Here is a 57671-nt window from a genome sequence, read left to right on the forward strand (position 1 = left end):
AAAAACAACAAATCAAAACTTTTTCCCGATTAAAATCTCGCACCCAACCAAAACAATAAAAATAACCAACCAAAAAATAGCAAAAATACAAGAAAATAAACGGGATAAAGGCAGACCTTCATATGAAGTAACAAACGAGGAAAAGTGGTGACCCCGGCGCGAGTCGAACGCGCGACCTACCGCTTAGGAGGCGGTTGCTCTATCCATCTGAGCTACGGGGCCAAAACATGCATCAAATAATTTGGCTGACAGCAATCTGATGCTTTACTACCATCTCCTGATTGCAAGAGAAACAGGTCCGTCGTCCGATGTCACATTTTTTTCATAGATCTATTTGTAAACCTCCCGTGCCACCACCATCCATCCAACACCCCATCATTTGCGCTTTCCTGATCGCCTTTGCTCCCTTCGCACCTGTTCATGCGAACGGGATCAAACAGCATCCCTGCTTATCAAAGCTCAAAGTATCCAAATTCCAGTCTGTCAGTGAGGCAAATGCAACTTGGTACCCATTGGGGCTTTTGATTGAACCCCTTGCTACCAAAGAGCTGAATGCAAGCAGGCAGGTTGCGGCGGCCAAATGGTTTACCCGAGAAAAAAGGCCCGCACCTTTCCCGATTATCACAATCTACGGCAATCCAAAGCAAAAAGCGGATCGCTTCGGTCGCAAAGCTCTCCTGCCAATGAAACTGAATGAGAGTTTACAGGAATATCTGCTAAGGCAAGGATTGGCGCGAGCAGATATCAATACTCTTTCTTTGCCTTGCGCAAAACACTTTCTTGAAATCGAAGCGGAAGCCCGCCAGAGCCGCCTTGGTCTATGGGCACACAAGGTTTATCAGTTGCGAAATGCACGCTCGCTCCACCTTTCTGACAAAGTTTCCACCTATCAACTGGTCGTGGGGACGATTAAGTCCATATCTCGAAACCCTAAAAGAATCAGCTATCTGAACTTTGGCAACTACTGGAAAGAAGATTTCACCGTGACGCTCTCGGCCCGCTCACTGAAAATTTGGGAGCAACAAGGTCATTCTTTAGATGAATTAAAAGGGCAGACTGTATATGTTCGAGGGTGGATTGAGAATCGGGATGGGGCGCTGATTCGCATCAAGCATCCGCAACAATTGCAATACGAATTCAAGGATCAGGTCCGTGAAGCGCGATAGCTTGGCCTTATATATGCGACACATTACTCTGGCTGGCACACTTTTATTGCTGGCTGGCTGCCAGACAATTCTGACCAACAATAGTTCATCTGTTGGTGGTGTGTCACCTGCCGTCACTTCGCCTGTGGCATCAGTCGAACGTGAAATTGGTGCACGCGAACATCCGAAGATCATCAAGTCCTATGGTGGGCTCTATTCCAATTCAAAATTGGAAAATATGCTGTCGAAGCTGGTAGGACGCTTGGTTGCAGCATCGCCGGAACCAAGTCGCCCCTATCGGGTTACCATTTTGAATTCTCCATCCATCAATGCATTTGCCCTACCCGGTGGATATCTCTATGTCACTCGCGGTCTTCTGGCGCTTGCCAATGACAAGTCAGAACTTGCGGCTGTACTTGCACATGAAATGGCTCACGTCACCTCACGTCATGCGCTGGAGCGTGCGAAGGCAAAGCAACAGAGTGAACTTGTTTCACGAGCTTTGAAAAATATGGTAGGCGACAAAACCCAAGCTGCGCGTATCAAGGTACAAAATCTGGTCACCCTGGCCAGTTTTTCGCAAGTTCAGGAATTGGAAGCAGACCGGTTGGGAATTGAAACCGCTTTTCGTGCGGGACTGGATCCCTTCGCAGCGGGCCGTTTCCTGAAAAGTATGGGTGCCTATGCGCAATTCCTGACCGGTCGCGCCGATAATGATCCAAAAGCCAACTTTCTATCGTCACATCCGACAACGCCTGAACGCATACAAGCGGCAACCTTTGCTGCGAGACGCTTCTCAGGCCCCAATGTTGGCAACCGGGAGCAGGAGGAATATCTGAATGCTCTGGACGGCATGCTGTTTGGCGATTCCCCTGATGAAGGCTTCGTGCGTGGACGTTCCTATATTCATCCTCATTTGAGAATCGCTTTCACATTGCCCCAAGGATATCGCCTCGAGAATACCTCCAAGGCGGTGCTGGCCGTTGCCAAAAATGGTACAGCTATGCGCTTCGACGGAGTGAGTGTCAGCCGCGACGTGCCTTTGACCAACTATCTGACATCAGGCTGGGTAACAGGCCTTCTGACTGGCTCCATTCGCCAGCAACAGATCAATGGCAATGAGGCTGTAATGGCCACGGCCAAGGCAAAAGGCTGGACCTTCCGGATAGCCGTCATTCGCATCCAGTCAGCAACCTATCGCTTTGTCTTTGCCACCACCAAGCCAAATGCTGCCTTTGAAAGCAATGTTGCGGAAACCTTCCAATCGTTCCGCAAGTTGACTGCCCAACAAGCAATGGACTTCAAACCGTTGACGATCAAAATCATCACGGCCCCGCAAGCAGCGCCCGCCACCACCTATGCTGCACAAATGCAGGGTAGTGATCAGCCAGAACGCCTGTTCCGTCTGCTCAACAACGTATCAGGCAACACACGCATCAAGAAAAACCAACTGGTCAAACTGGTGATTCAACAACGATAGAACGCGCTCTGCCTGCAACGATGCTCAAACAAAAAGCCATGGTCGGTGACCATGGCTTTTTGTTTGGATCTATCCGCAAGGATCAGAATCAGGCGGCAGCTTCCTGTCCGCTTTTGGTCGCGCCACGTCGTGGACTTTTTGCCAAGTTTTTCTCGATCAAATGCACAGCTTCGGTGCCTGACAGCTTCCGAATAGCAGCCACTTCCCGTGCCATCCGGTCCAGAGCTGCTTCGTAAAGTTGGCGCTCGGAATAGGATTGCTCCGGCTGGCTCTCGGACCGAAAAAGATCGCGCACAACTTCAGCAATTGACTGCAGGTCGCCAGAATTGATCTTGGCTTCATATTCCTGCGCACGACGGCTCCACATTGTGCGTTTGATACGGGCTCGACCGGTAACTGTGGTCAAAGCCTTCTCGACGGTTTCTTCATCAGACAGCTTACGCATGCCAACAGAGGCAATCTTGCCTATCGGTACCCGCAAGGTCATCTTGTCTTGCTCGAAATTGATGACAAAAAGCTCCAGAGACAATCCGGCAACTTCCTGTTCTTCGATATTGATGATTTGACCAACACCATGTGCTGGATAGACAATGAACTCGTTAATCTTAAAGCCCTGACGTTGGGTGGCTTTTTTGATGGCCATACGCTTGAAACTCCCGCGTCATCTTGCAAAGCAGTTCAGACGGAACTGCCTTCATAACCGGCGAAATGAGGCTCTTGGAACCCCCTTCTCTGGTCCGGAAAATCGACACACAACCCGAAGGGTTCCGCGCCTTTTCGACATCGTTCAACCAATAAGTCCAGAGGGATATGTGAATTACGCAAAAAGCCATTGAATTGGATGGCAAATGCGCATAAAAAAACTCCTAACGAGGAGCAAACGGACCTTCCCTTATCAGTCGATAGAGGGGAGCATAACATATTTTTGTTGTAATTCCAATGAAAGATGCAATCAATTTGTCATCTTTCGTAAACAGTCCTTGTGATCTTCCTGAAAACAAAGAGAAATCCCGCTCCTGCGAATCCTGCTGCATTGCAGCAAAAGCATTCCTTTTTTAACAACTTCCAATAAACAATGGCCTGACAGGGAACCCCGCAGGCCATTGAATTCTTATGAGATCAATCAACTGGAAACACTCAATCGCCTTCCCCTGGTTCCGGGGAAAGGAATTGCAGCTTGTTTTCAACGCCATCCCATTTATCGGATTCGGGCATTGGATCTTTCTTGACCGTGATATTCGGCCAAATTTCAGAATATTTGGTATTGAGCTTGATCCAGTCTTCAAGACCTGGCTCAGTATCGGGCTTAATAGCTTCCGCCGGACATTCCGGTTCACAAACGCCGCAATCGATACATTCATCTGGATTGATTACCAACCAGTTTTCGCCTTCATAGAAGCAATCAACAGGACAGACTTCTACGCAGTCTGTGTATTTACAGCGAATACAGTTGTCCAAGACGACATAAGTCATTGTGATCTCCACAACAGGTGGTCAGCGGTTGTTTCCGCATATTGGTCTCTCAGCCGATTTGCTATCGCTTTTGGCAAAGCGTTGCAAGGCGTTGCATTGCGTATTATCCGCGCTAGATGAAACAAATTTCCCCAATGTGATCGATCGTCACAATATGGTCTGATAGGGAAAGATTTTGTTACATCTAACAAGCACTCAGAGGGTGATCTTTGAGTTTCCGCAAATCTGGCAAAATAAATACCTGTTATTTCCAGAAAATCCAGAGCACAAACTGCCACACCTGTCAGCGCGGCATATTTGCGCCATGCATCTACAAAAATCAATCCCCGTTTTTGAATCGCATGATCTGTCTGCGATCGCGCTTTGTCGGTCGGCCCGCTCCTGCATCACGTTTATCAACAACAGGTTCCGGTGACTTAGCAGTCTTTTCCACCACCGGAGTCAAATCTTCATAGAGCAATTGCGCCTCAGAGGCAGGTCCTCGCCGTTCTCCAAGCGCGGCAATTTTCAATATGCGAATGCGACTGTCCCGGGCGATGGTCAGTACATCACCCTCCTTTACTCCGAACTTCGCAGCCAGAATCTTTTCACTATTCACTCGCACATGACCAGATCCCACAAGTTTGGCAGCCAGAGTGCGCGTTTTCGCAACCCTGGCATACCAAAGCCATTTATCAATCCGGAGTTTGACGGTTGGGTCCTGCATGGAATGCCCAAACAAGCCCCAAGGCTTATTTGTCCTGTCCCATATTGGCTTTCAGTGCAGCCAATGCAGCAAATGGGGAATCTGGGTCGGCCACTTTTTCCTTGCGAGGTACAGCGGAGCGTTGTGGCTTACGGGATTTCTCGCCAGGCTTACCGCGACCTTTGCCACCTTCACCACGGCCACCATTACGGTTGGAGCCGAATTTGCCCTTGCCAGCATCCTTGAAACCACCTTTGCGCCCAGCAGGGCGAGGACCCTTGCGCTCTCCGCGACCAGCAGGACGCCAGATTTCAAGCCACTTTTCTTCTTCCACTTCAGCTTCAGCTTCTGTGGATGCTTCATCAAGCGTCTCAGCGGACTCAATTTCGGCTTCTGGTGCTACAGCGGCTTCGTCTTCAACCTTTGTTTCAGAAGCAATAGTTTCCTCAGATTTTGGTTCTTCCTCGATTTTGCGGCGTTCAACCCGGTAACCAAGAGACTTTAAAATTGTGGAGAAATCTTCGCCAGCGCAACCAAGCAGGGATGTCATGGCCACTGTTACGGTGAACCCACGCTCCATTGCACCTTCTGGCGGCTCCGGAGATTCTTCACTTGGACGCCAGCTAAGCAGCGGACGAATGAGATCAGCAAGACGCTCCAGAATATCGATACGGACGGCTCGTTTGCCATAAACGCCAAAGCCAACAGTCTTATAAAGCGCTGGCGTGATGCTCTCATCAATCGGAATGGAAGTACGTCCAGAAGCTGACAAAGCCGGTACTTCAACAATTCCAGCCTGATCCAAGCCACCATTCTGCAAGGCCCACATCATAACGAGCAACGTGCTGGGGGCAGGTTTCAGAAGAACAGGAATATAAATATGATAGGCACCAAAGCGTACGCCGAACTTGCGCAGGGAAGCACGGGCATCCTGATCAAGTGCGCGGACATCTTCGGCAACCGAGCGGCGATCCAGAATACCAAGATTCTCGACCAACTGGAACGCCAGACCTTTTGCAATGCCTTCCAGCTCGGCTGTATTGGCCAGATCCACCAATGGCTGAAGCAAAAGATTGATATGATTGGTCAGCCATAAATTGATGCGAGACTGAACCGCATCCAGAGCTGCACCAGTCAGACCTTCATCAGCCAGCACCATCAGGCGCGGGCGCAATGCCTCATCACCTGCAACCAACTTGGCGATAGGAGCACCTTGCCAACGCAACAGACCATCACCAGACAACAGGAACTGGTCATTCGCCGCTCCCGCTATTCTTTCGGATCTGCTTTCGAATTCGACAGACAAGACCTTCTGCGCTGCGGCGCGAATGGCTTTGGCATCCTGGCCTTCAGCACTCACATCGGGCGCAAAGCGAAATCCTTGCAATTGTCCAACATGCTGACCTTCCACCAGCACATCACCGGTAGCAGTAATTTCCGCTTCGAGCATTGCTTTTTCTCTCAGACGTTTCATCAATACACTTGTGCGCCGATCTACAAAGCGCTTGGTTAACCGCTCATGAAGAGCGTCAGACAGACGATCTTCAACAGCTCTGGTTCGTTCTTGCCACAAAAAGGGATCCTCTAGCCACCCCTTTTTATTCGCAATGAACGTCCAAGTTCGGATATGTGCAATTCTATTGGCCAATGTGTCAATATCACCATCCGTCCGATCTGCAAAAGAAAGCTGCGAAGACAGCCATTCTGTGGCCAAATGGCCACGTTTATGCAACTGGGTGAAGACTTTGGCGATCAATTCCGCATGGTTTGTCGGTGCTATCTTGCGATAGTCAGGTACCTGGCACACATCCCATAACAGACGCAGACTGTCTTCTTCTCCAATCTGTCGTCTAATCGTGACATCTTTATAAAGCAATTCCAGCGCTTGTACATCACTGGCAGGCAAGGCTTTCGTCAATCCTTGCCTGTTAGGAACTTCTTCCAAGGATTTGATCAGAGATCGATAGGAAGAAAAATCCAGAATCCGGTTGCGCCATTGCAGTAATTTCAGCGGTTGGAAGATGTGACATTCCAATTGCTCTACCAACTCATCCTCAAAGGGCTGCACGCGCCCGGTCACCCCAAAGGTGCCATCACGCGTATGACGTCCTGCACGCCCGGCCACCTGCGCCAGTTCGGCTGCAGTCAGACGGCGATATTGGAAGCCATCAAATTTTTGCTCGGATGCAAAAGCCACATGGTCCACGTCCAGATTGAGCCCCATACCGACGGCATCCGTCGCAATCAGATAATCCACATCGCCATTCTGAAACAATTCCACCTGAGCATTACGGGTCCGGGGAGAAAGACTGCCCATCACCACAGCGGCTCCGCCCCGCTGGCGACGAACCAGCTCGGCAATGGCATAAACATCATTGACAGAAAAGGTGACAATGGCAGAACGACGCGACAGACGGGATACTTTCTTGGCTCCTGCATAAGTCAACTGCGACATGCGTGGACGCGTCACGATATTTGCATGGGGCAAAAGCTGCTCAATCATGGGCCGCATCGTTTCAGCACCCAACAGCAATGTCTCCTCCCGCCCGCGCAGGTGCAGCAGTCGGTCGGTAAAGACATGACCACGCTCAAAGTCTGCCGCCAGCTGGATCTCATCAATAGCAACAAAGGCGACATCTGCTTTTGCGGGCATCGCTTCGACTGTACAGACATGATAGCGGGCCTTGGCAGGAACAATCCGCTCCTCCCCCGTATGCAGTGCCACCTGCTCCTTACCCACCTTGGCAACAATCTTGCCATAGACTTCACGAGCCAAAAGCCGCAATGGCAATCCGATCAAACCGGAGGAATGTCCCACCATCCGCTCGATCGCCATATGGGTCTTGCCTGTATTGGTCGGGCCCAGAACGGCGGTGATCTTGCCCTTTGCCACATCCAAGTGCGCAGGTGTCAGAGAGGTCTCATCAGACAATTCCACACCAAAAGCCTTGGCAGCGAACTGGTCGATATCATTTTTCTCAGCTTTTGCGGTCATAGCCGGGCGACGAAAATTCTGATCCATCGCTTGCTGCTGATGTTCCTTGGCACGTTCCACCAACCGGGCAGCATCCGGACTGATCTTTGGCTTAACCGGATCAATCTTCAAATTCGCCAATTTTTCAAAAGGAGAGGAAATATCTTTGCGCTTCGTCATCTTATCACTATTTAGGACGTAAACTCATTGAGCGCCCATGACCTTGGGGTGTCTATGTTCAGGCGGGATACATCACATCAGCCGGGTATTGCAAATTCCACCCTCTCTTTGCAAACGTCCTTCAACAAGCTCCAATTTTAACTTTTGGAACGAGTCTGGAACGAATCGGGGCCGAATCGGCGACACCTTTATGTTCTCATTTTGTTTCTAGCACATTTTGTAAGGAATAGTACCAATCCTACCAGATCTTGAGACAAGGCCCAATCAATTCCTTATCAGCAACATCTGATCGTCACCATCCTCTCGATTTTTGTTAATATCTCTGATCCAATCTGAAACAACAATATCTTTTCAAAAAGTTACTCATTGATCGAGAGAAATGATCATCCCCATTAACTTTTTGAACGCAGCGAGAACAAACTCGGCACGAATCATTGACCAATACAAGTTCATAATTTGTTCACACTAGATTTAGATGACTTTGTTCAAAAGCCTACGAAATATCGATAGCTTGATTAACCAGTTCAGCTAGATATCAGAACGCTACTACAAGCTCATTAACCATTGATCCCATTTTGGGACACATTTCCTCTCAAGGTTATTCGACGCTTGTGCGTCGGCCTGCAGGGGCACGGACCATCCCTGTCGATATGCTTATCATCTCGTTTAAGCTCGATGGCGTATCTTGTAAGCTGCGGTCGCTTATCTGATTCCGGAGGAAGCGCGACGCTTCCGCCGAATTCTTTTATCCTTGAGAGATTGCTTTGGGAAAAGACACCAGAAAAGGAAATCCTTCCTTTTCTGACGGACGATACGCATTAAAGTGCGCGCCCGTCTCGAGCTTTGATCGCAAAATCAGGAATAGCGTTAAGATAAAAAAGGGACCCGAAGGTCCCTTCAATCTCAAATTAAATCGGAGAACTAATCAGTTCACTTGCCAATTTCTGGCTTGCAACACCAGACGACCGACCATGGTGCCGATCTGCAAGCGATAGACAGCAACGACTGGTTCATTACCAACTGGTACGAACCAGACTTCCAAATCCTTGTTTCTTTCCATGAATTTGGTGCTTTTCTTATTCGGACGATGCCCCGCAACAAAGCGCAACCGTGCACCGCATTTGGTTACGGGACCTGTATATCCCTTTTTGTTGCTGGCCCGCACATCCTGCTTACCTTTGTAATAAAGCTCGATATTGTAACGCCAACGACCGTCAAACATGCGAACCGTGCGATTGCAGACGCTCTTGCCAACACGATCCTTCAAAGACTTGGTCGATAGTAACAGGCCGCTTAGCGGATCAACAATACCGCGTGTATGAACTCGCTTCAAAGGAATCCGATCCGAGACCTTGGATGGCGGAGGAGATGCAGAGAAATCCTTCACATTGCCGGAGCGCATGGCGATCTGCACGACATTGCGAATTTTGTTTTCCTTGGAATTCAAAGCATAGGAACTTGGCATCAGCTTGTCGCCGCGAAAGCGGCCCTTACTGACAGCACGGCCCTTGCTATCAATGAACATACGAGACACACCTGAGGTTTTGGCAAACCCGTCAATCGTATAATTCCGACCTTTGATCGTTGCGCTGACGCCGCCCTTGCCAACCGGAATCCCGGCGATGGACATACCAAAACTGGCTTTGACGTCAGCAGCATTGGCAGAAACTTCCTGCCCTATCCATGCCAGTCCTGCAACCAGCATGGAACAAACCAGCCTTGCAGATCGCATCTCCATCTTGGAGATGTTAATTGCGGATTGACGTGCATATTCATTTCGGGCCATTTGTTGCATCTCGACTCTGGCTGATTTGGCAGCCGCAAATTGATTGATCAAACCCATAAAAACCCCCAATGTCGCCAGTGAGCGGTATGCCTGCAAAGCGGCAACGTCTTATCCAATCTTCCAAATAATAAAGACTGGCAACAGACCCCGAATTATAAAACCCGAGCCCCCACAACGCCATTTTCTACTTGCCTCAGTTTTCCCTCAATATGGTTAACAATTTGCACCCTGCCGGATATAAGGGCGATAATAAGGCGAATTTAAGGGCTCATCTGTTACAAGGCTACGTGCCATAAGCAGGCAGCCCACGAACACGCGTCTGCAACCATTGAATATTGATGGTCCAGATTCGGTCACTTGCCATTTATCAAGACCGGATTCGTGTAACAGATTCAGTCACCGGAAAAGAAAAACTGACTATATTCACCGCTTTTCCAATGATTCTGCGCCAAGAGAGCCCAAGACTCACTTGACTGGCCGTCCAATGATCACTATACCGAGGCAACTTTCCATCAGGCTGCGCCCGGCGCATCCGGTTGGATACCTGAATTCATTTGCACGGACGCCTGTTGGCGTCCGAATAAGTTTGTGAGGTACTCCCATGGCACGGCGCTGTGAATTGACCGGCAAAGGCGTACAGTCCGGTAACAATGTGAGCCACGCGAAAAACAGAACTCGTCGCCGTTTTCTGCCTAACCTGGTCAACGTGACCCTGTTGAGCGAAACTCTCGGCACCGGTGTCAAGATGCGCATCAGCGCTCATGCACTGCGTTCTGTTGAGCATCGCGGTGGCCTTGATGCATTCTTGGCAAAAGCGAAAGATGCCGAACTGTCTACTGGTGCTCTGGCTATCAAGCGTAAGATCGAAAAGGCTCAGGTAGCTGCTTCTTAAGACGCACTTAAAAGTCGATATTTCAAAAGCAGCGCCTCATGGCGCTGCTTTTTTTCTGACCGATCACAGTGGGCTATTCTCCCGCTTGTGACAAACAAGGAGAGTGACATATGGTTGCTTCCCGCAATGGCCTCATCCTGGCCACTCTGGCAATGGCGCTGACCGTTGTTGCCTCAAACTATCTGGTGCAGTTTCCATTCGCACCTTTGGGCTTGCAGGATCTTCTCACCTGGGGTGCCTTTACCTATCCAATTGCCTTTCTGGTGACCGATCTGACCAATCGCAAGTTCGGTGCGCACTCGGCGCGCAAAGTGGTCTTCGTTGGCTTCGCTCTTGCTGTTATCTGGTCCATCTGGGTCGCAACACCGCGCATTGCAATTGCCTCTGGCACCGCCTTTCTCACGGCGCAATTGCTAGACATCTTCGTCTTCAACAAGCTTCGTGAAAGCCGTTGGTGGCAGGCTCCTCTGATCTCATCTTTCCTAGGCTCAAGCCTTGATACCTTGCTCTTCTTTGGCATGGCCTTCGCAACCAGCTTTGCACTTCTGGATACCAGCTTTGGCATGCAGGCAGATGCTTTTCCCTCTGACACGGCCCCCTTCCTTTTGATGGAAGCTGTACAGGCGCCACGCTGGATCAGCTGGGCCATCGGTGACTATGTCGTCAAGCTGCTGGTCTCACTGGCCATGCTTGCCCCTTATCGCGCTCTGATCAACCGTTCTGACAAAACCGACAATATGGCTGCGGCCTGATCTCAATCGCGCGCAAAAAAGCCGACATCTTTGTGAATGCCGGCTCAGTATGTAGTCTCACAGATGAGGCCACATACTCACCTTCTGTCCCCGCAGACAGATGAAGATAAGCGGGAGTTAAAAAGCAGCAACTATCTCTCGCTTATCTTTTCTACACTCTCTTCTCAATTCTTTCACTGAGCAAGGCTGAATTGCAGCAAAAGTGTCCGCTGCAGGCTATTGAAATTATCATCTGATATGAGCGTCAGAATAGAAGACCCGTCCGGCATCGACTGAACCGCCAGACCTTCGATATTATCCAGTTCATAACGCAAATCCCCACGAAACAGGGTCTCGATATTGGAAATAGTGCCAGGTAGAAGATTTTTAGCCAGAATGCGACGCAGCTGAATTTTCAGTCCACCCAGAAACGAAAAAGACCGCTCGACGATCACCAAATCTCCGTTGGCAAGAAAAGCCGCATCCGTTGGCCTCAAATTATCCACCTGCGGCATGGTGAAAGCATGATAGACACCCTGTTTGAGGATCCAGCCACGAACCGTCTTCTTGGTCACATTCTCTGAGAGAATGACCACAGATCCGGCATGGGCACTACCATCTGGCCCAACAGCAATGGATTCGAACCCTTTATTACCCTTGTTCAAACGGGCAATCGCCTTACCCGGAAAGAGGGTCTTGCCAAGAGATAGCTTGCCGGAAGAATTCGGGTGATAAATTGCCAGCCTGTCAGAGCCTTCGTAGCTTACCCAGATTCGGTTTCCGACTATATCAAGTCCTTCGGAGTCTCTCTTGAAATATCTCTTATCCTTGGCCACTGGCGGCAACTTGTTCATACGCGCCTGATCAATTCCAATCGGGCGCCCACCTGAAAGCATCAACCGCGCGCTTACATACCGCCCTTCATCAGAGATGGCGACAAATCGATCTGCCGACTGCCATGAGAAACCGGACAAACCACCAAACGCCTCATTATCAGGACTGGTTAGTTCCAATCCGCCGATGAATTGCAACTTACCGAAAATATCGCGATCTGGCTGCAAACGATCAAAATGAGAGATCACCTCCGATTGGATGGTAAAAGGCGTAGCCTTCGTATCTGCTACCAAACCAAAACAGAGCATCAGAGCAGATAAGATCGACTTCAGAAAACGAGCAGACAAGGAACGAACTTTCAACAAACAAGGCTTTCCTGCAAAAAATGGTGCCGCACCTGATCACTCAGTCGTGGCACCATTATGGCAATAAAATTGCTGAAATCAAAATTTCATTCGCCAGCGTTAACGCCGTGAGCGAACCCGACCCGCACCTTTTTCCCATCGCATATCGGAAACATTTTCATCAAACATTTCCGCCAGTTTCTCGGTCATCGCACCACCCAGCTCTTCTGCATCAATGATGGTCAAAGCACGTTTGTAATAGCGGGTCACATCATGACCGATACCAATCGCCAGCAGATTGACAGGAGAGCGATTTTCAATTTCCTCAATCACATCGCGCAGATGCTTTTCAAGATAATTGCCCGGATTGACTGACAAGGTGGAATCATCCACCGGTGCACCGTCTGAAATCATCATCAGGATCTTGCGTTGCTCGGGCCTTTGCAGCAAACGTTTATGCGCCCAATCCAGCGCTTCTCCATCTATATTCTCTTTCAGCAAGCCTTCACGCATCATAAGGCCTAAATTCCGCCGTGCGCGACGCCATGGACTATCCGCAGACTTATAGATAATATGGCGCAAATCGTTCAAACGACCGGGATTGGCTGGCTTTTCTGCCTTCATCCATGCCTCGCGGGATTGCCCGCCTTTCCACGCCTTGGTGGTGAAGCCCAAAATTTCGACCTTCACATTGCACCGCTCCAACGTACGCGCCAGGATATCGGCGCATGTAGCAGCGATGGAAATTGGACGCCCGCGCATGGACCCCGAGTTATCGATCAGCAAGGTCACGACGGTATCGCGAAACTCGGTGTCACGCTCCCATTTGAAGGAAAGCGGGCGCATCGGGTCGGTCACTACACGGGTCAGGCGTGCCGTATCCAGCAAGCCCTCTTCCAGATCAAAATCCCAACCACGGTTCTGTTGAGCCAGCAACCGGCGCTGCAAGCGGTTGGCAAGGCGCGCCACAACGCTGTGCAAATTCTGCAACTGTTTGTCGAGCTGCGCGCGCAAGCGATCCAACTCGGCAGCTTCACACAATTCCTCGGCGGAGATAATCTCGTCAAAAGCCTTGCTGTAGACCTTGTAGCCACTTTCAGGTTCATTGCGACCATAATCCTTGGGCTGCAGCGTCTCACCGCTCTCATCACCCACTTGATCATCAATATCCTGCATGTCTTGCGAGAATTGTTCTTCCGACTCACTCTCGCCTGCTTCCATTTCTTCGGCAGATTGTTCCGCCTGCTCTTCTTGTTCCTGCTCGCCGCTGTTTGCATCTTCCGATGTCTGATCCTGCTGTGCATCTTCGTTATTGCCGCTATCAGTATCGTCTGAATTCTCGTCACTATCTTCCGGGTCGCCCCCCATGTCATCGGCGACATCCAGATCAGCCAGCACCCGGCGCAAACGACGGGCGAAACGGGCCTGATCGTTAATATCCTCTTCCAGCTTCTCCAGGCTGTCACCAGCCATTTGCTCCACCCAGTCACGCCATTGTGTGACCAGATTCTGGGCAGACGGAGGAATAGGCATACCTGTCAGACGCTCGCGAACCAGCAACGACAACACATGATCAAGTGGAGCTTCTTCCGGGCGCGAACTGTCAGGTGGCGCAATACGGCTATAGCGATCTTCCAGCATGGCAGAAACATTGCTTGCCAAGCCTTCCATCTGCCGGGCACCAATGCTTTCAACGCGAGCAAACTCCACCGCATCAAACACATTTTTTGCGCGTGACCCTTCGGGTGCGTGTTTGGCATGCACTTGAGAATTGTGACAAGCGACCCGTAAAGCGAGCGAATCCGCCTGCCCTCGCAGAATAGCAGCTGCTTCCGGGCTTAACTTGCGCGGGGGTTCGGGCAACCGGACCTGCCCCTGTGTCAGAATTGGCCGATCGGCAGAAAAATGCACCTCAAGATCCACATGTCCGGCAATTGCCTTCAATGTGCCTCCCACCGAACGCTTCAAGCGCTCATTGGGCTCTATCTGACCATGCAATTTGTGATGCGGCTTGCCTGACATCGAACCTAACTCTCCGGAACGTCTAACAACAAAGCGAGTGGAATGGAGCGGAAGCTGCCTGCCTTAGCTGACAGCAACATTCAATGCAGATTCCGGCAGTTCTTCGCCAAAGCAGCGCTGATAGAATTCCGCCACCAAAGGCTGTTCCAGCTCATCGCATTTGTTCAAGAAAGTCACACGGAAGGCAAAGCCAATATCGCCAAAGATGTCAGCATTCTCACCCCAGGTGATAACGCTGCGCGGGCTCATCACGGTGGAAAGATCGCCATTCATGAAGGCATTACGGGTCAGGTCTGCAACACGTACCATCTTGGACGCAACATCATCGGACAGGGTCTTGACCTTGGCACGAACGATCCCGACTTCATTGTCATGAGGCAGATAATTCAGTGTGGTGACAATGGACCAACGATCCATCTGGCCCTGGTTGATCTGCTGGGTACCATGATACAGACCGGACGTATCGCCCAAACCAACGGTGTTGGCAGTCGCGAACAGGCGGAATGATGGATGCGGACGGATCACGCGATTTTGGTCAAGCAGGGTCAAGCGACCTGCCACTTCCAGAACACGCTGAATCACGAACATTACGTCAGGGCGACCGGCATCATATTCATCGAATACCAGAGCCACATTATTCTGCAATGCCCACGGCAGGATACCATCACGGAATTCCGTGATCTGCTTGCCATCTTTAAGAACGATGGCGTCCTTGCCCACCAGATCGATCCGAGAAATATGGCTATCCAGATTCACACGGACACAAGGCCAGTTCAAACGGGCTGCAACCTGCTCGATATGAGAGGATTTCCCCGTGCCGTGATAACCTGAAATCATCACACGACGATTATGGGTGAAGCCTGCCAGAATCGCCAAGGTGGTTTCACGATCAAACAGATAATCCGGATCAAGATCTGGCACATGATCACTGGCTTTGGAGAAAGCCGGAACCATCAAATCCACATCCAGACCAAAAACCTCCCGAACAGAAACTTCGGTATCAGGCATATTGGCGATTTCTTGACTCATGTGATTCATTTCATTGCTCTGGGTAACATTTCGCCTGCTCCCATTCCGAGCAGCTTTCAAATATCTGCAATGGGTAGGCGAATAGGAAGTGGGTCATTCTTTGAGCGGCAACTTAATCCAAACAACGCCTAAAGTGAAACATAATCCGCTATTGATTAGATATTTTGATCAGTCACCGTGACTTTGAAACATCATTCAGCGCAATTTGAGATCAAAGGCATAAAGAAAATGCCGCAATATCAACATCTGTGATCTTGCGGCATTCAAAAGTCAAATCGAGTAGCATTTCTATCAGGCGTATCCGCCAGCTTTGAGCGTGTTATAGGCAGCAATAACCGCCTGCAAGCGCTCCTCGCAAGCGCGATCACCCTTGTTCAGATCAGGATGATTTTCCTTCAGAAGCCGCTTATAAGCACGCTTCACATCGTCATTGGAGGCGGGGAGTTCCAGACCCAGTGTCGCAAATGCCTTGGCTTCCAGCGGGCGCAGTTTGCGGGTCTGGGTAGAATGACGAGACCTGCGTCTTTCCCGCTCGGCGGCCCGCTGGCGATGACCATCGGAAAACCCGCTGGCTTCCCAGCTTTTGCCGCGTGTCTCTCCTGCCTTATGGGTTTCATTTCCCCAGGCATTCACCCCCATTTTCCAGGTCGGACGCTCGCCAGTTGCAGTATCTTTGGTCAGATCTGCGGTTTCGTCGTCGTCCATCCCGGAGAAATAGTCGTAGTTCACATTGAATTCTCGCGCATGAGCAGCGCAGAAATTGTGGAATTCTTTTGGGCCGCCACCACGTTTGGGAGCCTTGCAGCCACCTTGTTTATCACAGCCGGGCCATTCGCATTTTTCCGCTTGTTCTTGCTTTTTGCGACGTTCGACCGCAGGCTTGATGCGAATCGAGTCGAAGAGTTTCGAGTCCAGTTTCATCTATCTAGTTTTGTTCCCGCAACACCAGTTTCTAAGGGCGACAAATCACCCAGGAAATTAAAGTCCAACAATTCACCACTGTTAGCCATGACCGTCAAGCATACAATCGAGAAAAAACTCAATCATCAACTACAGCCTGACTTCCTTGAAGTCATCGACGAATCTGAAAAGCACCATGGCCATGGTGGCTGGCGCGAAGGAGGGCAAACCCATTTCGCCGTCAAAATCCAAGCCAAAGCATTTACAGATCTGTCAAGAGTTCAGGCTCACAGATTGGTCCACGAAATCATAGCCGAAGAATTGGCAGGTCCTGTCCATGCCCTTCGTCTTGAGATCATCAAACCCTGACATCAGCCTTGAAGACACATAGTCTATCACAAACAAGACAATGATGGTAATTTTTGCTGTCTGGTTCCCGATACCAAAAATAAACTGTACCAATCTGCTGGTCAGCGAACCGGCGTCACGCGCAAAGATGTAATTCGATTGCGCTCCTTGCGCAACACACGAAACCGGAAGTTATAGAAAGTAAAACCTTGTCCTGGCTCGGGAATTTGCCGAGCCTCATGGATAACCAATCCAGCAATCGTGGTCGCCTCTTCTTCCGGCAGGTTCCAGTCGAAGGCACGGTTCAAATCACGAGTCGGTACTGATCCATCGACAATTACGGACCCATCAGGTTCAGTCTTAACACCTTTCATGTCGATATCATGTTCGTCAGAGATATCACCGACAATCTCCTCGATGATATCTTCCAGCGTGACAAGCCCCATCACTTCGCCATATTCATCCACCACCAGCGCAAAATGGCTTTTGCGTTTCAAAAAGGCATTGAGCTGCGCTTTCAGATTTGTGGTGTCAGGCACGAACCATGGCTCGATGGCCTCACCCATGATATCGAGTTTTGAGACATCACCTTTTACACGTGCCAAGGCTCGCAACAGATCCTTGGCATGCAGAACACCTACGAAATTATCCTGCTCGTCCTGCCAAAGCGGAATACGTGTATAGGGGCTTTTCAACACCTGCTCGACAATGGCTTCCGCGCCCTCATCAATATCAATGGACAACATATTGGTGCGATGAACCATGATATCTTCGACATCCAATTCTTCCAGATCCAGCAAACCGTCAAAACGGTCACGGTCATCCTTGACCACACTGCCTTCCATATGCAGCAGATCCACGGCACCGCGCAGTTCATCCTGACCGGACAGGATCGGTGTATTTTTGGTATCGACACCAAGCAGACGAAGCAAACGTACCACAACCCATTCCACAGCAATCACAAAAGGTCCGAACACCAGCGTAATCACACGCACGAAGGGAGCAACACGCAGAGCAAAGGAATCGGGGTTGGAAATCGCCCAGGTTTTGGGCAGCACCTCTGCAAAAACCAAAACCACCAGCGTCATGACAAGCGTGGCATAGACCACACCAGCTTCGCCAAACAAAACCAGGAACAGGCTGGTTGCCAGAGCTGAAGCCAGAATATTGACCAGATTGTTGCCGAGCAAAAGCGAGCCAATCAGGCGCTCACGCATCTGCAGGAGCTGATTGACCACCTTGGCTCGTTCTTCACCGCCTTTTTCCTTCTGACGCATACGAGCACGCGAGGCAGCGGTCAAAGCCGTTTCAGAGCCGGAGAAGAAACCGGAAATGGCAATCAAAACCAGTATGGCTATTAGCGTGAACCACAAAGTCGCTTCCATTTTCCACTTTCTCCAGCATGTCAGATGGCATCAAAGACCAAATCAATCCCGCACATAGTGATTTGCAGGCAATTATGCCAGTTTCTCGGTCAAGAAATCCTTCACGGCCACCGGATCAACACTTTTTTCGACATAGGATTGGCCAAGGCCGCGGGTCAGAATGAAGGTAAGATTACCACGAGAGACTTTCTTGTCCTGGGCAATGAAGTCCATCAGAAGCTCTGCGTTTGGCTTTTGTCCCGGAATTTCATCAATGCCTGTTGGTAGACCCACATCCTTCAGATGCGCAATTACACGGTCGGTCACCGCAGGATCGCACAAGCCCAGGCGCACAGAAAATTCATGCGCCAGCACCATACCGATCGCAACGCCTTCCCCATGCACCAGACGCTCAGCGTCATATTCTGCCATGCCTTCCAGCGCATGACCAAATGTGTGACCCAGATTAAGCAGGGCGCGCTGACCATTTTCCAGCTCATCAGCCGCAACAACGTCGGCTTTTGCCTGACAGGAGCGAGCGATGGCTTCTTCTCTCGCTGAGCCACCAGCAAACACATCCTGCCAGTTTGCCTCAAGCCATACAAAAAAATCAGGATCATTGATAAGGCCATATTTGGCCATTTCTGCATAGCCCGCAGCAAAATCACGACGCGGCAAGGTATCCAACACCGCCGTATCGGCCAGAACCAAGCTTGGCTGATGGAAAAGGCCAATCAAATTCTTGCCGTGGCCGCTATTGATGCCGGTCTTGCCACCGACAGAGCTATCGACCTGTGACAGCAATGTGGTTGGAATTTGCACAAAGCGCATGCCACGACGAATAATGCCAGCAACAAAGCCAGCCAGATCCCCAATAACACCGCCACCAAGCGCAATTACCAGATCGCCGCGTTCAAGGCGGGTATCCAAGACCGCATCACAAGCGAAGGTCAGACCATCATAGCTTTTGGTCTTCTCACCTGCAGGCAGTTCGATGGCATGATACTCGACGCCTGCCTTGGAGAGAGAGGCTTCAACTGTCTCCAGATGCAGACCGGCAACTGTGTTGTCCGTGATGATGGCTGCTTTGGCTCCAGGAAAGAGAGAGGTAAACTTTTCACCAATCTTGGGCAGAAGATCGCGGCCAATTTCAATATCATAGCTGCGATCGGCCAGTTCTACGCGCACCAAGCGGCAATTTTCGGCTTCCGCCACCGACCTATGAGACATTTCTTCTTCCTCAATCCTGGCAATCATATTATGCGCTTGATCCCATCCTTGGAAGATGGACCAATTTCGCAATATTAAGACGGGTTGGCTTTCACATAGTCTTCCAAAGCATCGACCACAGCCCCCACAATGGCCTCATGTGGCACATCACGTGACATGACCGTCAGATCGGCCTCGGCATAAACCGGATAACGCTCATCGATCAGACGATGCATTACCCCTTCCGGATCCGGATCTTGCAACAAAGGTCGATGAGACCGACGGCGAACCCGTTCCATCAAAATATCAAACTCGGCCTTCAGCCACACAGAAACCCCGCGCCCCTTGACGGTCGACCGGGTTTCCTCATTCATCCAGGCTCCGCCGCCCGTGGCCAGAACATGGGTTCCTTGCTCCAGCAGGCGAGCAATGACTTTCTTCTCACCATCGCGAAAATGTGCTTCTCCATGCTGGGAGAAGATTTCAGCCACGCTCAAATTGGCAGCCGCTTCAATCTCGTGATCTGCATCACGGAAAGGGATGGACAATCTCTTGGCCAAGCGCCTGCCAATCGTGGTTTTGCCAGCTCCCATCAAACCAATCAGAATGATGGGGCGACCATTAAGGGCTTTCACCAAAGCAGCTTCCTGCTCCGAACCTGACAGCTTTTTAGACACCACGCTGTTCTGTCCTTACCTTCAAAAACAATCTCGCCCTCTCATTGGCTGGTTTGCAGCCCACCTGTCAAGCAAGCAATCGAACAGATTGCCTCCATTCAGCCAATCGAGAAGAAGGAAGAGGAAAAAAATGGCATTTTTAAATCAAAGGATGCTATGTAAAAGCTATTAACCTCAATTGATTTCGGTCCACAAGAGGGATGCAATGCCATCTATTGTGAAATTTCTTCTCATCCTTTTGTTCCTTGCCGGTGCTGGATATGCGGGCATGTTTGCCCTTGCCAATTTTGTCGAACCGCAACCGAAGGAAATGACCATCCGCATTCCTGCCAAAGATCTGCGATGATAACATCCAACGATCCGTCATCAACCCCATAAACGGGCTTCCCAAAGAGACGTCTCTTGGCCAATTCTGATCTCAGGCTCATCAAACTCTATCTCGATATGCTCAGTGCCGAACGCGGGGCGGCGTTGAATACACTGGATGCCTATCGACGAGATCTGGAAGATCTATCTGATTTCCTGTCCCGTCGGAAAAGCAATTTTGAACAGGCAAATTCGGATCATCTACGCGATTTTCTCGCAGATTTGAGTGTTCAAGGCATTGCCGCTTCCAGTGCAGCCAGAAAACTCTCTTCCCTTCGTCAACTCTTCCGCTTTCTCTATCGCGAAGGGATGCGTGAAGATGACCCCTCCACATCCTTGCAGGCTCCCAAACGTCACCGGCCCTTGCCCAAGATTCTGACCATTGAAGAAGTGGATCGACTGATTGAGGCTGCACGCTTCAATGCCAGTCTGGAAGGCCCGACGCCCAAACGCCAAATTCGCGCACTGCGTCACTATGTTTTGCTGGAAGTCCTTTATGCCACTGGTTTGCGGGTCTCCGAACTTGTTTCACTTCCTGCCGCTGCCGCTCATCAAGATGCGCAATTTCTCTCCGTTATCGGTAAAGGCAGCAAGGAACGATTGGTACCGCTCTCTGATCGGGCAAAGGATGCCATGATCCACTATCAGGCAATGCTCGCATCCCAACTGAAAGCCAAGGGCACCACAGAGGACAAGAAGTGGCTCTTTCCATCCTTTGGCAAGAGCGGTCATTACACCCGTCAGGCCTTTGGTCGTGAGCTGAAAAGTCTCGCTGATGATGTCGGGCTGGACGCAAAATCCGTCTCACCTCATGTATTGCGCCATGCCTTTGCCAGCCATTTGCTGCAAAATGGTGCCAATTTACGCATGCTGCAAAAACTGCTCGGCCATGCCGATATTTCCACCACTCAGATTTATACCCATGTCATGGATGAGAAGCTGCGCGAGCTGGTGGAACAGCATCATCCACTGGCTTCAAAAGCACAAAAATCTTGAAGTGCCACAATTTCTACACAAATAAGGACAATGAGCCCCTTGATCCTGACTGACGCTTTAACTCTAACGGGCAAATACGACAGGATTGCTTGACACAGCGATGACAAAGGTTCAGGGTCGCGCCAATCTTGGCAAGCGCCCCGTTCATCACGAGACGCGCTACCGAAAAGCCCTGCAAGGGGGGCTAAAAAAGAGAGACATCGGACAAACCGACTATGCATAGCTATCTGGAATTTGAAAAACCCGTTGCCGATCTCGAAGGCAAGGTACAGGAATTGCTCTCCATGCAAGAAAATGGGGAAGCGGTTGATGTAGGCGATGAAATCTCTCGCCTGCAGGCAAAAGCGCAAAGCGCCATGGTCGATATTTATGCCAATCTCACCCCTTGGCACAAAACCCAGATCGCACGTCATCCGGATCGTCCGCATTTCCGCGAATATGTCAATCAGCTGATCGAAGAATTCACCCCCTTGGCTGGTGATCGCAAATTCGCCGATGACGAAGCCATTCAGGCTGGCTTTGGCCGCTTCGAAGGCAAACCCGTAGCCATCATGGGCCACGAAAAAGGCCATGATACCGAAAGCCGTCTGCGTCATAATTTTGGCATGGCTCGCCCGGAAGGCTATCGCAAAGCTGTTCGCATCATGGAATTGGCCGAACGCTTCAATTTGCCGCTCATTACATTCGTTGATACAGCAGGTGCATATCCCGGCATTGGCGCGGAAGAGCGCGGGCAGGCAGAAGCTATTGCACGCTCGACTGATGCTTGCCTTGCGATGAATACCCCCAATGTATCCTTGATCATTGGAGAAGGTGGTTCTGGTGGTGCAATTGCAATCGCTGCAGCCAACAAGGTCTTCATGCTTGAGCATGCCATCTATAGCGTGATCTCTCCGGAAGGTGCAGCCTCCATTCTGTGGCGCGATTCAACCCGTGCTCAGGACGCTGCCACATCCATGAAGATAACCGCACAGGATCTGAAAGAATTCAAAGTCATCGATGATATCGTTGGTGAGCCTGTTGGTGGGGCCCATCGCAACCCGGAAAGCGTCATCGCACAAGCTGGCAGCTTGATTTCCAGCGCACTAGCCGAATATGAAGGCATGTCCGCTCAGGAAATCCGCAAGGCGCGGCGTGATCGTTTCCTGGCCATTGGCCGTACTTTGTAAAAAGCAAAAGATTGACTAAATGATCATCTTTCTGATGGATCATGACTACATACAAAGGCGATGCAGTGCATCGCCTTTTTTGCTTTCCAATCGCAATTCTTCCGTAAAATCAAGGCTTAATGGCTGCCCTAATTTTGCCCTTACTGCCCACTATCACTGTGCGTTGGGTTGGGCACGGTAACAGACTGTCAATCTGTTTACGTTACGCTTCGTTAAGAATAAACTCGGCATCAAACCGGGCATGTAGATCAGTAAGCAGGCGAGTGAATGCTTAAAAACCGCAAATGGCAAAGTTTAGCAACAACAGCATTGCTGTTGACCCTTGCAGCTTGTAACGCCGAACAATGGGGCGACAACAAGCATCTTCAGCCACTGAGCAGCAAGATCAAATCCGAGATCAAGGATATTGGTTCCACCAAAAATGCGCCGCTCTATATCCGTATTTTCAAAAAAGAAGCGGTTCTGGAAGCTTGGAAACAGAAAAAAGATGGCACCTATGCCCTGCTGAAGACCTATCCCATTTGCGCTTATTCTGGTGAGGTGGGTCCAAAGAAGAAGGAAGGTGACCGTCAGGCGCCGGAAGGCTTCTATGCCATCACTCCTGGCCAGATGAATCCGAATTCCAGTTATTATCTCTCTTTCAATCTTGGCTATCCGAACAAGTTTGATCGCTCTTATGGCCGTACCGGCAAACATTTGATGGTGCATGGTTCCTGCTCATCCCGTGGCTGCTATGCCATGGAAGATGAGCCAATTGCAGAAATTTACGCTTTGGGTCGTGAAGCCTTTGAAGGAGGGCAACGCTCTTTCAAGGTCCATGCCTTCCCGTTTCGCATGACACCAGAAAACATGGCCAAACATCGCAAGAGCGAACATTTCCCATTCTGGGTCAATTTGAAAAATGGCTATGACCATTTTCAGGTGACCAAGAAACCACCCAATGTGGAAGTCTGCAACCGTACCTATGTCTTCAACCCACAAGGCGGCGGAAGTTTCAACGCCCAGGGACCCTGCCCGGATTATACCATCGAACCAAGTTTGATGGCTGCCCTGCAGTCAAAGCGTTCGGCTGAGGAAATCCAGTTCCAGAAAGCCATCAGGGCACTAGAAGAAAAAGCAGCTGAAAAACAAGCGGATGATCTGGAAACGATTGCGGATGCTCAACGCGATATTCTGACTCGGCGCAAGCGCATTTCTGAGGGCAAAAATCCCGATGGCTTCATTGCGGGCCTGATACAGGGAAATCCAACAACACCTGGATCAACTGCCCCTACAGTGGCCTCACAAGCTCCTGTTTCTGGCCAGGCTGTTCCAGCATCTGCTCAGACACCAGCTCAGCCAGGTGGCGTCAGCGGTTTCTTCGAATCCATCTCTTCAGGAATTTCCAATCCGTTCAAGAAGACACCACCCGCACCTGTGGCCACGCCTGCAGCAGAAGCCGTGACACTTCCTGCAACACCGAAGCCCAAAAGCTAGCCACCGGTTACAATCCGACTGATCAGACAAATTTGCGGAAAAGTCTTGTTTCATCAAACAAGGCTTCAAGCACCTGCATCCGATCCTTGGTATCTCCCCAGTTTTCGGTTTGCACTGCTGCAATCATGGTCTCGATTACGAACATTATGACCACCGAGCTATCCCATGCCGACGGCACTTCAATTCTGCAATTAAAACAATAATCTGCCACCTCGGAAACCGGCGAACTCCATTGATCGGTGAACAGAATCACCTGAACACCGCGATCCCGCGCCATCTGCGCAAGTTTTCGGATATCACGCTCATAGCGACGAATATCGAAAATGACCAATACGTCGCCTTCTTTCATATTCAAAACATAATGCGGCCAGGCATTCGAGTTGGACGCAATCAATGTCACGTCCTGTCGGATCACTTGCATATGGGTAAAAAAGTAATCTGCCAATGCTCGCGATATGCGTCCGCCCACTATGTGAACAGAACGTTTTGTATCTGCCAGAAGGTTGGCCGCATTATCAAAATCATCGACGTCGATCTGAGCAAGGGTCTGGCGCATATTCTGCATTACAGAATCAGCGAAACGATTGAGTATATGCGTATCCGGTGCCGCCTCGCTCCAGCGATCATGCTTGGCAATCGGGTCCGAGATCTTGGCTTCCAGTTCGCTATGCAAGCAGGCCTGAAATTCGGGATATCCCTTGAAGCCCAGCTTCTGAACCATCCGAGCGACAGTGGGTGTTGAGACCTTGGCATTCTCAGCCAGCGTCGTAATACTGCCAAGACCCGAAACCGGGTAATTTTCCAGCAAGCAATTTGCCAACTGACGCTCAGCGCGGGTCAGGTCATCAAAATTATTACGCAGCAATTCCGCGATGGTTTTTGAGCGATCAGACAAAAGGCTCCTCGCTTTCCGAGTTGATTCCATTCAGCTAATTGTTACAGATTTTTGCAGCAAATCGCAATCTGAAAAGATTTTTTCAGAAACTCTATTGACAAACAGATCCATCCTGAACAATTCTTTACAAAAATCCAACAGGATCAGGGATCATCCGTGCCACATTCTGCTTCAAATCAGAACAAAATGACCGTCTTGCAGACCGGAGAGCCCTCCCCGGTGACATTGATCCATGCGCAAGCAGCTGGCGACATCCTATTGATTTGCGAACATGCCTCAAATCATTTCCCGAAATCACTCGGCAGCCTGGGATTGAATGAGGAAGCAACCAGGAGCCATGTTGCCTGGGATCCGGGTGCATTGGGTGTGTCACTACACTTAAGCAAATTGCTGGATGCCAGCTTCATCCATCAGAATTACTCACGCCTCGTTTATGATTGCAATCGTCCACCAAGTGCTCACGATGCCATGCCAGCGCGTAGTGAAGTCTTCGATATTCCCGGCAATCATAATCTCTCACAAGATGATAGAGATGCGCGTACCAATGCCATCTATCGTCCGTTTGAGACAGCACTCGCAGACTTCATCAAGGCGCGCAGAGAAGCGAGTCGTCCACCCTTCATCATCACAATCCATTCCTTCACGCCCATCTATCACGGCAAGAAACGTGAGGTGGAATTGGGCATTCTTTTCGATCAGGACACCCGCCTTGCCAATGCTATTCTGCGATCAAGCACGGACGAAAACGATTTGATCATCCGTGCCAACGAACCATACAGTCCAACGGATGGCGTGACCCATACCCTTCAAACCCATGCCCTTCCCTTCGGCCTTCACAATGTGATGATCGAAATCCGCAATGATCTGATTGAAACAGAAGATCAGCAAAGGGCTATGGCTGAAAAATTATCCCGGCTGTTCACTGCAGCCATCGCCCAGATATCCGCGCAAGACGGATCCCGGACAACGGGGGCATAACCAACATGCAATCCCGCAATCGCCACCTGCCAATGGGGAGCAGATCGTGCCAAATGCGATAACAGCCTTTGTCAGATATGTGAATGTGATGAACCGTCATGTCGGTACCATCGCTATGTATCTGATTTTTGTGATGATGGGAATTCTGCTCTATTCCTCCATCTCCAAGACTTTTTTCACACCTTCCATCTGGACGTTGGAAATGGCCCAGTTCGTCATGGTGGCCTACTATCTTTTGGGTGGTGGCTATTCCATGCAGCTCGATGCCCATGTTCGTATGGATCTGTTCTATGGCAGCTGGTCACCAAAGACCCGAATGCTAATGGACTGCTTCACTGTTCTACTGCTTATCTTCTATCTGTTCATGTTGCTCTATGGCGGCATTTCGTCCACCGAATATGCTCTCAAATATGGCGAGCAGAGCTATTCCGCCTGGGCTCCTCAAATGGCTCCCATCAAAATCATCATGTGCATCGGTATCTTCCTGATGTTGCTACAGGCCATTGCAGCCTTCTTTCATGATCTTGGTCGTCTGCGCGGCGTGGATATTCTGACCGGGGAGGACATCGGATGAGCTATGAAATGATTGCCCTTTTGATGTTCAGCACCATGATGGTCATGTTGCTGACAGGACAACGTGTCTTTGGCGCCATCGGCTTTGTCGCAGCAGGTGCAGCTTTGCTGCTTTGGGGAACCGGTGGATCGGAAATGGCCTTTTCCGCATCCATGAAGCTGATGAAATGGTATCCGCTCCTCACCCTGCCATTGTTCATTTTCATGGGCTATATGCTGTCCGAATCCGGCATTGCGGAAGATCTTTACAAGATGTTCCATGTCTGGATGGGTCCGCTTCCCGGCGGCCTTGCAGTCGGCACCATCGGTCTGATGGTCATCATCTCGGCCATGAATGGTCTGTCCGTTGCTGGTATGGCGATTGGCGCAACCATCGCGCTGCCAGAGCTGTTACGCCGCGGTTATGACAAGATCATGGTTACCGGCGTCATTCAGGCAGGCTCTTCCCTTGGCATTCTGGTGCCACCATCCGTCGTTCTGGTTCTCTATGGCATGATCGCCCGCCAGCCAGTTGGCAAGCTATGGCTCGGCGGCGTGTTTCCTGGTCTCATTCTGGCGGCCATGTTCATCGCCTATATCGTGATCCGCTGCAAAATGCAGCCCAATCTTGGTCCAGCACTGCCAAAAGAAGAGCGTGACATGCCAATGAGCGAAAAGCTCAAGCTGCTACGCGCTGGCATTCTACCCTTGATCATCTTCTTCCTGATGACCGGACTGTTCCTGATGGGAGTTACATCCCTGGTCGAAAGCTCCGCGGTCGGTGCGGCTTCCGCCATGGGTGCTGCCGCCATCAAGGGGTTGCTGAACAAGCAATTGATCGAGTCCACCGTTCGCAAGACCCTTGGCATTTCCTGCATGTTCATGTGGATCATCCTTGCGGCCCTTTGCTTTGGTGCCGTGTTTGACGGTCTGGGTGCAGTGCGTGCCATCCGCACCCTGTTCCTGGATGATCTGGGCCTCGGTCCATGGGAAATCCTGATCATGATGCAGCTCTCCTACATCCTGATGGGCATGTTCCTGGATGACACCGCAATGCTTGTGATTGTGGCCCCGCTCTTCATTCCGCTTGTCGGATCTCTCGGTTTCGATCTCATCTGGTATGGCGTTCTCTACACCATCACCTGTCAGATCGCCTATATGACACCACCCTTTGGCTACAACCTGTTCCTGATGCGCGCCATGGCGCCCCCAACGATATCCCTGATCGATATCTATCGTTCCGTGGTGCCTTTCGTTGCCATCATGGTGCTGGGATTGGCCTTAGTTACCATCTTCCCCGAGCTGGCCACCTGGCTACCGGAGAAAGTCTATGCCCGCTAATGCGAGCTCCGATCTTGCCGGGAAGACCTGGCAAGATCTCCCACGATAAGAAAGGGCAAAAGCCCATAACACCTGACAAACCACCACCATCCCTTCTGACCCCAACGGGTCGGAATTCCAGAGGAGAAGATCAATGACCAACAGACGTGATTTTCTGAAAAAAGCAGGCATGGTTACTGCCGCAGCCGGGGCTTCCACCCTTGCGGCGCCTGCAGTCCATGCAGCAGGCAAGCCAATCAAGTGGCGCTTGCAGACCTATGCCGGTGCAGCCCTTGCCGAGCATGTGATCAAGCCATCCATCGATGCCTTCAACAAGGCAGCCAATGGCGAGATGGAAATCGAGCTCTACTTTGCCGATCAGCTGGTTCCGACCGGCGAATTGTTCCGTGCCATGCAGCGCGGCACCATCGATGCGGTACAGTCCGATGACGATTCCATCGCTGCCCCGGTTGATGTATCCGTGTTCGGCGGTTACTTCCCCTTCGCTTCCCGTTACAGCCTCGACGTTCCAGCTCTCTTCAACCATTGGGGTCTGAAGGAAATCTGGGAAGAAGCCTATAATGAAGTGGAAGGCGTTACCTGGCTCTCTGCTGGCGCATGGGATCCATGCCACTTTGCCACCAAAGACCCGATCAACAGCCTGGCAGATCTCAAAGGCAAGCGGGTCTTTACCTTCCCAACCGCTGGTCGCTTCCTGTCCCGCTTTGGCGTTGTCCCTGTCACTCTGCCTTGGGAAGACATCGAAGTCGCCATGCAGACCGGGGAGCTGGACGGCATCGCATGGTCCGGTATCACCGAAGACTATACCGTTGGCTGGGCTGATGTGACCAACTACTTCCTGACCAACAACATTTCCGGTGCCTGGGCTGGTTCCTACTTCGCAAATTCCGAGCGTTGGGACGAGCTGCCTGAGCATCTGAAAACCCTGTTCAAGCTCTGCATGGACAGCTCTCACTATTATCGTCAGCACTGGTATTGGGCAGGTGAAGCCAAGCTGCGCACCCAAGGTACAAAGATGAAGCTGACTTCCATCCCTGATGAAGAATGGGCGACGGTTGAAGCCGAAGCACATAAATTCTGGGATGAAATTGCAGCCAAGTCCGACCGCAATGCTCGGGTTGTGAAAATCCTCAAGGATTATAACGCATCCATGGATAAAGCTGGTCGTCCTTATCGCTATAGCTGATAGCGTGGCATACACATTCCAGTCCCGAAACAGATTCGGGGCTGGACCTTGAACAAGAAGCTGGCCCAAGCCAGTCCGACAATTACCCAAACAGATTTCGGTCAACCGACCACAGACGGAGAATTGCTACCATGTCCGGTACCTTGTCTTTCGATCAACTCAAAGCCCTCACTGATAGCGGCGAGATTGATACCGTTCTGGCCTGCCAGGTCGACATGCAAGGTCGCCTGATGGGCAAGCGTTTTCACGCCTCCTATTTCTGCAAAAGCGCCTATGAGGAAACCCATAGCTGTAACTATCTGCTCGCCACCGACATGGAAATGGAAACCGTCGAGGGTTACAAATCAACGAGCTGGGAATCGGGCTATGGCGATTATGTGATGAAACCCGACCTTGAGACGATCCGTCTGGTTCCATGGCTGGAAAAAACCGCCTTCATCATGTGCGATGTGCTGGACCACAATACTCATAAGCCGGTTCCGCATTCCCCTCGCGCAGTCTTGCAAGCACAGATCAAACGCCTGAATGACCTTGGCATGACCGCTTTCATGGCTACCGAGCTGGAATTTTTCCTGTTCGAGCAAAGTTTTGAAGAAGCACACGAAGGTGGCTATCACGGCCTGAAAACCTGGGGCAAATATAATGAGGATTACCATATCTTCCAGACCACCAAGGAAGAGAGCGTCATGCGCGCCATCCGCAATGGTCTGCATGATGCTGGCATCGAGGTAGAATGCTCCAAAGGTGAAGCAAGCGCCGGTCAAGAAGAAATCAATGTCAAGTATGCCGATGCCCTGACCACTGGCGATAACCATGCCTTTGTCAAAAATGCCTGCAAGGAAATCGCCTGGGCGCAAGGCCGTGCCCTCACCTTCCTTGCCAAATGGAGCAATGAGGCTGCGGGCTCTTCGTCCCATGTGCATCAGTCTCTTTGGTCAATCGACGGCAAGACCCCGCTCTTCTATGACGAGAACCGCAAATATGGCATGTCCGAACTGATGGAACAGTATGTAGCCGGTCTGTTGCATAACGCCTCTGACATCACCTATTTCCTTGCGCCTTATATCAACTCCTACAAGCGTTTTGCGGAAGGCACCTTCGCGCCAACCAAAGCCATCTGGTCCAAGGACAACCGTACCGCTGGCTATCGCATCTGTGGCGATGGCACCAAAGGTGTGCGCGTCGAATGCCGAGTTGGTGGATCCGATCTCAATCCATATCTGGCCATGGCAGCCCTTCTGGCCGCTGGTATTGATGGGATTGAAAACAAACGCGAACTGGAACCTGAATTCTCTGGCGATGCTTATGCTGCCAGTGATGCCCGCTCCATTCCGTCCACCCTGCGTGAGGCAACCAGTGTGTTGAATGACTCAGCCATGCTGCGTGCTGCGATGGGCGATGAAGTCATCAACCATTATGTACGTTGTGCCGGCTGGGAACAGGAAATCTTTGACAAGCAGGTCACCGATTGGGAAGTCGCGCGCGGCTTCGAACGGGCCTGATAAAAGCCAGGGTCCCTCCCTGAATTAAAACCCGCAAATGATGAGCCAAATCATGAGCAAGACTCTTCAATGTATCTCCCCCATTGACGGGAGCGTCTTTGCAGAACGGCAAACCCTTGATGGTGATGCCGCAAATGCCGTTGTCACCAAACTGACCAACGCCCAGAAAGCCTGGGCCGCCCGTCCCCTGAAGGAACGGATCGATCTGGTCATGGCCGGTGTCGCCAAAGTTGGCGAAATGAATGACGATATCGTTCCTGAGCTGGCCAGGATGATGGGCCGCCCGGTCCGCTATGGCGGCGAGTTTGGTGGTTTCAACGAACGCGCCTCGCACATGGCCACCATTGCCGAAGAATCGCTGGCTCCAATCGTGGTGGAAGAGAGCGACAAGTTCGAGCGCCGCATCCTAAAGGAACCCCATGGCGTGGTGCTGGTCATCGCCCCATGGAACTATCCTTTCATGACGGCCATCAACACCGTGGCTCCAGCACTGATTGCTGGCAACACCGTGATGCTGAAGCATTCCACCCAGACCATTCTGGTGGGTGAACGCATGGCAAAAGCCTTCCATGCAGCGGGCGTGCCAGAAGAGGTCTTCCAGAATGTCTTCCTGGATCATGACACCACCTCCAGTCTGATTGCCTCCAAAGCCTTCGGTTTTGTCAACTTCACCGGTTCCGTCGGTGGTGGCAGGGCGATTGAAACCGCAGCTGCTGGCACCTTCTCCGGTGTTGGGCTTGAGCTGGGCGGCAAAGATCCTGGCTATGTCATGGATGATGCCGATGTGGATGCAGCCGTTGATACCCTGATTGATGGTGCCATGTTCAATTCCGGTCAATGCTGTTGTGGCATAGAGCGTATCTATGTTCATGCTTCCAAATATGACGAATTTGTCGAAAAAGCCGTCAAGATCGTCTCCGGCTACAAGCTCGGCAACCCGCTGGATGAAGCCACCACCATGGGCCCGATGGCGCACAAACGCTTTGCTGAGGAAGTTCGCAGCCAAACTGATGAAGCAATCGAGGCTGGCGCCAAGGCTCTGATTGATCCATCCCTCTTCCCGGAAGATAATGGCGGCGCCTATCTGATGCCTCAGATCCTGGTGGACGTGAACCACGACATGCGGGTCATGCACGACGAGAGCTTTGGCCCTGTCGTTGGCATCATGAAAGTGGAAAGCGATGAAGAAGCCATTGCGCTGATGAATGACAGCGAGTTCGGCCTGACCGCATCCCTTTGGACGCAGGATCCGGAGCGTGCAGCCAATATTGGCGCTCAGATTGAGACCGGAACCATCTTCATGAACCGGGCTGATTATCTCGATCCGGGCCTGTGCTGGACCGGCTGCAAAAATACCGGACGCGGTGGCGCACTCTCCGTTATCGGTTATCAGAACCTGACCCGTCCAAAATCCTATCACCTGAAGAAGGCATAACTCCATGACGCTTAGTGCAAACTGGGGCTACCCCACTCCTATCCGCTTCGGCGCTGGCCGCATCAAGGAAATCGGCGAGGCTTGTGAAGCCGCTGGCATGAAAAAGCCATTGCTCGTTACCGACAAGGGCCTTGCCAATCTGCCAATCACCTTGTCTACTCTCGATCTGATGGAAGAAGCTGGTCTTGGCCGTGGTCTCTTTGGAGATGTTGATCCAAACCCGACCGAGAAAAATCTCGAAGCTGGTGTAAAGGTCTTTCGCGATGGCAACCATGATGGTGTGATTGCCTTTGGCGGCGGTTCCGGTTTGGACCTTGCCAAGCTCATCGCTTTTCAGGCAGATCAAACCCGCCCAATCTGGGATTTCGAAGATATTGGTGACTGGTGGACCCGTGCGGATGCTGATGCCATCTATCCAAACATTGCCATTCCGACCACAGCTGGCACAGGTTCCGAAGTTGGCCGTGCAGGTGTGCTGACCAATTCCGAGAGCCACGTTAAAAAGATCATCTTCCATCCAAAGATGCTGCCAAGCGTCGTGATCTGTGATCCCGAACTGACCGTTGGCATGCCTCAGATGATCACTGTCGGCACCGGCATGGATGCTTTCATCCATTCGCTGGAGGCTTACAGCTCCCCGCATTATCATCCAATGAGCCAGGGCATTGCTCTGGAAGGCATGCGCCTTGCCTGGGAAAATCTGCCAAAGGTTGCCAAAGACCCAAACGACATCGAAGCACGTGGTCATATGATGGCCTCTGCTGCCATGGGTGCAACCGCTTTCCAGAAGGGTCTGGGTGCCATGCATGCCCTCTCCCATCCAATTGGCGCAGTCTTCAACACTCACCATGGCATGACCAATGCGATCGTGATGCCTGCAGTGCTGAACTATAACCGTCCAGCCATTGAAGAACGGATCGAAGCTCTGGCTCGCTATCTCAATATCGAAGGTGGCTTTGATGGTTTCTTTGCTGCTTTGATGAAGCTGAGCGAAGAGCTGGGGGTTCCAAAGAAATTGTCTGAGTTAGGCGTTACCGCAGATCGCATTCCAGATCTCGCAGCCATGGCGATCGAAGATCCAAGCTGCGGCGGCAACCCTCTTCCTGTGACACTGGAAGTCGCAACCAAGCTTTTGGAAGAAAGCGTCTAATCTCCAAAAGGCACCTCCATTGGGGTGGCCTTTAGGTCATCTCCTGCCTTTAGAGACGGAACGGCAAAGTCCCCGCTTTGCCGTTCTTTCTATTTTTACGTCCTAAATCTGGGCGGTAAAGGCAAATCAAAGGCGGCGCACAATGCCCGCACATCTGCCAAATCTTTCTCGGCCAACTCATAGCCGCTATCGTGGGACAGAACCTGATAGGCCGCACTGAGGCACCGAACATTCCGGCCGGTTATATTGCCAATATCGGTAAAGCCGGATGCTGGATAGGCGTCACCATTTTCCGCCGGGCCATAAATTCCGTTGCCAGCCTCATCGAACACGATCACATGGAAATCGATGACCCGGCCATCTTCATGAGCCATCACGAAGTTCCAGTCACGCCGATCCTCACTTGGTGCATCTACAAAGCCCTGACTGCCTAGATAGGTGAGAGCTGCAGCCAGATGTCGTTGCTCGATGACGATATCGAGATCCTTATGCTTGCGGCTCTGAGATCCGAGCAAGGCATCGACACCCCATCCTCCATCAAACCAAAAGGGGACACCAGCCCCCTCCAATTCGTCATATAGATGTATCACGTCTTCAGCACTCATTGCCATTGGTGCCTCAATCAGTCCGATAGCCCATCCGCAGACCACCCCAATGGCGTCCTCGCACGGTGATCGGAGCTGAGAGATCTTTCATCAGCACAAAATTGCCGCCGCCCATATCCCGACGATAGGTTTGCAGCAGGAACTTCTCCGTATTGCGACCTGCAGCCAGACCAACCCGGTCATCAAAGATACGACGATTGCGGCAATTGGCGGCATTCCAGACTTCGTCCTTACCCTGTGGCTTGGAAAAGACTTTGTTATGGGTTGGCAGATAGCCATTCTTGTCGACCGCCGCCACAAAGGCAATTTCCTTATGTTTGGCAACAATCGGTTCCTGAATGTCCGGCATCACGCGATCGGTCATGGCTGTGAATGGAGCCACAACCTGTTGCGGATTGGTCCCCTCAATTGGTGTATAGCTCTGATCAAACAGATCTTTCTCGGAAATGCGGCCAGAGCGCAATTCTTCTTCAAACGTCTCCGATACTCGATGTGCGAGCTCCTCAATAGTCTGGATGTAGAAGGTATTCTCAGTCTCCAATCCTCCCAAGGAGGACGTCGCTACCAACTTATCGGACGTTCTGGCAGCAGATACCATACGATCGGATGCTGAATTCAAGCCCTCCTGGTTGGTCTCGAAAGCACCATGAACTGAATTCACCTCATCGACCAAAGATCGCAAGGATTGGTTGTTCTCGGCAACGCCACTTTCAATCTCCTGCGAAGATTGACGAATGGTTTGGAAAGCAGTGTCCAAACCTTGCAAGACTTCATGCACGGAGGCTGAACTGGTTTCCACATCCCCCATTGCACCCGTTGCTTCAGCGCTCAACTCAATCAGCAATTCAGCCTCCTTGTCCAAATCGGAGAGCGTGTCTCCAATCGTCTCGGTTGCCTTACTGGTCTGGGCGGCGAGTTGCTTCACCTCACTTGCCACCACCGCAAAACCTTTGCCAGCTTCACCAGCACGGGCGGCCTCAATCGTGGCATTCAAAGCCAACAAATTGGTCTGACGAGCAATCGCATCAATGGCACCAGCTACATCACGTACAGATCCAAAGGCTTCCTGCAAACCTTGCAGTTGCGTGCTGATACCACTGACTGCTCGCATCAATTCCGCAACTTTGAGATTGGTCGTCTCAACCATCTCACGACTTCGGGCCATATCGACAGATGTCTGCTCCGCTACTTCAAAGGAAGCGCTCGCTGCAGCGTGGATACGATCATTGGACTCCTGAACCATGCCAGCAGAGGATTTCAATTGTGAGAAGGAATGAAAAACTTCATTGGTCTCACTGCTGAGCTGCTCAATCTCTCCTGCAACGTCAGCCAGTTCCTGACCCAACCCATTCAGATCATGAACCACATTGCGAAACAGGCCCTCATCAAATTGTGTTGTCTTGGCAGCAACAGATTGTCCCATATCTGTTGTCATCGTTTCATTTTGTCCCACCTCAGAGTGATCCTGAGCCGGGCCAGCATGTTCCCGCTGCTGGCGCCGCTTGAAGTTTAGCATCACAGTCTCAATCATCTTCATCAAATTTGCATGTTATTAAACATTCACTCTGACCAAGGACAGTTAACAAACCCCAAAGAAACCGCCATTCTTGCGGACTTTTGCCATCACCATAGGTGTTATGACTTATGTCCAAAATACTGATGACTTATTCTGGTGCTAATTAATTTCGCAATTCCCGCCTTCTATCACCATTGATCTCCAGTCATAGGCCTTGCAGAAGCGTTTCATTCATATCTTGACAAACTGCCACGGAAGGGAATATCTGGTACGTTATAACATAACATATTTGGAATTTTTCAAATGATGACGCTTAAAGCCTCCTCCCTCGGCTTCACGAAATTGGCCGGCAAGATTGTCCTTCCCGCACTGTTGTTGGCAGGTATCGCGAGTACGAGCTCCGCGACCGCTGCTCCAAAAGTTGTTGCCACCATTGCCCCAGTTCATTCCATCACTCAAGCCATTCTTGGTGATGTGGGCAAAGCGGACATGCTGGTGCCTCAAAATGCATCCCCGCACAGTACAGATTTCCGCCCATCACAGGCAAAAGCCCTGCAGGAAGCGGATTTGGTCGTCTGGGTAGGTCCCGATATCGAGACATTTCTGATCGACCCTCTCAAAACACTCGCTGGCAAGGCCCATGTTTTGGAGTTGATGGATGCAAAAGACATCATACGTCTGCCATTGCGCTCTGGAGGCGATTGGGAAAAGCATAATCACGATCATGATGAACATGATGATCATGACCATGATAAAGATGCCAAGCACGATGATCATGACGACCATAAGGACCATGATCACGACAAAGATGCCAAGCACGATGATCATGACGACCATAAGGACCATGATCATGACAAAGAGGCCAAGCACGATGATCATGACGACCATAAGGACCATGATCACGACAAAGAGGCCAAGCACGATGATCATGACGACCACAAGGATCATGATCACGACAAAGAAGCCAAGCAGGATGATCACGGCCATGACGAAGGTGGCATGGACAACCATATCTGGCTGGACCCACAAAACGGTATCGCCATGGCCAATGCCATTGCTGCGGAACTAGTAGAAATTGATCCAGACAATGCCAAGGTCTATGAGCAAAACAAGGATGCATTTGTCAAAAAGCTGAATGCCTTGATCGAGGAAGGCAAGAAAGAGCTCGCACCATTGTCAAAACGCCCATTCCTTGTCTTCCATGACGCTTATCAATATCTGGAAGCGCGCTTTGATCTGAGTGCAACCGGCTCCATCATGCTGCAGCCAGGTGTTTCACCCGGTGCTGCCCGTGTGAAAGAAGTGCGCAAGAAACTCACTGATCTGAAAGCGATCTGCCTGTTCACCGAACCACAATTCTCGGACAAGATCGTCCCGGTTCTGCTGGAAAACACACCGGCCAAGCTCGGCACGCTGGATCCGATTGGTGCGACAGAAAAAGCGGGATCAAATCTCTACATCAACCTGATCCGCAACAATATCAAAGCTTTGAAAGATTGCCTTTCAACGACTTGAACTCCCGTACTCGGTCATTGAACGGCAAGGAAAAGGGGCGGTTTATCCGCCTCTTTTTCGTGACCAGGATCAACACTATTCCGATCCATGTAGAAATGCCGGACCATGCCCCAGAATATTGGGATCAATCTCGCCAATGGCCTCTTCATCCTTGCCATCATAATTCAGATTGAGCAACAGATAGCGCATCATGTTCAGGCGCGCCCGGCGTTTGTCATTGGCCCGCAAGATGGTCCATGGACTATGGGATGTGTGCGTATGCTTAAGCATCAGATTACGGGCATCAGTATAAGCGCCCCACTTATCTAGCGCCTTGATATCAATAGGCGATAGTTTCCAATGTTTCAGGCGACTGTGGCGGCGATCATGAAAACGCTTGAGCTGCATTTCCTGCCCGATATTGAGCCAGAACTTGAACAGCTTGGTCCCACTGTCCAAGATCATATCTTCGAAGCGTGGGGCATCTTTCAGAAATTTTTCAGTCTGCTCCGGAGTACAAAAGCCCATGACAGGCTCAACGCCTGCCCGGTTGTACCAGGAACGATCAAACAGGACGATCTCGCCTTGGGTCGGCAATTGCTTGGCATAGCGCTGGAAATACCATTGGCCGCGTTCCACGTCACTTGGCTTGGACAATGCCACCACCCGTACATGGCGTGGATTGGTATATTGGGTCAGCGCCTTGATTGAGCCGCCCTTACCTGCTGCATCCCGGCCTTCAAAGACAATGACAATACGTTCATCCTTGGCACGCACCCACTCCTGTACCTTGACCATCTCGATTTGCAGCTGCTCCAGCTCTTCTTCATAGCGAGAGCGCTTGAGCTTCTTGTCATACGGATAGCCACCGCTATTCATCATCCGCTCTTCAAGTTTCTGCGGAAAGTCCGAATCATTGAGATCGAACTGATCAAGCACGGTCATATCACTGCCTCTTTTCTCAATCATGTATCGCACAATGCCAACTTACGCACGAACCGAGCGAATGGGAAGTACTGGATGAATATGTAAGACAATTGAATATCGTCCCTGCTCCCCCTAAGCTGTTCCAATGATTTGGTTTCAATCACGCAATGCTCTGTCAATGTATTTGGCGGACACCAACAGGCTGATATGAATTACGTTCCTGCTACTTTTATGTCCCGATCCCGCATGTCCCTCCTTCGATTGTGCCTGCTGACTGTGCTCAGTGTTGCCACATTGCCTGGCTTGGGGAGCACTCCGACGCTGGCACAAAGTGCATCGCAGTCAACGAGTGAAGCCAGCAATCAGCAGACTGCCAGAATCTCTGATCTAACCAAGCGTTTGGACAAGGTCGAGAAATCTTTGGGACTTAAGCATATAAGTGCTGAAGGATTGAATGATCTTCAGGACGAGATTGCAGACATCAAGGCCAAAGCCAGTCAACTGGAGGCCAATCTGGCTCCTCAAGCGGCCGAGGCCAAGGCCCGTCTGGATGCATTGACCCCGGTTGAAGAGAAAGCCAAAACAGATCCGAAAGCAGATGCAAAAGAGCCCGGAAAACCAGAAGAAACATTACCAACGCAAGAAAGTGGCGGCGGCGCACCTGCAGCACAAAGCGATACCACACAAGAAGAAAAACAGCTTCAAACTCAACGTGACGATTTGGGCAAGATTTACGCCAATCTGCAAAGCCAGTTGACGCTGATACGTGCCAGTATCGTGCGGGCAGATCTTTTGCAAAATCGCATCACGCTTTCATTGCAAGATCGCTTTACCAGCGAACTGCTGGAACGCAGCGGAACCATTCTGAACCCCATTCTCTGGGCACGCGGTTTGTCCGGTATAGGCACCTTGTGGGATAACACATTCTTACTATCCTCCGATTGGATGTCCTACTTGTCCAACAAGGCCGAAGATAGAATCTGGGAGGTCTTTGGCATGATCTTCCTGGTGGCACTCCTGATTATTGGCCCCTTACGATATCTGCTCTTTTCGGGCATCGCACGTCTGGCAAGACTGGAACATCCAACCCCGTTGCAACGCTCCAGTCATGCGCTCTGGTCAATCTTCGTCTATACGTTCGTGCCTTTTGCCATTCTTGTGGGTGGAACCATCATTCTCGAGAATGCATCTCTGCTACCCTTCCGAATTGAGCAGATTATCGAACTTTTATTGGCTGTTGTCTTCATCAGTGCCCTTTCCTATGGCACTCTACGCGCCTTGCTCGCTCCTCAAAAGCCGACCTATCGACTGGTAAACTATCGCACTCCCAGAGCCACCAAATTGTTTGGCATCGGTCTGCTCCTGATCACGACCTATGCGATCCAAGCTACCGTGAGCGCCTTTGGTGAAGTCCTGATCGGTCGTTTGGAAACCACCATCATGATCCGAGGAGCCTCTTCCATCATCTCGGCAATTCTCATCTGGATTGCCTTGAAGCTGGTCGTGGGTGCCGCAGCCAGATCGGATACCCCCCAAACATCAAATGAGCAGGATTATCAAAATCCAAGTTTTGCCCTTCCTACATTTTTGCTCTGGTTGCGACCATTGGTCTGGTTAAGCTGTATCGTTATTATAGCAGCGCCAATTCTGGGCTATGTCTCGCTTGGTTTCTTTCTATCCGAGCAGTTGTTGCGAATTTTCCTGACCCTCGGCCTTTTGGGCATTCTGACCGGTTTCATCGATAATTTCCTTCTTGAGAATATTGATCCCAATACCGACAAAGTGCGCAAACTGGCTACCTCCATGGGTCTGAAAGCCAAAACTCTTGGCCAGATCAGCGTACTCTTCAATGGTGTGCTCCGCATTCTTCTTTACTGTGCCACCGCTTTGTTGATCTTTGCACCATGGGGGCTGCGTTCGACCGACTTTTTCACCGCGATCAAGACGGGTGCGCTTCAGTTGCAATTTGGAGATTTGCAAATTTCACCAGTCGGCATTCTTGGTTCAATTCTGGTCTTCATCATTGCGCTGGTTCTTGTAAAAGGCGTTCAGCGCTGGATGGAAAGACGACTGCTTCCTAGCACCAATCTGGACACAGGCCTCAAAAACTCCATCCAGACCAGCGTAGGATATGTCGGCTTCATTATTGCGGTGATGTTAGCCTTCTCCTATCTGGGGATTGATCTGTCCAATCTGGCGCTGGTTGCAGGTGCTCTATCCGTGGGTATCGGTTTTGGCCTGCAAAGCATCGTCAACAATTTCGTCTCCGGCCTTATCCTGCTCGTCGAACGCCCGATCAAGACAGGTGACTGGGTCGTTGTAGGGGCGGATCAGGGCTATGTGAAAAAAATCTCCGTTCGCGCCACCAAGATCGAAACTTTCGACCGAGCGACGGTGATTGTGCCTAATTCGGACCTCATCTCCAACAGGGTCATGAATTGGATGCATAATGGCTCCATGGGCCGCATCATCATTCCTGTTGGCGTCTCCTACGATGCCGATCCAGAGCAAGTACGAGAGATCCTTCTCAAGATTGCAGAAGAGTCCGAGCATATAGCAAGCTACCCATCGCCAACCGTCTATTTCATGGACTTTGGTGCCTCATCACTGGATTTTCAATTGCGTTGCTATATCCAGAATATCGACAACAGCCTATCCGCCAAAAGTGCTTTGCGCTTCGCCATTTTCAAAGCCCTGAAAGAGGCGAATATTGAAATCCCCTTCCCACAGCAGGATATTCATGTGCGTTCCATCTCCGCGGAAGATGATGATTTGGAAATCATCCAGCCAAAGCGCCCAACAAAAGCCGCAAAAACCAAACATGAGATGACCTCGGATGAGGCCGATCTTGAGGGGGATGCAGATGGTTCCTATTAAATCCCGATCAAACGTGAAAAAAACAGCATTCGCCTGCACGTTGTTTCTGTCCGTAATCACGCTGTCAGGCTGCCTTTCCTCCAGTCAACCCGAGCAACCAGCCTTCTATCAACGGCTTGATCAATCCTACAAACCGGTTGATCAGCAGGCAGCTCTGTCTCTGATCAACACCTACCGACAAGGCAAAGGGTTGAAGCCGTTACAGCTGGACCCGCGCCTCACCGCAGCAGCACAAGAGCAAGCCGATGGCATGGCCGAGGCTGGACAGGTGCGCCATAGCCTGAAGAAGACCCAAACCCTGCCAAAGCGTCTTGCACGCGCCAATTATGCTTATGCCTACACGGCAGAGAATATCTCCGCAGGCTATTGGACTCTGGCAGAAGCTTTTTCCGGTTGGCGGGATTCCAAACGACATAATAAAAACATGCTCAATGAAAATGTGACCCATATGGGCATCGCAACTCGCTACAACCCAAATGTGAAATACAAGGTTTATTGGGCGCTGGTATTAGCCGCCGAGCAAGCAGCACCACTCCCAAGACCGAAGAACCAGGCCCAACCAAGCACTGAGTTCGTCAAGTTGTTGGGTCAACCATAACCCCACATTTGGTCGCATATCCGCCTTTTCTCTTGTTGGTATTCAAAGACCTGCTAATGTTGCATCGCAACATCTATCGCAAAGACAACGAGGACGGGCGGAATGCTTACCCCGGCAGACAATTATCCTGATCTCTACAGGAATTTCGAGTGGAAGATCCCCGAATTCTATAATATCGGGCATGATGTCTGTGACAAATGGGCCGAACAGGATCCCAACCGCATCGCGCTGTATCACCGTCTGGATGATGGCTCCCTCACACCCATCAGCTATGGCAGCTTGCGCGAACAATCCAATCAACTCGCCAATTGCCTTCAACGCGCTGGGTTGAAGCCAGAAGACCGCGTCGCTCTGTTGCTCCCTCAATGTCCGCAAACGCTGATCGCCCATATCGCTCTCTATAAGCTTGGTGCAATTGCTGTTCCCATCGCCATGCTGTTTGGCGAGGATGCACTTGATTATCGCTTGCGTGACAGTGGCGCGAAAATGATCATCACTGCCCATGATCAGCTAAATCGTGTCAACCGCCTGCGAGGCCGCCTGCCGGAGTTGACGCATTGCCTAAGCATCGATGAGGGCAGTCAAGATGCAGATCTGGTTTGGCAACAGGATGTCGTGAACCAGCCAACCGGTTTTGACCTTCACCAAAGCCGCCCCGATGACCCCGCCCTGATGATTTACACATCTGGCACCACTGGCCGCGCCAAAGGTGCTTTACATGGCCATAGAGTGCTTTTGGGACACCTGCCCGGTGTTCAGATGCCTCATAATTTTCTGCCACAAGAAGACGATCTCTTCTGGACGCCATCTGATTGGGCCTGGGCTGGCGGCCTTCTGAATTGTCTGTTGCCATGCCTGCATTTTGGTGTGCCTGTCATTGCCTATAAATTTCCCAAATTCGATGCAGAGGCGGCTTTTGCACTGATGGACGAATTGAAGATCCGCAATACCTATATGCCGCCGACCGCAATTCGCATGCTCAAGCAAGTCAGGAATCCAAGCGCTCGTTACAATCTGGTTCTGCGCTCCTTTGGCTCGGGTGGCGAAAGCCTCGGCAAAGAAGTGTTGCAATGGGCTCAGAAGGAACTGGGCATCACCATCAACGAATCCTACGGCCAAACAGAGTGTAATCTGATGTTGGGATCCTGTGCCGAAATCGGTGTTTCCCGCCCTGGTGCCATCGGCAAACAGATTCCCGGTCACCGTGTCGCAATCATTGATGATAAAGGCCAGGAGCTTCCGGCTAATAGCCTTGGCAATATCGCCGTTCATCGACCCAACCCCGTCATGTTCCTTCGTTATTGGAACAATGACAAAGCCACACAGGAGAAATTCATCGACGATTGGCTGCTCACAGGGGATCAAGGCTATCAGGATGAGGATGGTTATATTTTTTTTGTGGGCCGTGATGATGATGTCATCAACTCCGCCGGTTATCGGATCGGCCCGGGAGAGATTGAAGATTGCCTCACCAGCCATCCCGCAGTAGCTCTTTGCGCTGTTGTCGGCAAGGCCGATCCTGAACGGACCCAGATCGTCAAGGCCTATATCGTTCTTCAGGAAGATGAAAAACCAAGTGAGACACTCACCAAAGACATCCAGCACTTTGTTAAAACGCGTCTCGCAGCACATGAATATCCGCGCGAAATCAGTTATCTCAGGGAATTGCCAATGACAACAACAGGCAAGATCATTCGTCGCAAGCTCAAGGAAGATCCCAGAGCGTGACATCTGGAACCTAGCGTTTCAGGAGTGTCTTGGCCCGCGCTTTCAATTGATCGTGCCCTTCATAATAAAGCTTTGCCAGCTTGACCGAACGCAAACCCGATGCTTTCAGTGGGATGAGCAGATTGGAAATCGTTCTGCGCCCTGCCCAGAGATGATCGATCATTGGATGATTAGCGGTTGCCAGACTATCGATATAGTCGATGGATGGGTCCTCTATTGCCTGTCGACTGACGTGCAGCATGATCTGTACGCCGACAGAAGATTTCGCAAATGCGGGATCTGAGGCAATCTTCCAGCTGAATAGTCCCGATCCAGCTCGGAGCGATATCAGACCTGCTACAGCCTTGCCATCAACACTTAGCCAGTCTATCCGAGCTTTGCCATCCTTGGCCATGGCCGGCAGACATGCGCGAGCAAAGTCCGCTGTTTGAGGATCACAAATCAGAGCGGAACCACGTTCTCCCTTCCACCCCAGCGCTTCAAGTTTCAGAAATATTTCCAAAGCATGCGCAAAGTCATCCCCCGTCCCTGCATGACAAAACTGTATTGATCCCAGATCATTCAACCGACGTAACTGCCGACCATATTCCTTCTTCTTCTTGGAACGAAGTACCAGCCCTTGCGCCCCACCATTCCCATCAATAGCTGTTCCATCTGAAGCTCGTTCAATGATACAGATCGCTCGTTCATGAACACGCAATCGCTCGAAAGCATTCAAACCTCGCTCATTCAGCCATTGCTCGATCCAGTCGGTGAAGGGAGCATTGTCAGGAAAGAAAGGCCAGACAAGCAGACTTGCATTGCTTTGGTCGGCAAGTTGATTCAGAAGAGTGCAAAATTCATCATAGTAGTTACGGACATCCAGCCCTTTCGCCGCACAAGCAAGGAGACCACCCAAAGGGGCATATTCATGAGCCCAGACCCGCACCATTTGCCCCCCCAGCAAATAGACCGGACGTAAGTCTTCATATACGAGCTCAACTTCCCCTGTCCGTAGCTGGTTCAACAAACCCTGACCGCTAAGTTTTAATCCATGTCTAACAAAGTCAGGATGTAAAAATGGACTATATCCAAGATTGGTTGTAGGCACGTATGGCTTCCTTCACTCTAGTCACATCAGCAAATCTAGTGCCTCAACCTTAATGTTCAGCAAATAGACAAGATATGTACTTATAACTTACTAACCAAAATTCACAATCTGACAGTGAAAACTCAAGAAATACAATCAAATATAAATGAAAATCTAACCAATAATACTTATTTTAGTCAATTTGTGTCAAAACGGTAACATCATATTAACCCCGACAGCCAAGGCTGATTAGGAAATGAGCCCCATGCACAAAACCAGCTAAAGCAAGGACCAGTGGCATGTTCAAGTCAATGAAAGATATTCGCCTCGCCATCAAACTACCTGTCGTGATATCGGCGATAACCTTGACCATGGCACTCTCGTTAGGAATCTATAACTATGTTTCCACCCAGACCATGGTATCTGAACTCACGACCGAGCGTATGCAAGGTGCAGCAGCCATTCGAAGCGAGGCGATCAAATCCTATCTGAAATCCATTGATCAGGACTTGATGATTACCGCAAATAGCCCCTTTGTAAAACAGGCGACGCTGGACTTCACCCGGACATGGGAGCAGCTGGGTGATGAAGCCGAAACGACACTGCAAAAAGCCTATATTCATGAAAACCCGCATCCTACCGGCAGCAAGGACAAGTTGATGCAAGGTGGGGAGCGGAGCTATGACTTCGTCCATGTGCAATATCATCCATGGTTTCAGACCATGCTCACGACCCGTGGCTATTACGATATTTTCCTGTTCGACATGGATGGGAATCTGATTTATTCCGTCTTCAAGGAAGCGGATTATGCTACCAATCTGGTAAAGGGTAAATGGAGCGATACTGATCTTGGAAGTATCTTTCAGCAAGCTAAGGATAAAGCTGAAGGAGAGATTGCTTTTCTTGATTTCCGCCCCTATGCACCAAGCAATGATGCCCCTGCCAGCTTCATTGCAACACCAGTCTTTGAAGAAGGCAAAAAGGTTGGTGTGCTCGCCTTCCAGATGCCAATCGATGCAATCAATTCGATCATGTCCGCTGACGCCAAACTTGGAGAGACCGGTGAGACCTTGCTGGTTGGCTCAGATAGCCTGATGCGGAACGATTCCTCCTTTACCAAGGACCAGAATGATATTCTCACTGCAAAAATTGAACCAGTCAAAACATCCGACACCGGCGCAACTGGTATTTTGCAAGGCTATCGCAATGACAAATTCTTGTCTGTCAGCCAAGGTTTCAGCTTCCATAACACACCTTATGAAGTGATTGCCATCCAGGCATTGAATGAGATCAATGCGCCACTCATTGGCCAGCGCAATGCAACCATCCTGATCACCTCGCTGATCCTGTTGGGAGCCATTATTGCTGCTATATTCTTCTCCAGAACGATCGCCAATCCGATCAAGCTCTTGGTAGAGCGGGCCCGTGAACTGGCAAATGGCAACACACAAATTTCCTTCGAAGGACTAGATCGCAAGGATGAGATCGGTTCCATCGCCAGTGCCATTGGTGCATTCCGAAACAATGTGGAAGAGCAGAACAAACTGGCACAGGAAAGTGAAGAAGCGACCCGTGTACAAATGGCCCGCCAGCAGCAGATTGATGGCCTGATTGATGGCTTCAAGAATGAAGTATCAAGCCGGCTGGGCAATCTCTCAGAAAATGCAACTTCCATGAATAATGTTGCATCAAACCTGTCCGATCAAGCGCGTCAGACATCGTCTCTGTCGACCAATGTGTCAGCTTCTTCTGAAGAGGCCTCCACCAATGTGCATACTGTCGCCGCAGCGGCAGAAGAGCTATCAGCTTCCATCGAGGAAATCAGCTCCCAGATTGCGCAAACCAACAATATTGTGGCACAGGCATCTCAAACCACCGAAATCACCAACGCCAAGGTGATGGAACTGACAGATGCATCACAGAAAATCGGATCGGTCATTTCTCTTATCCAAGACATTGCCGAGCAAACCAATCTGCTGGCTCTGAACGCCACCATTGAGGCGGCTCGTGCTGGTGAAATGGGCAAAGGCTTTGCCGTTGTTGCATCCGAAGTTAAGGAACTTGCTACCCAAACCTCCAAAGCCACAGAGGAAATCTCACAACAGATCTCGGGCATTCAAACTTCCACCGGTGAGGCCGCTGAAAACATTCAAGGCATTACGCAAGTGATGGAGGAAGTGCAGAACTTCACCTCTGCCATTGCAGAAGCGGTAGAACAGCAAGGTGCTGCGACCATTGAGATCAGTCAGAATGTTCAGCAGGCTGCCATTGGCACCCAGTCGGTCACCGAGAATATTCTGGGCGTAAACAATGCCATTGAGGAAACATCACAATCGGCTGATACTGCGCTGGAATCATCACAAAATGTCACCACAGAGACCGATCAGTTGCGCAGCGCCATCAATGACTTCCTGACCAGGGTAGCAGCGGCCTAGTAATTGAATTGAAAGACAGATCAATAAAAATCCCGGTTTGCATCAGCAAAGCCGGGATTTTTGGTACTCAGAATCGAGGCATCTTTTCTAACCGGAAAATCCGCCTTCATCCAGGAAGTCCTGTTCTTCTGCACTGGTCAGGCGACCAAGCAGCTCGTTGCGATGGGGAAAACGGCCAAAACGCTCGATAATTTCCAGATGGACCTTGGCATAATGGATCGAACTTTCCTGCCCAATCATTTCCATATGCTTCAGGCAGTCCTGTTGATCCTGCAAATTCTCCGAATGCATCATCGGCATGACTGCAAACATCTTTCGTGTATCGTCCAGCTCATCCCATTGCTGCGATTTTACAATCCGCTTGCTAAGGGTCAGCGCATAAGCATCGGTTGCAAAGGCCTCGCCTGATCCCCGATAGAGGTTACGTGAGAACTGATCCAACACGATAATCAACGCTAGCAAACCATCCTGTGCCTCTTCCCAATCCACCAATTCGCCTTGGCGAGCTTGCTCAAGAGTGATAGCAAATTTCTCTTTAATCTGCGTATCGAAATCATCATCCTTGGCAAACCAAAAGCGAGGCTCTGCCCCAAACCAAAAATCCAGAACAGCCTGCGGCGTCATTCCACTCACTCCCTTCCAAAATCCCAAGGGCTACGACTTTAGGCTCATAAATTTCAGAAAACAACCTGCCCCTTTTCCAGCGTCGTTCCAATATGGACAGGAATTGACTTCACCTGCAATATCCAGTTGATTAACCGCAAAATCTGGAAGGGCCAGAAATACTGGCGGAAGCAAGGAACAAGAATGGCATTCTCTATCACGCAAAGTCTGGATTTGACTGGCTTGAAATGCCCGTTGCCGGTGTTACAAGCCGGCAAGAGGCTACGCGAATTGCAGCCCGGTGACATTGTGGAAGTGATCTGTACCGATCCCATGTCCAGCATCGACCTACCCCATTTTTGCAACCAGAAAAATCACACCCTGCTGGAAATGGAGCAATCAGGCGAGCAATATCGCTATGTCATTGAAAAAGGCTCTGAGACCTCAAACACCGAGCCTGATTAAGGCTTTGGTTTTGGCAAACTGATCAATCCGCCAGACTGTGCTTTGCGCAACTGTGTCAATTTCAAAGGCCCCTTGGCACGCGGAGCCGCAAGTGGCAAATGCACCAATTGGGCAGGCATTACTACCCGCCCCTTTTTCTTCTTGATACCAGCATAAACCCGCACCGGATCCATCAGCTTGAAGCGCGGCTCCAAATAACTGCCGATCACTTTGACCCGACCCGACCATTTGGGATTGGAGCGTTTGGTGCAGATTTCAGGGCGCATATTGATCGGTTCCAGTTGTGGTCCAAAAGAAGCCGATTGCGCAATGGAAAGGCCGCGACCGGATACCATGTTAGGTTGGGTAAAACCGCGATTGAGCAAATAGGCAGCCGTCTCTGCCCTAGACTGGGTATTGGGAGCGCCAAGCACCACTGCCACCAATTGCCGCCCATTGCGATTGGCTGCTGCTACCAAATTGAAGCCGGATGCACATACAAAGCCGGTCTTCATGCCATTTGTGCCAGCATAGCTTTCCAGCAACTTGTTGTAGGAGCGCAGAATCCGTTTGCCATGACGAATGGCCGGGATCTGAAAGAGTGGTCGATATTGTGGGAATTCGATCAGAATGGCTCTCGCCAGAACGGCCATGTCACGAGCAGAACTTTTCTGACCCGGACGGTGAATGCCGTTGGCATTGACAAAATTTGACGACACCATGCCAAGACGACGCGCCTCGTCATTCATGCGTCGCGCAAAAGCGGCTTCACTTCCAGATACGCGCTCTGCCAAAGCGGCAGCTATATCATTGGCGGATTTGACGATCACCATCTTCAGGGCATTGTCGACAGTCAGGCGCGTGCCGACCTTGAACCCCATTTTTGACGGCGGGTAGGATAATGCATGGGGGGAAATCTCAACCAGAGAATCGGGATGCAACTCACCAGATGCAATAGCGCGGAAAGTGACATAAGCCGTCATCATCTTGGTCAGCGATGCCGGATACCATTTCTGATTGCCATTGCGGTGATACAGAACCTTGCCAGTATCAACATCCAGAAGCAGCATCGGATTGGGCGAGAGAATCTCATCAACCGAAACTTCCGGCAATGGGGCTTTCTTTTTGCTCTTCTTCTTGGCAGCTTCAGCTCCAAGATCCATCCCGGCACCGAGTATAAGGCTGGCAGACAGAAAGGCAAAGACACCAAACCGCTTGGCTTTCTGTGTCAGCTTACGCATTCTCTTATCTGCAAATCCGCTTAACACACCCATATTGCTGCCCCATATCCCTATGCACAAAATATAAGTTCCTTGCATAGCTGATTTGAATAGGACTGGCCATCGCTAATCCTCATCACAGCAGCTTATCCAAACTGTCTGCCAGGTCACAACACTAAGCATTGCTCTATCCCAAAAGAGTGATTAGTCTTGATCTCTCCCGCCTACACAATCCCCAAAAGGTTTTTCAATGCCCGTAATCAATCGCCTTGCTGACTATCAAGCCGACATTGCCGCCATCCGTCAGGACCTGCACGAATATCCCGAACTGCAATATGATCTGCCAAGAACAACCGCCAAGGTGGTTGAACATCTGAAATCATTCGGCATTGAAGAAATCACCACCAATATCGGCCAATCCGGCATCGTCGCCGTGATCGAGGGCAAAACCAATATATCCGGCAAGACCATCGGTCTGCGTGCTGATATGGATGCTCTACCTTTGCAGGAAACTTCCGGCGTCGCTCATAGCTCCAAGACCGAAGGCAAAATGCATGCCTGTGGTCATGATGGCCACACCTCCATGCTGCTGGGCGCGGCACGTTATCTGAATGAGACCCGCAATTTTGACGGTCGTGTTGTTCTGATTTTCCAGCCCGCCGAAGAAGGTGGTGGCGGTGCCAAAGCCATGATCGATGACGGTCTTATGGATCGTTGGGAGATTGACGAAGTCTATGGCATGCACAATTGGCCGGGTCTGCCGCTCGGTGATTTCGCCCTGCGCGATGGCGCTCTGATGGCATCAGCTGATCGAATTCGCATTGAGGTGGAAGGCAAAGGTTGTCATGCAGCAAAGCCGCATCAGGGCGTCGATACCATTGTTGTTCTGTCTGCCATCGTACAGGCCGTTCAAACCATTCCATCCCGCAACATTGATCCACAAAAACCAGTTGTGATTTCCCTTTGCAAGATCGAAGCTGGCTTTACCGACAATGTGGTGCCACAGACAGGTTCGATTCTCGGCACTGTTCGTACGCTTGACCCACAAACCCGCGACTATGCCGAAAAGCGCCTTGCTGAAGTCGTTGAGCGCACAGCCGAGCTTTATGGTGCAACCGCCAAACTTACCTATCACCGCGACTATCCGGTGACCGTAAACCACACGGCAGAAGCCAAGAAAGCGGCAAACATTGCCCGCGACATTGTGGGCGCAGACAGAGTGAGCGAATCCATGGTAGCCTCCATGGGCTCGGAAGACTTCTCTTTCATGCTGCAAGCACGTCCGGGTGCCTTTATTTTTGTGGGCAATGGTGACACTGCATCGCTTCACCATCCCGACTATGATTTCAACGATGATCTGCTTCCTATCGGTGCATCCTATTGGATCAAGCTGGTGGAAACCTCGTTACCAAAAGCATAGATAAAAGACATAGATAGCTGTGATTGAAAGCCTGCCTTTTTTTGTTGATACCGGCCTGTCCAGTTGGGTCCTTTATGGCCTGATTGCTGCCTCCTTCATGACCTCCGCCCTCACGGCCGCTTTCGGCATTGGCGGCGGGGTTGCACTGCTCGCCATCATGTCCATGGCCATGCCCGTGGCAACATTGATACCGGTACATGGTATCGTGCAGATGGGGTCGAATGCAGGTCGGTCATGGCATTTCAAGCGATTCATCCAATGGCCCTTCATCTTGGCCTTCGCCATCGGAGCGGCCATTGGCACAGCCATCGGCTCTCAGTTCGTCGTGGCACTCCCCGACAATCTGCTCAAACTCATTCTGGCGCTTTTCGTGCTGTTTCTGGTTTGGGGTCCCAAGCCAAAGCGGGTAAGAGGCGGTAATGGTGCCATAGCCATGGGTGGTGGACTGTCATCTCTGGCTGGCATGTTTGTCGGGGCCACTGGTCCATTGGTCGGTGCCATCGTGGCAGGCCGCGCCGATGAGCGCCAGGCCATCGTTGCCACCCATGCCTGTGCCATGACCTTGCAGCATGGACTTAAAATTCTCGCCTTTGGCGCAATCGGCTTTGCCTTTCAAACCTGGCTCGGTCTCCTAATTGCCATGATTGCCTCAGGTTACGCCGGAACGATTGTCGGTGGAGCTATCCTGAAACGCATGCCGGATCATTATTTCCGTGTCATTTTCAAAGGCCTGCTGACCTTGCTGGCCTTGATGATGCTGGGCAAAGCATTGTTAGGCTTTGCGGAGTAACTCCCCGCATAAGCCTCAGGTTACGATCCGGGGATTGCGGTGCCCCCAATCCGTACAAAGATCCGCCATGATCGTTCCTGACAGATCTTCCATTGTCCGAACGTTTATGGCCTCTTCGCCATAAGCGCCAAAGACCACCACCTCATCACCGACTTGCGCATCCGTCAACGCACTGACATCGACAACAATCGTATTCATGGAAATCTTGCCCAGAACCGGTAGCTGCTTACCCCGAACCAGAACCTGACTACGGTCGGAAAAGCGACGGCTATAACCGTTGGCATAGCCAATCGAAATATTGGCCAGCATTTTGTCTTCCGACAGCAAGCTCGAGCGATCATAGCCAATGGTACTGCCTTGCGGATAGCGACCGATGGATGTGATGCGCGCTTTCAGGGTCATGGTCGGTTGAAAACCGAGATCCTGCCGAACCAATCCATATAGAACTGCCCCACAGCGCATCATATCAGTTCCCACTTTTTGTCCAGACACAAGGGTCAAAGAACTTCCCCCATGAACGAGAATATCTTCACGTCTGAGCGATGAGTTGCGGAAGACCCAATTCACATCATGATGAAAGCGGGTAATGCTGATCTGCAACTCCTCAGTCAGATTGGATGGAAAATGGGTACAGATACCGACAATATTGTCCCCAACCAGCGAAATGATTCTGGCAAAACTCTCCCGCCCCGACGTAATGGAAAGCTCCAATCCATCGCGAGACATGCCTCCCGCATTGAGCGATAGGTGAAGCGGGATCACAAGGTCGCGCTTCTTAATCAGCCCTGCAAAAGCCTGGGCAGCTTCAACCGTGCTGACTTGCTCTTCGACATCAAAGGGCAGCGCATTCACCGCCTCGTCAAACGTCGCAGTACGCAAACGCATGATGGTGCCCCCAAACCCTGCTTCACGCACGGCCATGGCCTCCGAGTTGGAGGTGATCCCCACATAGCCGATCTTGTGGCTGAGCAAAATCGGCACCACATTCTCGATCCCGTGGCCATAGGCATCGGCCTTGAGCACGACACAAAAACGGCTTCCAGCCGGAAGAATATCCAGCGCAATTCGCAGATTTTGCTCGATTTTGGCGCAAGAAATCTCGCACCACGACGAATGGAGTGGCGTTGTCTTCATCTTAAACGACCGGTAAGTCTATGGAAACGTGAAAATATCAGCGGTGGCGATCATGCCACCGAAACCAAATCTGCTAGCTGAACATCAAATCGGGCAACCAGAGAGCGACTTGCGGAATAAAGGTTGTGATCAACAATGTCGGCAACCAAGCAAAAACAATCATGATCAAGGTCGGCTTCATCATCACATTGACCGGCGTGTCGGTGACTCGCGCCCCCAGATAGAGCAGTGGAGCCGTTGGCGGCGTGATGTTGGCCATACCCAGATTGACGCCAAGGACAGCGGCAAAATGAACGGGGTCCATGCCCACGCTTTGCACAATCGGCAACAGCAAGGGAGCAGACAAAAGCAGACCCGAAATATCGTCCATCAGCATGCCAATCAGGATCATCACCAGATTGACCATCAGCAAAACAATGATCGGATTGTCCGAGACCGAATAGATCAGTTCCTTCGCGATAGCCGGAATATTCTCAAAGACCAAAAACTGGGAAACGATCAGCACGATGAGAACCATCATCATCACCACGCCAATGGTGGTGCCTGCATAGCGAAGCGTGGGAAAGAAATTCTCCCGGGTCAACCCCTTATAAACAAAGAAGCCAATTGGAATGGCATAAACCACAGCAACACCGGCGGCCTCGGTTGGAGTCATGACGCCCCCATAAATTCCACCCAAAATGATCACCGGCATCAGCAAGGCGGGCATGGCCTTGATGCCACGCTTGCGCAACTCAAACCTGAAACTTCCCTCATGGCGGTCGGTTTTCAGATCTTTCACATTGCGCAGCATGACAAAGTTCACGATACAAAGCAGCAAGATGAGGATAAGCCCTGGCACAACGGTCGCCAAAAAACACTTCAAAACGGACTGCTGTGTGACCCAGGCATAAAGAATTTGCGAAGAGCTTGGTGGGATCAGCAACCCCAAAGGGCTGGCGCTGACGATCAAGGCAGCTGCCAGACCATCTGGATAGTTGGCCTTGCGCAAATGCGGCATCATGATCGAGCCAATGCAGGTCAACGTCGCCGCAGCCGAGCCGGAAATCGCCCCGAAAATACCGCTGGCAACGACGGAAGCTGCGCTCAACCCACCACGGATGTGGCCGACCATCAATTCCGCCAGGGCAACCAATGGTGCAGCAATCCGGCCCCGCTCCATGATGGCACCTGCCAGAATGAAAAGCGGGATCGCCAGTAGAACAAGTGAGCTGATTTTCCAATGTCCGGTCGGCATGAAGCCACTGACATCATGGCCGCCAAAGAAGGCGATGAACATCAAAACCGCACCAAAGGCCATCGGAACACTGACGCCAATGATCAGCATGACGCAGATCAGGATAAGACTTCCCAAAATAATCATCTGACGGGATCCTCAAGAATTGGATGCAGATTTGCTATCGAGCGTTGGTTTGCACCTGAACAGAACAATCAAATGCAGCAGGCTGTAGAACGCCATCAGGCCAAAACCAACCAGCATGGCAAGACGGGGTACAAAGAAAGGAATACGAAGAGCAATCGTCGTCCGCCAGCGTGGATAGCTCTCAATCTCGTCAATCAGCATCAGGGTCGACCAATAGACCAGGGCCAACGCCACGATCAGTTCAATGGATCCAACAATAATGGAACGCAGATGTGCCATGTGCGGATCCTTGATGACATAGGTCAGCAAATCCGCATTCACATGCGTCCCATCATGGGTCCCCATCGCGCTACCGGCAAAATAGAGCCAGAAACAGATGATCAGCAGCCATTCTTCATAGGCAAACAAATCCGCCCCAAAACCATAGCGAAAAACCACGACGAAGAAGAAAGTCCCGGCCATGATCAGGCAGCCAATGACCAGCATCCATGATTTGATGACAATCAATCGGTCGATGAAGCGGGCCATACCCGGAGAGAAATGCTGGGAGAGATTGGTCATGACAGCCCTCTAACCTCTATATGCAAGATGAACAGGACAGGCAACCACGATAGACCGCCTATCCTCTTGCTGATTTTCGGTAAGGACTATTTGGCAGCCATCAGCTTGTCGATCACATCCTGACCAACGATTTCGGCAATCTGCGGCCAAACATCAGCCCGAACTTTCTTGGCGATGGTAGCACGATCTGCATCAGAAACCTCTACGACCTGATAGCCACTTTCGCTCAGTTTCTTGACATATTCAGCCTCATTGTTGCGGCCCCAGGCTGCATAGTCTTTTGCAGCTTTGTCGAACGCCGCCTGAACCGCTTTCTGCTGCGCTTCATTCATCTTGCCCCAGCTTTTCTTGGAAGCATAATAAGTGGTGTTCTCGACCACCGCATTATAGGGAATGAAGGCCTTGCCAACGCCGGACGTTGCAAAAGCACTGTACGCCAACTGAGCGGTACAGCAAATGGCACCATCAACGGTGCCAGACTGAATGGCCGGGAAGACTTCGCCCCAGTTCATGGTGGTGGATTTGAAGCCCATGGCATTGACGGTGGATTTGATCACCTGAGAGCTCCAGACACGAATATTCATGTCTTTGCTATCAGTGTTGGTCGCATTGGCTGGTACGCCTTTGGCGACAACCCCGATGAAGCCTTCCGGCGCATTGGCCAGCAATTTGAGGCCCAAGCCATCCAGACGCTCGGCAAAGATAGTGTTGAACGGGCTGTCTTTTTTCAGATAGGTCTTTTCCGCATCATCCCAGCTCGAGACCAGATATGGCAGGGAATTGATTTCCAGAACCGGGTCATTGTGGGCGTAAACAACAGAGTGAACCAGATCCACGTTGCCGCGAGACGCCGCTTCGAACAATTCCTCACCAGAGCCAAGCTGGCCGGCCGGGAAGAGATTGACTGTCACATCCACATTGGCCGCTTCAATATCCTTCTTGATCTGATCCAGCAATGTATTGCCGAAATGCTCGACCGGAACCACACCAGCCAGTTTCAAGGTGATGTTGTCTGCAGCAGCAGAACCGGCAAGACAGACACCCAATGCAGTCGCAGCCAGCAATTTCGTAAGATTGGTCATAAGTTTCCTCCGTTGATGCGCTTTTGGTCATTTGAGAAAGGAGAAATCCGGTCTCGCCTGAAGTGACCACCTCCCTCGACTTGCGCCTTGGGGCTATTGGACCAAGACTAGACATATTACACAAGTTCATATAATTAATGCCGATATAAATCAGGATTATATTATATGAACCGCACCGATCTGGAACGCTTCTGCCATAACCTGGACTGGAACCTGCTGCATACCTTTCTGGTCATTGTCGAAGAACGAGGTGTCACACGCGCTGCAAAGCGCCTGCTGGTTACACAACCTGCTGTCACCAACGCCTTGAAAAGACTTGAAGTCCAGTTCGATTGTACCCTCATAGATCGGGGAGAAAACGACTTCACTCTGACCAAAGCCGGGCAGCTTCTTTATGAAGAATGTCAGGAGGTATATAGCGGTGTATCTCGCATGGCAGAGCTTCTGAAAGATGTGCGTGAAGAAGTCACTGGCCATGTCTCAATTGCAGCTGCAACCCATTGCAGATCCCCTGTCATTGATGTCGCACTGGCTCGTTTTCATCGCGAAAATCCCAAGGCAACGCTCTCCATTCAGGTCGTTACCAGTGGAGATGTCGTCACCCTGGTCAAACGAAAAACCGCCTCCTGCGGCTTTGCTCTGACAACAGCAAGCGCTGCGGGTCTGGTCTCTGACGTAATTTTCCGTTCGCACTTTTCACTTTATTGCGGCAAGGAATGCGAGCTATTCGGACGCAATGACATCACCCTGGAAGAAGTCGTCGCCCAACCCTATGTCACCTATCCGACGGATCAATCAGGATCAGAGATGGCGCGCCTGACCCGTGCGCGTCAGGAAATCAATTTCGACAAGCTGCCAGTTGGCCGCTCTTACCATCTGGAAGAGCTGGTCCGCATGGTTGAGATCGGCATAGGTATTGGCCCCTTTCCAGTCCATGTTGCTCAGCCCCTGGTTGATGAAGGGCGCCTCTGGCGCCTGCCTTGCTTTAAAGAACTTCCTGTTTTTGATGTCTCACTGGTGACCAATCCCAAGACGAGACGAAATGGAGCAGAAAGCGCCTTCATCAAGATCCTTCTCGATGAAATTGCCAGAACCCCAATGGAAGAGCGGAGCTATCTGAATTAGGCCGTCAGCACGATCCATTTCCAACTCGAAGAAACGAAGGATTGGTGGTTTTCATATATTGGACATAATGGGACAAATCAGCAAAGCCCCCGCGAGAATACAATTCTTGACTATCGGCAAAGAAAACAGGACTGGAAGTCGGCAGCATTGCAATTGTTTCGACGATGGTTCGATGAGAAATCAATTTATGTTTGTTTGGCAGCTGTTTCCTAATATTGAATACTCATCCATAGAGTTCGTGAATTCTGATTGGGTGTAGCGGTTTCGTGGTTTTGGAAACCTCGTTTCGCCCAAAACCTGATTGCACGAGAATTGTCTTTGTTAACTCCCACATGAAACGCAGCTGCATCTAAATCGCGGGCATTATTTTTCCATACTTCAAACAACCTATTCCCTACACCTTGGCCTTGAATTTCAGGCAAAAGATTTAAATGGAGATGTGCTGGATAAGCCTCGCACAGATCCTTTGGAGGGATTTGGGGATTATGAATCATATAGGCTCTGCGCTGATCCGCATCCCAAGTCGAACGAGATGTTTTCGATGGTTTTGGGTATTTCCGCCTTAAAGCAGGCCACCACTGTTTTTCTTGCCTGCACGCAAACTCATACGTATCCAATGTACCCACACAAAAGCCCAAAACCTTTTCTTGATGCTCGATCACAAATGCCAGATCGGGTTCAAGCATCAGATAAGGGCCTGAATAGATATGCCCCATCATGTCAGGATCAACATATAGAGTTTGAGCATCACCACCCAGATGTCCCGTTTTTAGTGATATTGAATATAGGCTACCAAGGTCATCATCCCGCGCTTTACGAATTTCCATATATCCAAACCAAGTCAGAAAACAATATATTTGATAGCCAAATCTACTCTAGCTACAAGACGGCATGCAAATTGTTTGGACCGTGATTTACCACCAATCTTTGGACGTAAAACTCATCCAGATGAACTGCGACAAATCACTCGAGACGTTTGTTCCACACCACTTGGAAACGTCAATCCTCGCATGCAAGTGATCGATTCAACTAGCCCTTTTGACGCGAATTTCTGAGCATCCATTCGAAAATTCTGCGCCCAGGTAAAGGCGTGAGATCTGAGCTTCTGGTGTCTGCAACTTCGCGAAAGCCAGTTTTCTTTAACACGTTGATTGACGCCACATTATCGCTGGCCACATCTGCAAGTAACTGACGACGTTTAAAATGTTGAAGCGATGACCCTCGATATAAATTCAGCAGCTTTGTGCCGTATCCTTGGCCTTGAAAAGGTGCCCCAAGCCAATAACTCAAGCCTATGCGATCTGCGTCAATTTCATAGGAGCCGATTGATCCAATAAGTTTATCTGCGTCCAATAACCCGACCCCAAACACACAAGGTGTTTGCTCAATCTGATTTTCAAGAGAATATTCAAATTTCTCATACAGCTCTTCGATTGAACAATCTGACAATAGTCTGACCCCGGATCCTGGCCGGATCTCACCCTTTAGTGAACCCGATACTCTAGGATCTGACAGAAGGTGGCAGTAATCTATCTTATCATCGATACTCAACGGTTGAACA

The 57671-nt window shown here is 50.7% G+C and carries 51 protein-coding genes and 1 tRNA gene (1 of these 52 running past the window's edge); 26 read left to right on the plus strand and 26 right to left on the minus strand.

The features are described from left to right. Nucleotides 1-145: 145 nt before the first annotated feature. Nucleotides 146-222, minus strand: a tRNA-Arg gene (locus CRO57_RS22875). A gap of 86 nt (nt 223-308) precedes the next feature. Between CRO57_RS22875 and CRO57_RS22880 the strand changes: the two genes are divergently transcribed. Further along, complete coding sequence (locus tag CRO57_RS22880) at nt 309-1166, plus strand: thermonuclease family protein (RefSeq protein WP_097155858.1); 858 nt, start codon at nt 309-311, stop codon at nt 1164-1166. Next, a complete protein-coding gene (locus tag CRO57_RS22885) occupies nt 1153-2625 on the plus strand; it encodes a M48 family metalloprotease (RefSeq protein WP_210200989.1) in 1473 nt (490 codons plus the stop codon). The genes CRO57_RS22880 and CRO57_RS22885 overlap by 14 nt, the downstream gene beginning before the upstream one ends. A gap of 88 nt (nt 2626-2713) precedes the next feature. Here the strand turns inward: CRO57_RS22885 and CRO57_RS22890 are convergent, their stop codons facing one another. The 5 genes from CRO57_RS22890 to CRO57_RS22910 form a co-directional block, all read right to left on the minus strand. Beyond that, nucleotides 2714-3268 carry a CarD family transcriptional regulator gene (locus tag CRO57_RS22890; protein WP_097155860.1) on the minus strand — a complete coding sequence of 185 codons (555 nt, stop codon included), beginning with the start codon at nt 3266-3268 and terminating at the stop codon, nt 2714-2716. Nucleotides 3269-3762: 494 nt separating this feature from the next. Further along, nucleotides 3763-4098: a ferredoxin FdxA gene (gene fdxA / locus CRO57_RS22895; RefSeq protein ID WP_097155861.1), complete on the minus strand. Its 336-nt coding sequence runs from the start codon at nt 4096-4098 to the stop codon at nt 3763-3765. A 319-nt stretch (nt 4099-4417) separates the two neighbouring features. Further along, nucleotides 4418-4804, minus strand: a complete 387-nt coding sequence (locus CRO57_RS22900) for an RNA-binding S4 domain-containing protein (RefSeq protein ID WP_097155862.1) — start codon at nt 4802-4804, stop codon at nt 4418-4420. A 25-nt stretch (nt 4805-4829) separates the two neighbouring features. Next, nucleotides 4830-7937, minus strand: coding sequence for a helicase-related protein (locus CRO57_RS22905; protein ID WP_425291297.1), 3108 nt, complete (start codon nt 7935-7937; stop codon nt 4830-4832). A 925-nt stretch (nt 7938-8862) separates the two neighbouring features. Beyond that, the gene (locus tag CRO57_RS22910) at nt 8863-9780 is read right to left on the minus strand and encodes a DUF3108 domain-containing protein (protein WP_097155863.1); all 918 of its coding nucleotides are present in this window, start codon (nt 9778-9780) and stop codon (nt 8863-8865) included. A gap of 544 nt (nt 9781-10324) precedes the next feature. Here CRO57_RS22910 and rpmB point away from each other — a divergent pair. Then, a complete protein-coding gene (rpmB, locus tag CRO57_RS22915) occupies nt 10325-10615 on the plus strand; it encodes a 50S ribosomal protein L28 (RefSeq protein ID WP_097155864.1) in 291 nt (96 codons plus the stop codon). A 110-nt stretch (nt 10616-10725) separates the two neighbouring features. Next, entirely contained in the window at nt 10726-11367 is a 642-nt protein-coding gene (locus tag CRO57_RS22920) for a queuosine precursor transporter (RefSeq protein WP_170956222.1), read from the plus strand. Between the two features lie 173 nt (nt 11368-11540). Here CRO57_RS22920 and CRO57_RS22925 read toward each other — a convergent pair whose 3' ends face one another. The 4 genes from CRO57_RS22925 to CRO57_RS22940 form a co-directional block, all read right to left on the minus strand. Continuing rightward, nucleotides 11541-12545 (minus strand): esterase-like activity of phytase family protein, encoded by a 1005-nt coding sequence (locus CRO57_RS22925; protein WP_097155865.1) that lies wholly within the window; start codon nt 12543-12545, stop codon nt 11541-11543. A 99-nt stretch (nt 12546-12644) separates the two neighbouring features. Then, nucleotides 12645-14546, minus strand: a complete 1902-nt coding sequence (gene cobT / locus CRO57_RS22930) for a cobaltochelatase subunit CobT (protein ID WP_097155866.1) — start codon at nt 14544-14546, stop codon at nt 12645-12647. A 63-nt stretch (nt 14547-14609) separates the two neighbouring features. Continuing rightward, a complete protein-coding gene (gene cobS, locus CRO57_RS22935; protein WP_425291298.1) occupies nt 14610-15575 on the minus strand; it encodes a cobaltochelatase subunit CobS in 966 nt (321 codons plus the stop codon). 291 nt (nt 15576-15866) lie between these two features. Next, nucleotides 15867-16304, minus strand: coding sequence for a J domain-containing protein (locus tag CRO57_RS22940; RefSeq protein ID WP_170956223.1), 438 nt, complete (start codon nt 16302-16304; stop codon nt 15867-15869). 15 nt (nt 16305-16319) lie between these two features. Between CRO57_RS22940 and CRO57_RS25295 the strand changes: the two genes are divergently transcribed. Next, nucleotides 16320-16844 carry a BolA family protein gene (locus CRO57_RS25295; protein ID WP_342068293.1) on the plus strand — a complete coding sequence of 175 codons (525 nt, stop codon included), beginning with the start codon at nt 16320-16322 and terminating at the stop codon, nt 16842-16844. Between the two features lie 101 nt (nt 16845-16945). Here CRO57_RS25295 and CRO57_RS22950 read toward each other — a convergent pair whose 3' ends face one another. The 3 genes from CRO57_RS22950 to CRO57_RS22960 form a co-directional block, all read right to left on the minus strand. Further along, nucleotides 16946-18208, minus strand: coding sequence for an HlyC/CorC family transporter (locus CRO57_RS22950; RefSeq protein WP_097155870.1), 1263 nt, complete (start codon nt 18206-18208; stop codon nt 16946-16948). A gap of 72 nt (nt 18209-18280) precedes the next feature. After that, nucleotides 18281-19417 (minus strand): 3-dehydroquinate synthase, encoded by a 1137-nt coding sequence (gene aroB, locus CRO57_RS22955; protein ID WP_097155954.1) that lies wholly within the window; start codon nt 19415-19417, stop codon nt 18281-18283. A 74-nt stretch (nt 19418-19491) separates the two neighbouring features. Then, a complete protein-coding gene (locus CRO57_RS22960; RefSeq protein ID WP_097155871.1) occupies nt 19492-20076 on the minus strand; it encodes a shikimate kinase in 585 nt (194 codons plus the stop codon). A gap of 202 nt (nt 20077-20278) precedes the next feature. Here CRO57_RS22960 and CRO57_RS22965 point away from each other — a divergent pair, with 202 nt between their 5' ends. The 5 genes from CRO57_RS22965 (at nt 20279) to CRO57_RS22980 (ending at nt 24080) form a co-directional block, all read left to right on the plus strand. Further along, nucleotides 20279-20419: a histidine kinase gene (locus CRO57_RS22965; protein WP_097155872.1), complete on the plus strand. Its 141-nt coding sequence runs from the start codon at nt 20279-20281 to the stop codon at nt 20417-20419. A 56-nt stretch (nt 20420-20475) separates the two neighbouring features. After that, nucleotides 20476-21435 (plus strand): site-specific tyrosine recombinase XerD, encoded by a 960-nt coding sequence (xerD, locus tag CRO57_RS22970; protein WP_280176208.1) that lies wholly within the window; start codon nt 20476-20478, stop codon nt 21433-21435. A gap of 100 nt (nt 21436-21535) precedes the next feature. After that, on the plus strand, nt 21536-21658 hold the full coding sequence (locus CRO57_RS25275; RefSeq protein ID WP_280176210.1) for a hypothetical protein: 123 nt from the start codon (nt 21536-21538) through the stop codon (nt 21656-21658). Beyond that, on the plus strand, nt 21651-22604 hold the full coding sequence (locus CRO57_RS22975; protein ID WP_097155873.1) for an acetyl-CoA carboxylase carboxyltransferase subunit alpha: 954 nt from the start codon (nt 21651-21653) through the stop codon (nt 22602-22604). Before CRO57_RS25275 ends, CRO57_RS22975 begins: the two co-directional genes overlap by 8 nt. Nucleotides 22605-22871: 267 nt before the next feature. Further along, nucleotides 22872-24080, plus strand: a complete 1209-nt coding sequence (locus CRO57_RS22980) for a L,D-transpeptidase family protein (RefSeq protein WP_097155874.1) — start codon at nt 22872-22874, stop codon at nt 24078-24080. Nucleotides 24081-24102: 22 nt separating this feature from the next. On the opposite strand, the gene CRO57_RS22985 is transcribed toward CRO57_RS22980, so the two are convergent. Beyond that, nucleotides 24103-24975 (minus strand): MurR/RpiR family transcriptional regulator, encoded by an 873-nt coding sequence (locus tag CRO57_RS22985; RefSeq protein WP_244580190.1) that lies wholly within the window; start codon nt 24973-24975, stop codon nt 24103-24105. Nucleotides 24976-25161: 186 nt separating this feature from the next. Between CRO57_RS22985 and CRO57_RS22990 the strand changes: the two genes are divergently transcribed. From CRO57_RS22990 to CRO57_RS23020, 7 genes are all read left to right on the plus strand, one after another. Next, nucleotides 25162-25953 (plus strand): N-formylglutamate amidohydrolase, encoded by a 792-nt coding sequence (locus tag CRO57_RS22990; RefSeq protein ID WP_097155876.1) that lies wholly within the window; start codon nt 25162-25164, stop codon nt 25951-25953. Nucleotides 25954-25999: 46 nt separating this feature from the next. Continuing rightward, entirely contained in the window at nt 26000-26527 is a 528-nt protein-coding gene (locus tag CRO57_RS22995; RefSeq protein WP_244580191.1) for a TRAP transporter small permease subunit, read from the plus strand. After that, a complete protein-coding gene (locus CRO57_RS23000; RefSeq protein WP_097155878.1) occupies nt 26524-27846 on the plus strand; it encodes a TRAP transporter large permease in 1323 nt (440 codons plus the stop codon). Before CRO57_RS22995 ends, CRO57_RS23000 begins: the two co-directional genes overlap by 4 nt. Before the next feature lie 133 nt (nt 27847-27979). Further along, nucleotides 27980-29032, plus strand: coding sequence for a TRAP transporter substrate-binding protein (locus CRO57_RS23005; protein ID WP_097155879.1), 1053 nt, complete (start codon nt 27980-27982; stop codon nt 29030-29032). A gap of 131 nt (nt 29033-29163) precedes the next feature. Beyond that, nucleotides 29164-30534: a glutamine synthetase family protein gene (locus CRO57_RS23010; protein ID WP_097155880.1), complete on the plus strand. Its 1371-nt coding sequence runs from the start codon at nt 29164-29166 to the stop codon at nt 30532-30534. A 52-nt stretch (nt 30535-30586) separates the two neighbouring features. Continuing rightward, nucleotides 30587-31969 (plus strand): aldehyde dehydrogenase family protein, encoded by a 1383-nt coding sequence (locus CRO57_RS23015; RefSeq protein WP_097155956.1) that lies wholly within the window; start codon nt 30587-30589, stop codon nt 31967-31969. 4 nt (nt 31970-31973) lie between these two features. Next, complete coding sequence (locus tag CRO57_RS23020) at nt 31974-33119, plus strand: iron-containing alcohol dehydrogenase (RefSeq protein WP_097155881.1); 1146 nt, start codon at nt 31974-31976, stop codon at nt 33117-33119. Nucleotides 33120-33214: 95 nt separating this feature from the next. Here the strand turns inward: CRO57_RS23020 and CRO57_RS23025 are convergent, their stop codons facing one another. Together CRO57_RS23025 and CRO57_RS23030 are read right to left on the minus strand one after the other, a co-directional pair. Continuing rightward, on the minus strand, nt 33215-33730 hold the full coding sequence (locus CRO57_RS23025) for a nucleotidyltransferase domain-containing protein (RefSeq protein ID WP_097155882.1): 516 nt from the start codon (nt 33728-33730) through the stop codon (nt 33215-33217). A 7-nt stretch (nt 33731-33737) separates the two neighbouring features. Continuing rightward, on the minus strand, nt 33738-35240 hold the full coding sequence (locus CRO57_RS23030) for a methyl-accepting chemotaxis protein (RefSeq protein WP_170956224.1): 1503 nt from the start codon (nt 35238-35240) through the stop codon (nt 33738-33740). 303 nt (nt 35241-35543) lie between these two features. Here CRO57_RS23030 and CRO57_RS23035 point away from each other — a divergent pair, with 303 nt between their 5' ends. Further along, on the plus strand, nt 35544-36755 hold the full coding sequence (locus CRO57_RS23035) for a zinc ABC transporter substrate-binding protein (RefSeq protein WP_097155884.1): 1212 nt from the start codon (nt 35544-35546) through the stop codon (nt 36753-36755). 75 nt (nt 36756-36830) lie between these two features. On the opposite strand, the gene ppk2 is transcribed toward CRO57_RS23035, so the two are convergent. Further along, nucleotides 36831-37679 (minus strand): polyphosphate kinase 2, encoded by an 849-nt coding sequence (gene ppk2, locus CRO57_RS23040; RefSeq protein WP_244580192.1) that lies wholly within the window; start codon nt 37677-37679, stop codon nt 36831-36833. A gap of 228 nt (nt 37680-37907) precedes the next feature. On the opposite strand from ppk2, the gene CRO57_RS23045 reads away from it, so the two are divergent. The 3 genes from CRO57_RS23045 to CRO57_RS23055 all read left to right on the plus strand — a co-directional run bounded on the left by CRO57_RS23045 (nt 37908) and on the right by CRO57_RS23055 (nt 42864). Then, nucleotides 37908-40538, plus strand: a complete 2631-nt coding sequence (locus CRO57_RS23045) for a DUF3772 domain-containing protein (protein ID WP_170956225.1) — start codon at nt 37908-37910, stop codon at nt 40536-40538. Beyond that, entirely contained in the window at nt 40525-41136 is a 612-nt protein-coding gene (locus CRO57_RS23050) for a CAP domain-containing protein (RefSeq protein ID WP_244580193.1), read from the plus strand. Before CRO57_RS23045 ends, CRO57_RS23050 begins: the two co-directional genes overlap by 14 nt. A 102-nt stretch (nt 41137-41238) precedes the next feature. Beyond that, nucleotides 41239-42864, plus strand: a complete 1626-nt coding sequence (locus CRO57_RS23055; protein ID WP_097155887.1) for an acyl-CoA synthetase — start codon at nt 41239-41241, stop codon at nt 42862-42864. A gap of 10 nt (nt 42865-42874) precedes the next feature. On the opposite strand, the gene CRO57_RS23060 is transcribed toward CRO57_RS23055, so the two are convergent. Beyond that, a complete protein-coding gene (locus CRO57_RS23060; RefSeq protein WP_141401324.1) occupies nt 42875-43954 on the minus strand; it encodes a GNAT family N-acetyltransferase in 1080 nt (359 codons plus the stop codon). Nucleotides 43955-44232: 278 nt separating this feature from the next. Between CRO57_RS23060 and CRO57_RS23065 the strand changes: the two genes are divergently transcribed. Beyond that, nucleotides 44233-46368 (plus strand): methyl-accepting chemotaxis protein, encoded by a 2136-nt coding sequence (locus CRO57_RS23065; protein ID WP_097155889.1) that lies wholly within the window; start codon nt 44233-44235, stop codon nt 46366-46368. A gap of 87 nt (nt 46369-46455) precedes the next feature. Here CRO57_RS23065 and CRO57_RS23070 read toward each other — a convergent pair whose 3' ends face one another. Next, nucleotides 46456-46992 carry a DUF924 family protein gene (locus CRO57_RS23070; protein ID WP_097155890.1) on the minus strand — a complete coding sequence of 179 codons (537 nt, stop codon included), beginning with the start codon at nt 46990-46992 and terminating at the stop codon, nt 46456-46458. A gap of 183 nt (nt 46993-47175) precedes the next feature. On the opposite strand from CRO57_RS23070, the gene CRO57_RS23075 reads away from it, so the two are divergent. Further along, complete coding sequence (locus CRO57_RS23075; protein WP_097155891.1) at nt 47176-47436, plus strand: sulfurtransferase TusA family protein; 261 nt, start codon at nt 47176-47178, stop codon at nt 47434-47436. Here CRO57_RS23075 and CRO57_RS23080 read toward each other — a convergent pair. Continuing rightward, the gene (locus tag CRO57_RS23080; protein ID WP_170956226.1) at nt 47433-48656 is read right to left on the minus strand and encodes a D-alanyl-D-alanine carboxypeptidase family protein; all 1224 of its coding nucleotides are present in this window, start codon (nt 48654-48656) and stop codon (nt 47433-47435) included. The genes CRO57_RS23075 and CRO57_RS23080 overlap by 4 nt on opposite strands. Before the next feature lie 229 nt (nt 48657-48885). Here CRO57_RS23080 and CRO57_RS23085 point away from each other — a divergent pair, with 229 nt between their 5' ends. Both CRO57_RS23085 and CRO57_RS23090 read left to right on the plus strand, forming a co-directional pair. Then, nucleotides 48886-50055 (plus strand): M20 aminoacylase family protein, encoded by a 1170-nt coding sequence (locus tag CRO57_RS23085; RefSeq protein ID WP_097155893.1) that lies wholly within the window; start codon nt 48886-48888, stop codon nt 50053-50055. A gap of 19 nt (nt 50056-50074) precedes the next feature. Beyond that, the gene (locus tag CRO57_RS23090) at nt 50075-50845 is read left to right on the plus strand and encodes a sulfite exporter TauE/SafE family protein (RefSeq protein WP_244580194.1); all 771 of its coding nucleotides are present in this window, start codon (nt 50075-50077) and stop codon (nt 50843-50845) included. 15 nt (nt 50846-50860) lie between these two features. Here the strand turns inward: CRO57_RS23090 and alr are convergent, their stop codons facing one another. The 4 genes from alr to dctP all read right to left on the minus strand — a co-directional run bounded on the left by alr (nt 50861) and on the right by dctP (nt 54985). Then, nucleotides 50861-51979, minus strand: coding sequence for an alanine racemase (gene alr, locus CRO57_RS23095; RefSeq protein ID WP_097155894.1), 1119 nt, complete (start codon nt 51977-51979; stop codon nt 50861-50863). A 73-nt stretch (nt 51980-52052) separates the two neighbouring features. Continuing rightward, nucleotides 52053-53342, minus strand: a complete 1290-nt coding sequence (locus CRO57_RS23100) for a TRAP transporter large permease (protein ID WP_097155895.1) — start codon at nt 53340-53342, stop codon at nt 52053-52055. Nucleotides 53343-53354: 12 nt separating this feature from the next. Next, nucleotides 53355-53903 carry a TRAP transporter small permease gene (locus tag CRO57_RS23105; protein WP_097155896.1) on the minus strand — a complete coding sequence of 183 codons (549 nt, stop codon included), beginning with the start codon at nt 53901-53903 and terminating at the stop codon, nt 53355-53357. An 86-nt stretch (nt 53904-53989) separates the two neighbouring features. Next, complete coding sequence (gene dctP, locus CRO57_RS23110; RefSeq protein WP_097155897.1) at nt 53990-54985, minus strand: TRAP transporter substrate-binding protein DctP; 996 nt, start codon at nt 54983-54985, stop codon at nt 53990-53992. Nucleotides 54986-55150: 165 nt separating this feature from the next. Here dctP and CRO57_RS23115 point away from each other — a divergent pair, with 165 nt between their 5' ends. Beyond that, nucleotides 55151-56110: a LysR family transcriptional regulator gene (locus tag CRO57_RS23115; RefSeq protein WP_097155898.1), complete on the plus strand. Its 960-nt coding sequence runs from the start codon at nt 55151-55153 to the stop codon at nt 56108-56110. 209 nt (nt 56111-56319) lie between these two features. Here the strand turns inward: CRO57_RS23115 and CRO57_RS23120 are convergent, their stop codons facing one another. Together CRO57_RS23120 and CRO57_RS23125 are read right to left on the minus strand one after the other, a co-directional pair. Beyond that, entirely contained in the window at nt 56320-56937 is a 618-nt protein-coding gene (locus tag CRO57_RS23120; protein ID WP_097155899.1) for a GNAT family N-acetyltransferase, read from the minus strand. 202 nt (nt 56938-57139) lie between these two features. Next, nucleotides 57140-57671, minus strand: the 3' portion of a protein-coding gene (locus CRO57_RS23125) for a GNAT family N-acetyltransferase (RefSeq protein WP_170956227.1). The gene runs 26 nt beyond the window's last position; 532 of the gene's 558 nt are visible here — the last part of the coding sequence; its start codon lies beyond the right edge, outside the window; it ends in the stop codon at nt 57140-57142.

The sequence above is a fragment of the Cohaesibacter gelatinilyticus genome (assembly GCF_900215605.1).
GTDB lineage: Bacteria > Pseudomonadota > Alphaproteobacteria > Rhizobiales > Cohaesibacteraceae > Cohaesibacter > Cohaesibacter gelatinilyticus.

Bases quoted from the DNA above. Each gene is read 5' to 3' on its own strand.
- CRO57_RS22880 (WP_097155858.1), top strand. From the start codon at position 309: ATGTCACATTTTTTTCATAGATCTATTTGTAAACCTCCCGTGCCACCA.
- CRO57_RS22890 (WP_097155860.1), bottom strand. From the start codon at position 3,268: ATGGCCATCAAAAAAGCCACCCAACGTCAGGGCTTTAAGATTAACGAG.
- fdxA (WP_097155861.1), bottom strand. From the start codon at position 4,098: ATGACTTATGTCGTCTTGGACAACTGTATTCGCTGTAAATACACAGAC.
- CRO57_RS22900 (WP_097155862.1), bottom strand. From the start codon at position 4,804: ATGCAGGACCCAACCGTCAAACTCCGGATTGATAAATGGCTTTGGTAT.
- CRO57_RS22905 (WP_425291297.1), bottom strand. From the start codon at position 7,937: ATGACGAAGCGCAAAGATATTTCCTCTCCTTTTGAAAAATTGGCGAAT.
- CRO57_RS22910 (WP_097155863.1), bottom strand. From the start codon at position 9,780: ATGGGTTTGATCAATCAATTTGCGGCTGCCAAATCAGCCAGAGTCGAG.
- rpmB (WP_097155864.1), top strand. From the start codon at position 10,325: ATGGCACGGCGCTGTGAATTGACCGGCAAAGGCGTACAGTCCGGTAAC.
- CRO57_RS22920 (WP_170956222.1), top strand. From the start codon at position 10,726: ATGGTTGCTTCCCGCAATGGCCTCATCCTGGCCACTCTGGCAATGGCG.
- cobT (WP_097155866.1), bottom strand. From the start codon at position 14,546: ATGTCAGGCAAGCCGCATCACAAATTGCATGGTCAGATAGAGCCCAAT.
- cobS (WP_425291298.1), bottom strand. From the start codon at position 15,575: ATGAGTCAAGAAATCGCCAATATGCCTGATACCGAAGTTTCTGTTCGG.
- CRO57_RS25295 (WP_342068293.1), top strand. From the start codon at position 16,320: ATGAGCAGCGCAGAAATTGTGGAATTCTTTTGGGCCGCCACCACGTTT.
- CRO57_RS22950 (WP_097155870.1), bottom strand. From the start codon at position 18,208: ATGGAAGCGACTTTGTGGTTCACGCTAATAGCCATACTGGTTTTGATT.
- aroB (WP_097155954.1), bottom strand. From the start codon at position 19,417: ATGTCTCATAGGTCGGTGGCGGAAGCCGAAAATTGCCGCTTGGTGCGC.
- CRO57_RS22965 (WP_097155872.1), top strand. From the start codon at position 20,279: ATGCCATCTATTGTGAAATTTCTTCTCATCCTTTTGTTCCTTGCCGGT.
- CRO57_RS25275 (WP_280176210.1), top strand. From the start codon at position 21,536: ATGACAAAGGTTCAGGGTCGCGCCAATCTTGGCAAGCGCCCCGTTCAT.
- CRO57_RS22975 (WP_097155873.1), top strand. From the start codon at position 21,651: ATGCATAGCTATCTGGAATTTGAAAAACCCGTTGCCGATCTCGAAGGC.
- CRO57_RS22980 (WP_097155874.1), top strand. From the start codon at position 22,872: ATGCTTAAAAACCGCAAATGGCAAAGTTTAGCAACAACAGCATTGCTG.
- CRO57_RS22990 (WP_097155876.1), top strand. From the start codon at position 25,162: ATGACCGTCTTGCAGACCGGAGAGCCCTCCCCGGTGACATTGATCCAT.
- CRO57_RS23000 (WP_097155878.1), top strand. From the start codon at position 26,524: ATGAGCTATGAAATGATTGCCCTTTTGATGTTCAGCACCATGATGGTC.
- CRO57_RS23005 (WP_097155879.1), top strand. From the start codon at position 27,980: ATGACCAACAGACGTGATTTTCTGAAAAAAGCAGGCATGGTTACTGCC.
- CRO57_RS23010 (WP_097155880.1), top strand. From the start codon at position 29,164: ATGTCCGGTACCTTGTCTTTCGATCAACTCAAAGCCCTCACTGATAGC.
- CRO57_RS23015 (WP_097155956.1), top strand. From the start codon at position 30,587: ATGAGCAAGACTCTTCAATGTATCTCCCCCATTGACGGGAGCGTCTTT.
- CRO57_RS23020 (WP_097155881.1), top strand. From the start codon at position 31,974: ATGACGCTTAGTGCAAACTGGGGCTACCCCACTCCTATCCGCTTCGGC.
- CRO57_RS23025 (WP_097155882.1), bottom strand. From the start codon at position 33,730: ATGGCAATGAGTGCTGAAGACGTGATACATCTATATGACGAATTGGAG.
- CRO57_RS23030 (WP_170956224.1), bottom strand. From the start codon at position 35,240: ATGCTAAACTTCAAGCGGCGCCAGCAGCGGGAACATGCTGGCCCGGCT.
- CRO57_RS23035 (WP_097155884.1), top strand. From the start codon at position 35,544: ATGATGACGCTTAAAGCCTCCTCCCTCGGCTTCACGAAATTGGCCGGC.
- ppk2 (WP_244580192.1), bottom strand. From the start codon at position 37,679: ATGACCGTGCTTGATCAGTTCGATCTCAATGATTCGGACTTTCCGCAG.
- CRO57_RS23045 (WP_170956225.1), top strand. From the start codon at position 37,908: ATGTCCCTCCTTCGATTGTGCCTGCTGACTGTGCTCAGTGTTGCCACA.
- CRO57_RS23050 (WP_244580193.1), top strand. From the start codon at position 40,525: ATGGTTCCTATTAAATCCCGATCAAACGTGAAAAAAACAGCATTCGCC.
- CRO57_RS23055 (WP_097155887.1), top strand. From the start codon at position 41,239: ATGCTTACCCCGGCAGACAATTATCCTGATCTCTACAGGAATTTCGAG.
- CRO57_RS23065 (WP_097155889.1), top strand. From the start codon at position 44,233: ATGTTCAAGTCAATGAAAGATATTCGCCTCGCCATCAAACTACCTGTC.
- CRO57_RS23070 (WP_097155890.1), bottom strand. From the start codon at position 46,992: ATGACGCCGCAGGCTGTTCTGGATTTTTGGTTTGGGGCAGAGCCTCGC.
- CRO57_RS23075 (WP_097155891.1), top strand. From the start codon at position 47,176: ATGGCATTCTCTATCACGCAAAGTCTGGATTTGACTGGCTTGAAATGC.
- CRO57_RS23080 (WP_170956226.1), bottom strand. From the start codon at position 48,656: ATGCGTAAGCTGACACAGAAAGCCAAGCGGTTTGGTGTCTTTGCCTTT.
- CRO57_RS23085 (WP_097155893.1), top strand. From the start codon at position 48,886: ATGCCCGTAATCAATCGCCTTGCTGACTATCAAGCCGACATTGCCGCC.
- alr (WP_097155894.1), bottom strand. From the start codon at position 51,979: ATGAAGACAACGCCACTCCATTCGTCGTGGTGCGAGATTTCTTGCGCC.
- CRO57_RS23100 (WP_097155895.1), bottom strand. From the start codon at position 53,342: ATGATTATTTTGGGAAGTCTTATCCTGATCTGCGTCATGCTGATCATT.
- CRO57_RS23105 (WP_097155896.1), bottom strand. From the start codon at position 53,903: ATGACCAATCTCTCCCAGCATTTCTCTCCGGGTATGGCCCGCTTCATC.
- dctP (WP_097155897.1), bottom strand. From the start codon at position 54,985: ATGACCAATCTTACGAAATTGCTGGCTGCGACTGCATTGGGTGTCTGT.
- CRO57_RS23115 (WP_097155898.1), top strand. From the start codon at position 55,151: ATGAACCGCACCGATCTGGAACGCTTCTGCCATAACCTGGACTGGAAC.
- CRO57_RS23120 (WP_097155899.1), bottom strand. From the start codon at position 56,937: ATGGAAATTCGTAAAGCGCGGGATGATGACCTTGGTAGCCTATATTCA.